The organism is Aeromonas sp. PI_26, from assembly GCF_027854445.1.
Lineage (GTDB): Bacteria > Pseudomonadota > Gammaproteobacteria > Enterobacterales > Aeromonadaceae > Aeromonas > Aeromonas veronii.
Window position 1 is genome coordinate 56,869 of record NZ_JAJNOE010000010.1, and the last position, 57,671, is coordinate 114,539.

Genomic DNA, 57,671 nt, shown 5'->3' on the forward strand with positions numbered 1-57,671 from the left:
TCGTGGGGCTTCGGCGGCTGGTAGCCAACCCAGTCCAGCTGGTGCCGGTTGGCGCGGGCATGGGCCAGACTGACCGGGCGGGAGCGCGGCTGCTTGCGGGCATGCTGATCCCGGGCGATCTCGTACTCCTTGTCGATGCGGGCGACAAACGCCTCCTTCAGATCCGGGCTGAGCAGGCTCTGGGCCACCCCCACCGCGCGGGAGGCGTTGGAGACATAGACCACAGGCTCCGAGTAGTTCTGCTCTATCTTCACCGCAGTGTGCGCCTTGGAGGTGGTGGCACCGCCGATCAGCAGCGGCAGCTTGAAGCCCTGACGCTCCATCTCCTTGGCCACGTGCACCATCTCGTCCAGCGACGGGGTGATGAGACCCGACAGCCCGATGATATCGGCGCCGACCTCCCGCGCCGTTTTGAGAATGGTCTCGCAGGAGACCATGACCCCGAGGTCGACAATCTCGAAGTTGTTGCACTGCAGCACCACCCCGACAATGTTCTTGCCGATGTCGTGCACATCCCCTTTCACGGTCGCCAGCACGATTTTGCCATTGCTGGAGCCACCCGACTTTTCCGCCTCGATATAGGGCTGCAGATAGGCCACCGCCCGCTTCATCACCCGCGCCGATTTCACCACCTGCGGCAGGAACATCTTGCCCGCGCCGAACAGGTCGCCGACCACGTTCATGCCATCCATCAACGGCCCTTCGATGACGTGCAGCGGCTTCTCGGCGCCAGCGCGTGCCTCTTCGGTATCCTCTTCGATAAAGTCGGTGATCCCCTTGACCAGTGCGTGCTCCAGCCGCTTGCCTACCGGCCAGCTGCGCCACTCCTGATCCCGCGGATCCTCAGCCTGGGCACCGGCACCGCGATACTTCTCGGCGATGGCCAGCAGCGCCTCGGTGGCATTGTCATTGAGGTTGAGCACCACAGCCTCGACCTTCTCTTTCAGCTCCGCCGGAATGTCTTCATAGATGGCGAGCTGACCGGCGTTGACGATCCCCATGTCCATGCCGTTTTTGATAGCGTGGTAGAGGAAGACGGCGTGAATGGCTTCGCGCACCGGCTCGTTGCCGCGAAACGAAAACGAGACGTTGGAGACGCCGCCGGAGATCATGGCGTGGGGCAGGTGCGTCTTGATGTCCTTCACCGCCTCGATGAAGTCCACCGCGTAGTTGTTGTGCTCGTCGATGCCGGTCGCTACCGCGAAGATGTTGGGATCGAAGATGATGTCTTCCGGCGGGAAACCGACCTGATCCACCAGGATCCGGTAGGCACGCTGGCAGATCTCGAACTTGCGGGCGCGGGTGTCGGCCTGCCCCGCCTCATCGAACGCCATCACGATGACGGCGGCGCCGTAGCGGCGCAGCAATCTGGCCTGCTGGATGAACTTCTCCTCCCCCTCTTTCATGGAGATGGAGTTGACCACCGGCTTGCCCTGCACGCACTTGAGGCCCGCTTCCAGCACCTCCCACTTGGAGGAGTCGATCATCACCGGCACCCGGGCGATATCCGGCTCACCGGCGATGAGGTTGAGGAAGCGCACCATGGCCGCTTCGGCGTCCAGCATCCCCTCGTCCATGTTGATGTCGATGATCTGGGCGCCGTTCTCCACCTGCTGCTTGGCAACATCGAGCGCCTCGTCGTAGAGCCCCTCCTTGATCAGCCGCTTGAACTTGGCCGAACCGGTGACGTTGGTGCGCTCCCCCACGTTCACGAACATGGACTCGGGGGTAATGATCAGCGGCTCGAGGCCCGACAGGCGGCAGGCCACCGGCAGCTCGGGCAGCACACGCGGCTTGATGCCCGCCACGGCGTCGGCCATGGCGCGGATATGGGTCGGGGTGGTGCCGCAGCAACCGCCGACCAGGTTGAGGAAGCCGCTTTGGGCCCACTCGCGAATATGCTCTGCCATCTCACCCGCATCGAGGTCATACTCACCGAACGCATTGGGCAGACCGGCGTTGGGGTGGGCGCTGACGCAGGATTCGCTGATGCGCGACAGCTCCTCCACATACTGGCGCAGCTCATCGGGCCCCAACGCACAGTTGAGGCCGAACGATACCGGTTTGACGTGGCGCAGCGAGTGGTAGAAGGCTTCGGTGGTCTGGCCGGAGAGGGTTCGGCCGGAGGCATCGGTAATGGTGCCGGAGATCATCACCGGCAGGCTGTAACCCAGCGCCTCGAACACCCCTTCCACCGCGAAGGCGGCGGCCTTGGCGTTGAGAGTATCGAAGATGGTTTCAATCAGGATGATGTCGGCGCCACCCTCGATCAGCGCGTGGGTCGATTCGGTGTAGGCCGCCACCAGCTGGTCATAGGTAACGTTGCGCTTGCCGGGATCGTTCACATCCGGCGAGATGGAGGCGGTGCGGTTGGTGGGGCCCAACACCCCTGCCACGAAGCGCGGCTTGTGGGGCTCCTTCGTCGTCCACTCGTCCGCTACCGCGCGAGCTAGACGGGCCGCCTCGCGGTTGATCTCGGCCGAGAGATCTTCCATCTCGTAATCGGCCATAGCGATGCGAGTGGCGTTGAAGGTGTTGGTCTCGAGAATGTCGGCCCCGGCAGCGCAATACTGCTCGTGGATCTCGCGGATCACCGCCGGACGGGTCAGCACCAGCAGATCGTTGTTGCCCTTGATGTCAGTATGCCAGTCGGCAAACCGCTCACCCCGATAATCCGCCTCCCCCAGCTTGTAGCCCTGGATCATGGTACCCATGGCCCCGTCGATGATCAGGATCCGCTCCCTGAGGCAGGCTTCCAGCTTCTTTGTTACGTCCGACTGCTTGCTCGGCTCTCTGCTCGACATTACGTTAGACACCGCGTGTTCCTCTTACATCCATGCAACTGCGTAAACAGCATCCTAACAGCAAACAAATAAAATGGAAATCTAGCCGTCTATCAGTCCAAATGCGCCACCATATACTCATTTATGGGTAATGAGTAACATAGGGCCCGAGAGTAACCTATGCCCGTCCTGCATAGGGATACGTGCTTGCTGTCTACCAACGAGAAAAAAATAACTATGAGCGTCTACTACACACTCTGTTTTCTGGCAGCGTTGGCGATTTTTATCGCCTTTGCCAACCAGTATGTTGTGAAGATCCAGACCACCATCGCCATCACTGCGGGCTCCATGCTGATCTCCGCACTGCTGGTGCTGTTTGGCAAACTGGGCTGGTTCAACCTGGAACCTCTTGCCGTCAAGACCATGGAGAGCATCGACTTCCAGAACTTCCTGCTGAAGGGGATTCTGGGCTTCCTGCTGTTCGCCGGTGGCCTCGGCATCAACCTCAAGGCGCTGCGTAGCCAGAAGTGGGAGATCACCATTCTGGCCATCATTGCCACCCTGCTCTCCACCTTCCTCATCGGCTACGGCTTCTGGTTTATCGCCAAGCTGCTGGGCTGGGAGTTGCCGCTGGTCTACTGCATGCTGTTCGGCGCGCTGATCTCCCCCACTGACCCGATTGCCGTACTGGCCATCGTCAAGAAGATGAAGGCGCCACCCCAGATCGCCATCCAGATCGAAGGGGAATCCCTGTTCAACGATGGTGTTGGCCTCGTCATCTTCGCTACCGTGTTTGCCGTCGCCTTTGGCGGTGTCGAGCCCACCTTCGGTAGCGTAGCCGGTCTGTTCCTGCACGAAGCCCTCGGCGGCATCCTGTTCGGCGCCGTGCTGGGCCTCATCGCCCACGTGATGATCAGCGCCACCGATGACGGTTCATTGGAGCTGCTGCTGACCCTCTGCATCCCGACCGCCGGCTTCGCCTTTGCCAACATGATCGGCGTCTCCGGCGCACTGGCCATGGTGGTCACCGGCATCATGATCGGCAACTGGACCCGTCACTCCGGCTTCTCCGAGCAGAGCAGCCATCACCTGGATCACTTCTGGGAGTTGATGGACCAGTTCCTCAACGCCCTGCTGTTCCTGCTGATCGGTCTGGCGCTGGTTCTGCTGGATCTCGCCTGGCGTGACTGGATCCTGCTGGTCATTGCGGTGCCGCTCTGCCTGGGTGCCCGCTTTATCAGCGTGTCGCTGCCCTATGTGGCTTTCCGCCGATTCCGCAATTACAACACCTTCTCGGTGCGGATCCTCACTTGGGGTGGCCTGCGCGGTGGTCTGGCGATGGCGATGGCACTGGCACTCCCCTCCGGCGTCATGATGATCCCGGAACATGGCGTCGATCTGCGGGAGGTCATCCTGGTGATGACCTACTCGGTGGTGATGTTCTCCATCGTGGTGCAAGGCATGACCATCACCCCGATGATCACGGCCGCCAAGAAGGCCTGTGGCGACTACTGAGTCGGCCCACTGTGCTGATTGCAGAATGAGAGAGGGCTCCCGTCGGGAGCCCTCTTTTTATGGCGGATAGTTGCGAATATTTGCTGCTGATAGCACCTTGATTACACAGAGGAAAAGTGTACTGACTTCAACATCGGCAAATTATTGTTTGCTTTTTATTCATTTCGAGGAGAGAATGCGCGTCGGCTAGTTAATCAGCCCTGTTTATGTTTGCCCTGCAATGCTTCACCTCACGATGAATCCTGCCAGTACCCGCATAACCTTCTTCTGATTTACTCGCCTTGAGAACCGTCAGGCTGTCTGCCTGCGTTGCCCGGCTCTCACGGTGCAGACCCGATCTGCCCACCCAATTTGATTTATGCATCAGCATATTCCTTGAAAGTGCAGACGCCCCTTAACCGGGCTGGGTATTCCTGCGCGCTTGTCGTTCACCCAATCGACCGCGCCCATTGACCTGACATTTGCCAATACAAGGAGCAAACACTTAATTTATATAGAGAAATACCATGATGAAAGCAGTACAAACACACAAGCCCCTGCGTCGCAGCAAACCCATCAACCTGCCTGTGCAAGAGCACGACAATGATGCGTTTCTGATCCAGTTCAGCACCCGCTTCAGCGGCGGTTTCGCCATCTCCTGTGATGGTATCGCTGGCGAGTTCTCCATCGAAGACCTCAACTGATCCTGCCTGCCCTCCGGCAGCGCCCGATGCAGACAGGCCGCAACTCACGGCGGCCTCTTTGCTTCTCTCACGCCTTTAGCCAGATCCAGCCTCTTGCTTGTCACTCAGCCTGACAGCTACCTCGCCATTTGCTTTTCAGCTCTCTGACCTTGATCACTGCTCCAGCAGCAGGCATTCGTCAGCATCTTCGCTCAATTTGACCAATCGACTGCGCACCAACCCCAGCTTGGCCAGCAGGCCGATGGATCGCTCGTTGCCCGGGGTGACGATGGCGACCACCTGCCCGATCCCCAACCGGCTTTTGCCATCGGCAAGGGCGGCCTGCGCCGCTTCAATGGCGTAGCCCTGACCGCGATATTGCGGCAGGAAGGCGTAACCGATATCGACCTGCTCCAGGGTGTCGCGCTTGATCAAACCGCAGATACCGAGGCTGACACCGTCCTCCTTGCGCTCCACCAGATAGAGTCCGTGACCATAGCGGGCATAGCTGACCGCCGGTCCCTGCTGGATATACTCCTGCGCCTGTTCGAGGGTGCGAATGCCCCGATCACCGATGTAACGATAAAAGTCGCCGTCATTGAGCAGCTCAAGGATGAAGGGGGCGTCGGTGACGATCATTTCGCGCAGGATCAGGCGGGAGGAGGCAATCATGGCAAGGGCTCTCAAACGGAAAGTGAAGGGCAAAGATTGCCCCGTCACTCCCGGGCTGGCAAGCCTGTGGCACCATCGGCAATGAAAAAGGGGCCGCGTTGGCCCCTGATGAGATGGGATAAACGGGCTCAGGCAGCCAGCAATCCGGCATAGCCATTCCCCTGCTCGCGCAGTGCAGTGAACTGGGCGGCGCAATCGGCCCAGCTCAGCCCCAACGCGTCTGCCACCTTGTGGGGCCACTCGGGTGGCGCCTCTTCACCCACATCGGATTGCGCAGCCAGTACGATCGCCAGATGGATCAACCCGGCCTCGGCGGAGAACTCCTTGGCCAGCATGGGGTTGTAGTGATACTCCACCGCATTGCTGATGGTCTCGGGGAACTTCCAGTAACGTGCCATGGCCGCCCCGACCTGGGCATAGTTGAAGCCAACCACCAGCTCTTCCGCCTTGGCCCGCCCCTTGTGCAGCTCCAGATCGTGAATGTGATGGACGGTGTTTTCCGGCAAGCCTACGTGCATCACCAAGCGGCCGAGATCGTAGAGCAGGGCGCAGGTAAAGACCTCATCCCCTTTCATCCCCTTCTTCACCGCCAGACGACGCGCCAGCTCCGCCACGTTGAAGACGCAGCCCCAGAAATGTTTGAGGTCAATGCCGGGCACCGCAGTGACCGACTCGGTGAGCCCGCAGGCCAGCACCATGTTGCGCACCATCGCCAACCCCAGCCGCACTGCGGCTTCATTGACGGTGCCGATCTGACGACTGCTGCCGAACTTGGCCGAGTTGGCCAGACGCAGCAACTTGGCGGAGATGACAGGGTCCTTGTTGATCAACTTGCTGATCTTGAGCAGATCCGGATCCTTTTCATTGAAGGTCTGGATCAAATCCCGCATCACTTCCGGGATCTGGGGCAGTAGCTTGGGCTCGGCCAGCAGGGAATCTATCGTGGGCATAGGCGTGTCCATCCATGTTATCTGTGTTCCAACCTGTTTGCCTTGGCAAACTCCTCCTAATTATGGGTAACAAATGGCCTCCCCATCGGATTGTTTATTCGCTGGCCATTCAAAGTGTTAGCCCCATTCAGGCTATACTGGCCGCCACATTCACTGTTGCGGATATCCCATGAACGACACTCAGGAATTTTTTGACGAAGACGCGCTGCTGGAGATGGTGGAGAACCAGCTCAACGATGGTCACCCGCCCCATGTGAAGGCGACCCTGATGCGGTTGGTGATGAAGGGCACCCCGCGGGAAGAGGCGCTGCAATATATCGCCTGCGCCCTCGGGGCCGAGCTGATGGCGATGGAGGCCGATCAGGGCCCCTTCAATCTGACCCGTTACGGCGAGTTCCTCGACAGCCTGCCCGAGATGCCGTGGGCAGACGATTGACCCGAGCAGGATGACGGATGCAAAAGGGCGGGTGCCAATGGCCCCGCCCTTGTTGCATGGATCCTCTCCGGATCAGAACTGGGAGTTGATGATCACCTCTTCCCCCAGCGCCCCTGCCAACGGCAGTGGCCGATAGCTGGAGTTGGCGGCCCGCAGCAGACGAATGCCGCGAATGCCGACCTCCTGCGCCGCCTTGATATCCCCATCGGCGTCGCCGTAGAAGAGCTTCATCTGCTTATCCTTGAGCCACTGCACCTTGGTGTTCTGGCCCGGCTGATCACCGGCGAAGATCACCGGATTAAGCTGGTCGGCCGGAATATTCATGGTCTGCTGCAAGGTCTGGCTCACGGTTTCGGTCTTGGTGGCCGAGCGGCCGGTGACGAAATAGATGTGGTCTCCGCGCTTGAGATGCATGGCGATAAGCGCCTTGCCCACCTCTTTCGGCATGCTGAACGCATCCCAGCCGTTATTCATCTTCTCCCAGAAGGCGGGGTTCTTCAGATAGCTCTCGTCGTTGGGGGAGAACTCCTGTTTGCCGCGATAAAAACCCGGGCTGGAGAAGAGCAGGGTATCGTCGATATCAAACCCGACCGCCATCGGGGGCAGGCCATCCAGACTCTTGGCAATCTGCTCCACCGATACCCAGTGGATCGGTGCCTGCTGGGCCAAGGTGACGGTGGTGACACCGGCAGGGATAGGCTGAACGGTAGCGGCTTGACCCGCCACAGCAGGCAGAGAGAGGGCGGCAGCCAGCAAGGAGGCAAGCAGCGCCGGACGAGAGATGTGTTTCATAAGGCAGGTTGTCATCTTGAATCAAAAGAGGGGGCACATAGTGTCCCCATTCCGCCTCTCAAATCTGTGAATGCTCCTGCAAAAGGGAGCATTTGACCCCCGATAATTAATCTTCGATTGGCAGCAGATCGGTAAAGACAAAGCCGTCGCGCAGCACTGTCTCGCCGACCCGAATGCCGAGCGGGCGAGAGAACATGGGGCCATCATAGGCCAGGGTGTGAAACTCGCCGTTCTCGCCGCACGGATCGACCCCCGCCGGCAACGCCGCCAGCAGCACCTCGTCAAAGTCGTGGCCACCCAGGCTGGCATCCAGCTTGTTCGGGTCGAGAGCACTGATCCGCGCCTTCAACCCAGCGGCTACCATCTGCGGCGCCAGTTCACGGGTATTGCTGCCCCAGAGCGGGAACAGTGGTTCGATGCCTGTGCCTGCCAGCTGCTTTTCACGGTAGGCTCGCACATCCTCGAGGAACAAGTCGCCAAAGGCCATATGGCGGATCCCCTGTGCCACCACATCGGCGATAAAGCCGGTCATGATGCGGGCGTAATCCTCGTTGCTGCAGGGCCAGGGCAGATCGATGGTGATGAGGGGCAGCCCGACGCAGGCGGCCTGCTCGGTCAACAGCTGCTTGCGCACCCCGTGCATCGCCACCCGCTCGAATGCCTGATTGAGGGTGGTAAACAGCCCCACCACCTCAATGGCGGGATCTTGCCGCAACTGATGCAGTGCCCATGCGCAATCCTTGCCGCTGCTCCAGGAGAGCAGTACCCGTTTCTTTTCCATCATTCCTCCGCCAGCGGGGCACTCGGATTGCCCCAAAAAGATGCAAGACAGTGTTGCGAATTGCGCGATTTACACACAAGAGGCAGGCAGCATACTCTCGATCACCTGTATATGCCCCTTATCCGGGGCGACAATAACTAAAAAAACCGATGGGAAACATACGGATATGACCACAAGCACACAACAACATGATCACGCCCGCCCCCTCAATCGACAGGATTACAAAACCCTGAGTCTGGCTGCCCTCGGCGGCGCGCTGGAGTTTTACGACTTCATCATCTTCGTCTTCTTCGCCGTGGTCATCGGCGAGCTGTTCTTCCCGGCAGATATTCCCGAGTGGCTGCGCCAGTTTCAGACCTTCGGCATCTTCGCCGCCGGTTATCTGGCCCGCCCGCTTGGCGGCATCATCATGGCCCACTTTGGCGATCTCATCGGTCGCAAGCGGATGTTCACCCTCAGCATCATCATGATGGCGCTGCCAACCCTGTTGATCGGTCTGCTGCCCACCTATGCGGTGCTCGGCATCGGCGCCCCCATCGCCCTGCTGGGACTGCGGATCCTGCAAGGCGCCGCCATCGGCGGTGAAGTGCCGGGCGCCTGGGTATTTGTCGCCGAGCACGTCCCTGCCCGTCGGGTCGGGGTCGCCTGCGGCACGCTCACGGCGGGATTGACGGCCGGCATCCTGCTCGGCTCCCTGATCGCCACTGCGGTCAACAAGAGCCTGACCCCGGCCGAAGTGAGTGACTGGGGCTGGCGAGTGCCCTTCCTGCTCGGCGGTATCTTCGGCATCGTCGCCATGTACCTGCGTCGCTGGTTGCACGAAACCCCGGTCTTCGCCGAGATGCAAGCCAACAAGACCCTGGCCGATGAGCTCCCCCTCAAGTCGGTGCTGCGCAACCACAAGAGCAGCGTGGTGGTCTCCATGCTGCTCACCTGGCTGCTCTCCGCCGGTATCGTGGTGGTGATCCTGATGACCCCCACCTATCTGCAGAAGGTCTATGGCATCAGCCCGGCTGACGCCCTGACCGCCAACTCGCTGGCGATCGTGGCCCTGACCCTCGGCTGCATCGTTTATGGTCGACTGATCGACCTGCTGGGCAGCGGTCTCACCTTCATGTTCGGCTCCCTGCTGCTGGCGGGCTCCAGCTACGCCTTCTATCACGGTCTGGCGGCTGGTACGAGCCAGCTGGTGCCGCTCTACATGCTGGCAGGCTTTGCGGTCGGGATTGTCGGCGCCGTGCCTTACGTGATGGTCAACGCCTTCCCACCGGTGGTGCGCTTCTCCGGTCTGTCATTCTCCTACAACGTGGCCTACGCCATCTTCGGCGGCCTCACCCCGATGGCGGTGACCCTCTGGATGAAGAGCGACATGCTGGCCCCCTCCCACTATGTGGTGAGCCTGTCGGTGCTGGGTTTCGCCATCGGTCTCTGGCTCTGGTTCCAGCAACGGGCCATCCGGCAGCAGCAAGCGCCGCAAGCGGCCTGACCCGAACAACAAGCCCCGGTATCTGCCGGGGCTTTTTTGTACTGCTTATGTTCAGTTTCGCCAGCATAAGATAGCCTCCCTCTGGGGCCTGCCACCCGCATCGCCCCATGACGTCCAACTCTTTATCCGAGGCTCAAGATGTTCTTTCAGGTCGTATTACTCACCTTGCTGGCGCTGCTGCCCATGGTCAACCCGCCCACCACGGCCACCCTGCTGCTGGGGCTGAGCAAGGGGATGTCGCGCGAACACGTGCGCCGTCAGGTCAATCTGGCCGCCATCTATCTGTTCTGCACCCTCTGCATCACCTTCTTTATCGGATCCTCGATCCTGGATCTGTTCGGGATCTCCATTCCGGGCTTGCGCCTGGCCGGTGGCCTCATCATCGGCTTTATCGGCTTTCGCATGCTGTTCCCCGCCCCCAGCCAGCAGAGCGGGGTCGACATCAACCAGAGCATCGCCTTCGTACCGCTCACCATGCCCAGCATGTGCGGACCAGGCACCATGGCGCTGGTAATAAGCGGGGCAGCCCAGATCGCCGAGCTGCCTGACGAGTACAACCGCCTCACCATCTACGCCGGTGTAGTAACGGCGTTTGCCCTGATGAGCCTGATCAGCTGGGGGGTATTGAAGCTGGCGGATCCGGTCTGCAAGATCCTGGGCGCCACCGGCATCGACGCAATGACCCGCATCATGGGCTTCCTGCTGGTCTGCATGGGTATGCAGTTTTGCATCAACGGCATCAAGGAAGTGGCGCAGGATCCGGTCTTCCACGGCGGCCAGGCTGTGCAAACCGCGCCGGCGCTCCCAAAGGCTTCCGGCACGTTTGATCAGTTGCCGCAGAAGCCCACCGGCTCTGATTGAAAACGGTATCAAAAAGTCCCTGACGATCTGCACTGATCTTGTTCCTGATCATGTTATTGACACACAAATGAGTTAGTTTGTTTTTCATACAGACTTTATTCAGATGGACGCTGATAGGTTTGTTGATGAATACCCACTCAACTTCAGGAGAGTATGCAGATGGACAAGATGCTGACCGAAATAGGGAGCCATAGCCTGTTTCACGAGTACCTGAACGTGGTTGGGATTGCGAGCCCATCCCTCGCCAAGATCGAGCAACGCTGGGAATATAAAGATCAAGAGCAGCTGGTTGCCAAAATCCAGATCGACAAACAGGGTAACGCTCGCTATTTCATCGACGCCCGCGCCATATCAGTCAATTGATACCGAATCACCCGCCAGCCCCGGTCCAACGACTGGGGCTTTTTGTTGTCTGCGATCCCGCACTCGCTGACCCGCATTATCTCTGCTGTTGCCAGAAGCTCTGTTTGTTTTTTGTACAACACTCATTCAGCTCGACATGGCTATCTTGTATCTGCCCCCCTTGTTCCAGAAGAGTGCCCATATGACCAAGATGCTGACCGAAATCGGCAGTCATAGCCTGTTTCACGAATACCTGAATGTGCTCGGCATAGCCAATCCAGCTCTTGCCAACATAGAACAACTGTGGGAACACAGGCAGCAAGAGAGGCTGCTCGCCAAAATCCAGATCGACAAACAGGGTAAAGCCCGTTACTTCATCGACGCCCGCGCCATCTCGGTCAATTAACACTGATGATTCTGCAAGCCCCGGCCTACTGACCGGGGCTTTTTGTTGCATTCCCATCAAGCAGGCTAGCCAATCCCCCTGTCACCCCCTCTTCTCTCCATACTCCTCTAACGGAATTTTATCTCCTTTAAAAACAAAACAACTGGAATAATTAATTATGCGATTCCGATCTCATAATAAAAATCAAAAATCGTTCATGATGGCCAACATCAAAAAAGATGATTTACGCCGGGAATGGCGACGACCTGAAGTAGAGGAAACGATGACCATTGACCTATCAAGCATGATTACTGAAACCCGCAATCCAGCCAGCATCGAGATCGATCAGCTACCGACACTGGATATGCTGCGGATCATCAATCAAGAAGATCAACACGTTGCAGTCGCTGTAAGCCAACAGCTTCCCGAGATCGCCAGGGCGGTAGATGCGATCGCTGCTGCGTTTGGCAAAGGCGGCCGCCTGATTTACATCGGGGCAGGCACCTCCGGACGTCTCGGCATTCTGGACGCCAGCGAATGTCCACCCACCTACGGGGTCTCTGCCGAGCTGGTCATCGGTCTGATTGCAGGGGGCCACAAGGCCATCTTGCAGGCAGTGGAGAATGCCGAAGACGATGCAGAGCTCGGTGCCAACGATCTTAAAAACATCCACTTCAGTGCCAACGATGTGCTGGTGGGTATCGCAGCCAGCGGGCGAACCCCCTATGTGCTGGGCGCCATGCAGTATGCCAGAAGCCTGGGTGCCACAGTGTGCAGCATCAGCTGCAACCCGGGCAGCCCGCTCGCCAAAGCGGCCGACATCAGCATAGTCGCCGTGGTCGGCCCCGAGATTGTGACCGGCTCCTCCCGCATGAAAGCAGGCACAGCCCAAAAACTGATCCTCAATATGCTCTCGACCGGTGCCATGATCCGTACCGGCAAGGTCTACGGCAATCTGATGGTGGATGTGGAGGCGACCAACGCCAAACTGGTGGAGCGCCAGAAGCGTATCGTCATGGAAGCAACCGAATGTGACCGTGGCACGGCCGAGCAGGCTCTTGCCGCCGCAGATAACCACTGCAAGACCGCCATCGTAATGATCCTGGCCAATATCTCCGCCAGCGAAGCACGAGAGCGGCTGAAAAGCAGCGGCGGCTTTATCAGCAAATGTACAGATTGATCGGCCTGCCGCACATTGGCCGAGCCAGCAATGACAACACGATAACAACATAAGCGGGGCATCCGCCCCCTCACATCAGACTGACCGGGTTCTTTATGGCAAAAATAACTGATTCCATGATTGGCCAGATCATCCAGGCCATCGGCGGCCGGGATAACATCACCAACTGTGGCCACTGCATGACCCGCTTGCGGCTGAGCCTGGCGGACAGCCTGCATGCCGATCGCGATACCATCAAACGGATCGCCGGGGTGATGGGGGTGATTGAAAGCGACAACCAGTTCCAGATCGTGCTTGGTCCGGGCAAAGCCCAGACCGCCTGCGAAATGATGAATGGCATGCTGAATGCAGACGCGGAAACACTGACCGCCCCTCGCCCGCAATCAGCGGATCTTGGCGACATCGCCGCCGCCAACAAACAGGCGCTGAAGCAGAAACAGAGCAGTGCGGCACACCGCTTCCTGGCCAAGTTTGCCACCATTTTCACTCCGCTGATCCCCGGTTTTATCGCTGCGGGTCTGCTGCTCGGCTGTGCCACCCTGATCGAACAGACCCTGTTGCTGGAAGGACAGCAGACAGGGGGCATACTGGCCGAATTCGTCGGCTATATGAAGCTCTTCAGCAAGGGATTGTTCAGCTTCCTCAGCATCCTGATCGGCTACAACGCCCAGAAGGCGTTTGGTGGCTCCGGCGTCAACGGTGCCATCATCGCCTCTCTGTTTGTCATGGGTTATGACCCTCAGGCCAGCAGCGGCATCTACTCCGGTATCACCGACTTCTTCGGCCATCAGATCGATCCCCGCGGCAACATCATCGGTGTGCTGATCGCCTGCATCATAGGCGCCTCGGTTGAGCGCCAGGTTCGCCGCTACATGCCGGACAGTCTGGATATGATCCTCACTTCCTGCATCACCCTGCTGATCATGGGAGCCGTCACCTTTATCCTGATCATGCCCCTCGGCGTGCAGCTCTATAACGGCATGTCCTGGCTCTTCATCAACCTCAATGGCAACCCGTTCGGTACCGCTATTCTGGCTGGCCTGTTCCTTATCTCGGTGATGTTTGGCATCCACCAGGGGTTCGTTCCCGTCTACTTTGCGCTGATGGATGCCCAGGGCTTCAACTCCCTGTTTCCTATCCTGGCGCTGGCCGGTGCCGGACAGGTAGGGGCTGCGCTGGCGCTCTACAGCCGGGCAGGCAAGGATTCCCTACTGCGCACTCAGGTGAAGGGCACCATCATTCCAGGCATTCTGGGGGTCGGTGAGCCGCTCATCTACGGCGTCACCCTGCCGCGGGTCAAACCCTTCATCACCGCCTGTTGCGGTGGTTCGCTGGGGGGATTCGTGGTTGGCCTGATCTCCTGGATGGGTCTGCCGGTTGGTCTTAACACCGTCTTTGGCCCCTCCGGCATCGTCGCCCTGCCGCTGATGACCTCCGCCCAGGGGATCTTCCCCGGCATGATGGTCTATGCGGTCGGCCTCGCCGTCGCCTACCTCGGCGGCTATCTCTTCACCCTGATGTTCGGCTGCAAGAACGTCGATCTGAGTTAATCCCTCCTCCGGATTTCTAGCCAAGGTCTGGCCCCGAGCAATCGGGGTCATGGCCAAACTCATCCCGGCTCTGGCACAGAGCCCGTACAGGAACGATAAAAAATGAAAAAATCCATGCTTGCTCTGGTTCTTCCCGCACTGCTCGGCACAGGTTCCGCTCATGCGGCCGTCATCTATCAGGCTGACGATGGCTCCAACGTCGACCTCTACGGCCGTCTTGGCTTCAATATTTCCGACAAGAAGAGCGGCAATGACCAGGGTGACTTCGATGGCCGTATCGGCTTTACCGCCCGCCAGACCGTCAATGACGATGTCGCAGTGATCGGCATGGCGCAATATCAGGTCAATGCAGCCGAATACGCCAACAACGTGCAGAAGAACAGCAGCGACCTCACTGCCCGTTACGTCTGGGCCGGGATCGACGGTGGCCAGTGGGGCAAGGTGACCGGCGGGCGCGTCTCTTCCGGCCTCATCATGTTCACCGATATTGGCGATGTGTTTGCCGCCTCTGATGTCTCCATGGCTCGTCAGGCCAGCAAGGTGGACTCCACCGCCGTGCAGGTGTTCCGTCAGGATGGCACCCTGCAGTACCAGAACACCCTCGGCAATCTGGATCTCTCGCTCGCCTACATCCTTGGTAACGGTACCTCGGATCTTGATTACGGCTACAACAGCGCCCTGCGCTACACCTTCGATCTGGGCAATGCAGGTAAACTGGCTCCAGTCGTGGCGTATCAGCAGACCAAAGCCGCCCAGAGCAGTGGCAGCAAGGTCGATCCCAATGCCGATGAGTATCGCTTCGCCGGGATCGGTACCCGCTACTATCTCGGCCCTCTGATGTTGGGTGCCCTCTATAGCAAGGATCAGGTGACCTATCGCGATGGCCGTGCCGACAGTGAAGACAAGGTGTGGGAACTGACCGCGGTGTATGACATCAACCAGAAGTGGGCGGCCCGCGCAGGCTATCGTCACCTCGTCAACGAGGGTGGCGACCAGATGGCACTGCGCGATACTACGCTGGAGCTGCAATACAAGCTCACCCCGCGATCTTCCCTCTACAGCGCCTATGTGATCCGCAATGGTGAAGATGGTCTGGCTGGTAGTACCATCACCAGCTTTGGTGGCAGCAGCAACAGCGAGAGCTTCTACCACCTCGGCCTGCGCTACGAATTCTGATCTGGTTGCCGGCCTGCGGGCCGGCTCCTTCATGGAGTCTTATGATGGCACGATCCTCCCTGCTCTCTCCCCTACTATTATCCCCCCTGTTTGCCCTGCTGCTCAGTGTACCGGCCACGGCCGCCCGACTGGAGCTGGCCGATACCCTCACCCTGCTCGCCTCGCCACAGGGCAAACCCTCGGCCTTCACCCGGATCATTGAGCTCCCGGCGGGAGAGTCCCGACTGCTGGTCCGCTTTGACAGCCCAAGTGACCCTCGCTCCACCAACGAGAGCCAGGGACGCGTGACCTCGGCTCCTCTGCTGCTCACCCTTACTGCACCATCACAAGGGACGCTGCAACTGACCACCCAGGTGCTGACCAGATCCTCGGCTATCCGCCAGTTTGCCGCCAGCCCGGCCCTGCTGCTGAGTGACGACAAGGGCACCTCACAACCGCTGGCACTACAAGCCCTGCCACGCAACCAGGATAGTCTGGGCACCGATTACCAGGCCCTGCTGGCAAGCCATACGCCAACAGTGAGTCCGGCCCCCATTTTCGCAACACAAGCCGCAACTACCGCTCATACAGCTTCGGCACTTACGCCGGAGCAGGCGGATGCCACCCTGCGGGAACTCTATCTGGCGGCCGATGCCAACCGGCGTAAAGCCTTTATCCGCTGGGCCCTTGACCTCTAGCAGACAACAAAAAACCACCTGTTCAGGTGGTTTTTTGTTGTACGGATGATGCTGCGGGAGAGCAGGCATCACTCCTTGTTGAGTCGGTCGATGGCATCCCGGGTACCGTCAATCAGGGCCCAGGCTCGCTCGTCTCTGCGCTGCACCAGGCCGAGGAACAGGATGTCGGTAATGGTGTTCTGGGCGGTACGGGAGGAGATGGAAGAGATACGCAGTTCGTTCTCCTCCGCCACCGTATCCAGCACCATGTCGGCCATCTGGCGCAACTGGGTTTGCCGGAACGAAGTCACGGCAATCAGGGTGGCACCATTGCGCTTGGCCAGCTCGGCCGCCGCCAGCACATCACGGCTGGCGCCAGAATAGGAGATGACCAGCTGCACATCACCCGGTCCCAGGGTCTGGGCGATGGAGATCTGCACATGGCTATCCTGGGCAAACAGTGTAGTTACGCCAATCTTGAGCAACTTGTACCAGAGATCCTTGGCGGTCAGTGCAGAACCGCCAATCCCCACCAGCTGTACCCGCCCGGCGCCATCTATGGTGTCGAGTACCTGCTTCAGCAGAGCACTGTCGAGAGCCTGAGTGGTCTCGATAATAGAATTTATCTTCTCCTGCGCCAGCTTCTTGGCCATGGTCTCCAGATCATCGTCTCGCCCGATGCCATTGTAGAGATCACCGACATTGTCGGTCTTGATGGCATGCTTGCGCCCCAGATCCTCGCTGACCGCCAGCTTGAAGGCGGTGAAGCCCTTGAACCCGATCTTCTGGGTGAACTTCACTATGCTCGACTGGCTCACCTCCGCCTGCTGGGCCAGCTCCTGAGAGGAGAAGTGGGTCACCTGTTCCGGACAGGAGAGGATGTAATCGGCAATCTTGAGCTCGCTGGGGGAGAGCTGGCTCCTGATATTGGATATTTTCGACAGGGTAAGCATGGTTTCTCTCTGTTCTTGTTCTGCGTCGAGGCTTACTGGGTGCCACCCACGGTGAGCTGGTCCAGTTTGAGGGTGGGCTGGCCGACACCGACCGGTACGCTCTGCCCCTCCTTGCCGCAGATGCCGACACCGCGATCCAGCGCAAGATCGCTGCCTACCATGGAGACCTGGCTCATCGCTTCGGGGCCGTTACCGATCAGGGTCGCCCCCTTGATGGGGGCGGTGATCTTGCCATCCTCGATGAGGTAGGCCTCGGAGGCGGAGAAGACAAACTTGCCGGAAGTGATGTCCACCTGACCGCCGCCGAAGTTGGGGGCATAGATGCCCTTCTTCACCGAGGCGATGATCTCGGCCGGATCGTACTGACCCGCCAGCATATAGGTGTTGGTCATGCGCGGCATCGGCATGGCGGCGTAGGACTCACGGCGACCGTTGCCGGTGAGCGGCCCCCCCATCAGACGGGCATTCTGCTTGTCCTGCAGGTAACCCTTGAGAATGCCGTTCTCGATCAGCACGTTGTAGCCACCCGGCGTCCCCTCGTCATCGATGGAGACGGAGCCACGCCGACCCGGCAGGGTGCCGTCATCGACGATGGTGCAGTGTTTGGAGGCCACCTGCTCGCCGATACGGCCAGCAAACGCGGAAGAGCCCTTGCGGTTGAAGTCCCCCTCCAGACCGTGACCCACTGCCTCGTGCAGCAACACGCCGGGCCAGCCGGCGCCGAGCACCACCGGCATGGTGCCGGCTGGCGCGTCGATGGCTTCCAGATTGACCAGTGCCTGACGCACCGCCTCACGCACATAGCCAAAAGCGCGGCTCTCCAGCCCGTCCAGTTCGAGGAACCAGTCGTAACCAAAGCGGCCGCCGCCACCGGCACTGCCACGCTCGCGGCGATCACCCTTCTCGGCGATCACAGTCACCGACAGACGCACCAGCGGACGCACATCCGCGGCCAGGGTGCCGTCGGTGGCGGCCACCAGCACCTCTTCGTAGACGCCGCTGATGGAGGCCATCACCTGATTGATGGCGGGATCCAGACTTCTGGCGAACTTGTCCATCTGCTCCAGCAGGGCGATCTTCTGATGCTTGTCGAGGGTCTGCAGCGGATCCATGGCCGGATAGAGCAGGTTCGCTTCGGTGCGGGCCCACGCCTTCACCTTGCCGTGAGCACCTGCGGCGGCGATGCCGCGAGCGGCAGTCACCGACTGTTGCAGCGCCAACAGGCTCAGCTCGTCCGAGTAGGCGAAGCCGGTCTTCTCGCCGCTGACGGAGCGCACCCCGACCCCCTGATCGATGTTGTAGCTGCCATCCTTGACGATGCCATCTTCCAGCATCCAGGACTCGTGCCAGCTGCGCTGGAAATAGAGATCGCCGAACTCGACCTGATGGCTCATCAGGCTGCCGAGCAGCTGCTGCAGGCGCCCTTCGTCGAGGTCATTCGGGGCCAACAGGGAGGCACTAACCTGGCTCAATAGACTCAATCTTCTTCTCCACTCTCGTAACGAGCTGTTTTAAATCGTCTTGCCGACGGGTTGGCGACAAGCCACACCATCACAACAAACGGGTATGCTCCAGCACGGGCAAACGGCTGCGTTTCAATTTTTCACCACACCATCAGAGCAAACGGGCGTGTTGCAGCACTGGCATGGTGCGATGCAATTCGTCGATAAGCCCGAGCTCCATCTTCGCCAGCACTGTGCCGCGCCCGGACTCTTTGCTCGCCAGCACCCGACCCCAGGGGTCGATCACCATGCTGTGGCCCCAGGTCTGGCGCCCCGTTTCGTGAGTGCCGCCCTGATTGGCAGCGACTACGTAGCACTGGTTTTCGATGGCGCGAGCCCGCAGCAGCGGCTCCCAGTGCGCCTCGCCGGTCACGGCGGTAAAGGCGGCAGGCACCAGCAGCACGCGGGCACCGGCACGGGCCAACTGACGGTAGAGCTCGGGAAAGCGCAAATCATAACAGATCGAGAGGCCGAGGGGACCAAAGGGAGAGTCCACCAACACAGGCGCTTCCCCCGGGCTGAAGGTCTCCGACTCACGATAGCGGCCGTGATTATCCGCCACATCCACGTCGAACAGGTGGATCTTGTGGTAGTGGCCCCTGAGCTCACCGCTGGGGTTAAACACCAGCGAGCTGGTGTGGATATGGTCGGAATCTGCGATGGTGGTCGGCATTCTTGTCGGCATAGCCCCGGCCACCAGCCAGATGCCGTAATCGCGTGCCCATTCAGCCAGTTGCTGCTGGATCGGGCCCTCACCTATGGCCTCGGCCCCATCCAGATAACCCTGCCGTTCGCCAAACAGGGCAAAGTTCTCCGGCAGCAGCACCAGCAGCGGCTGCTCTTTGGGCAAGGCCGCCAGTTCTGCGGCGATCTGCTCCCGGTTATCCTGCCAGTGACGGCCAGATACCAGCTGTATTGCGGCTAACCACATGACGTTCTCCTTGTCGCTTGGGCCATTAGACAGTGACAGCATCCCCCGCCTGCAGGGTGTAATCCAGCACTATGATGCGCTCCAGCACCGGGCGGAAGATGGCCTTGAGGGCATCGTGATCAGGATGGGGCAGATAGCGCTGGCGAGCCGCTTCGTCGGCAAAGGTCATCAGTACGCTGTGGGTAAAGCCACCATCCCTCCCCTCCGGGCTGTCATTCTCCCCCCACTCCACGGCGGTCACGCCACTGACCTGGTGGGGAATGGCGAGAAAGGCGGTACGCACCGCATCTATCTGGGCAGGCTGGGTGTCCGGCTTGAAGGCGATCAGCAGGATATGTCGGATCATGGCTCACTCCTTGTGATGGTGCCGGGCCGCTCGTTCAGCGCTGAGCGGGCCCCGCGTGTTTGGGACTCAGCAGGAAAGGGGTCACCTCTTGGGTCGGCAGGCCGGGGGCAACGGCGTCAACCGCCTCTTTCTGCTGCTGGTTGAGCTTGATGCGTGCGCGATCTCGTCCCGCCTCAATCAGCTTGGGTGCGTCGAGCGGCCCCGAGATGCGAAAATCGATGCGGGTCACCACATCCACTACCGGCTCCAGCAGTTTGGAGAGGGCCAGCACATAGAGACCCGTGACCGGCGTGATGGAGAAGGCCGCCACCACAGGCAGGGTGCCCCCCAGATTGGGAGAGAAGCTCAGCTCGTAGTCGAGCCGCCAGCGCACCAGATCGGCGATCCCCTCGCCGCGCAGGTTGCCTGCCGCCCCCTTCATATAGAAATCATCGTTGCTGACCAGCCCCTGCTTGATGGTGGCAGAGGCGGACATGGATTCGAAGTAGAAGCCCTTGTCGAACACATCGCGAAAATCGAGCCGCAGTTTGCGCAGCAGGGAATCGAGGCTGAGCAGGGAGAGCAGTCGCGCCCCCTTGTCGTTGACCTCGCGCAGGGTGCCGCCCTCCAGCTGATAGTTGGCACTTCCCCCCAGAGTCGGCAGGCTCGGGCGATAGGGCACATCCTGCCAGTTCAGATCAAAGGCGAGGGAGCCGGGGGCATCGCCGATGGGCGAGGTGTAGCCGAGCCGCTTGAGCAATAACTCGCTGTTGTTGCTGGTCAACTTGCCACGAGCGCGGGTCTCCATCCGGTTGCCATCGGCCAGCCAGTCGACGCTGCCGGTGAGCTGACTCCCCGCCAGCCGCACATCCAGCCCCTTGAGGGTCACCTTGTTGGCGCCGGGCACCAGCTCCCCTTTCACTTCACCAAGAGGTAGCTCGCCAAAGCGGCAATCGACACAACTCACCTTCAACCAGGGGATGGATGCCATGATGGCGTTGTCCTGTTTGGCATCGGGATCCGGGCTGAGATCCGAACTCTTGCCGGACCAGTAGATGCGGGCAAACTTGGCATCCACCGGGCGATTGGCCACTGCGGGCAGGCGGATCACCCCCATCACATCGGGGCTGTCGATCATCACTTCGGTCGCCTGATTGGTCGGCCCCACGGTGAAACGCGCCGCCTTGAGGGTGGCACTGCCGATATAGGCGCGAGCCAGCTGTCCATCCACCCACCACTCCTGCGGCAGGAAGGCCGGGCCGACCACCGCATTGCCGGTCTGGTTCTGCGCTGGCAGCCACTGCTTGAGTCTGGCCAGCCAGCCACCGACATCGGCCTCCTGCTGGTTGATGGCAAGCAGCATGGGAGCATCGCGCATTACCCGGGCGCCCGGCTGGCCCACATCGACCCGCACCCGGCTGAGATAAGGCACCCCCTCGCCGTAGACCAGTCGGGTCTGCATATCCACATCAGCCCCCAGTACGGCACGAATGTCGGCGCTGCCATCCCGGCCACGGGCGATCACCTTGAGCGGCAGCCGGCTGGCGCTGCTCTTGGCCAGCGGCAGCGGCAGATCCAGCCCCATCCCCTGCAGGTTGGAGTCGAGCGCCAGCTGGAAGCTGAACGGCTTGCTGTCGGGCAAGGTCAACCCGAGCTTGCCGCCCCAGTTGCTGCGACCGTTGAGGATACCGTACGAGGAGATGGCTGCGGGCTGGCGGCGGCTATCCCACTGCCCCTTGAAATCGAGGTCGACCTGATAGTGATCCGGATGCTGGCGCCCCTGATAGTCGAGGGTCAGCGGCTGGTTCCACAGGCTCGCCTTGAGGTTGCTGAAGCGGGTCTGTTCGTTGTCATATTCGAGGCGCCCCTGCACCTTCTCCAGCGGCAGGTCCAGACTGGCGACCCGCACCTTGTTGTTGCTGAAGGTGGCATCACCGCTCGCCTTGACCTCGCTTTCGCCATCGAGAGGAATATCGAGCTTGACCGAACCAGCCATCGGGCCGCGGATCTCGATCTCCCGCAGCGCCTGACCTACCGAACTGCCCAGCGGGGAGTCCTGCAGGTAGTCGCTGATGGCCTTGCCCTCCCCCTGCACCTTGGCATCCACATAGAGGTGGGCGCCGGGGGAGAGATCCGGGATCCAGGCATGCACCGAGTCGGAACTCGCCTTACCGAGTTTGGTGGATCGGCTGCGCATATCGAGACCGGCATTCTGGAACAAGAGATCGATCTGCAGGTCAGTGAGCGGTTGCCAACCGGGGAAGAACTCGTAGGTGGCCTGCTCCAGCGGCACCGCCACCTGGAAGATGCCCTTGCCGTTGTCGTAGGGGAAATCCCGAAACTCGCCATACCAGAGCAGGTCGGCCCCCTTGGCCTTGCCCCCCTTGATGGCGCCGCTCAGGTAATCCACCAGCCCCTTGTCCATCGCCTGCAGCGGGAAGTAGCGATCCGCATGGCCCGCATTCTTCACATCGATGCGACCGGTCAGGGCGAGGAAAGGGTGCTCGAACAGATCGAGGCGGAAACGGCTGGCCAGGGTCAGATCCGGGTTATCCAGCGCGATATCCTGCCCGTAGAGCACCCAGCCCTGTTCCTCGCGCCACCAGTCGAGGCGGGCCGAGAAGTTGTCGACCGGGATCGGCATCTTGAAGTGACGGGCGGGATCCACCTTGTCATTCGCCAGCGCCAATCTGGCGCTACCGCCGGTCGGGGTAAGCCAGAACTCGCCGTTGAGATCCTGCATCCCGGGTATATCCTGCCACGCCTTGAGGCGCACCTTGCTGAAGCGGCCGCTGAGGGAGAGATCCTGCCAATCGGCATTGGCCAGCAGCGTCAGATCCTGCACCGAACCCTGCGGATTGGTCTGGCGCAGGGTCTCGCAGAGTGTGGGGTAAAGCGCCGAGACCAGCTGACTGATCTGGGTGATCTTGTCGAACTCTATGCTGGGCAGATAACCCTGCACCCGATCCCCGACCCGCTCCAGCTGCAAGCGGCTCTGCAACCAGGGTTTGCCATCCAGCTTGAAGGTGACGTTGTGGCTGGCCAGCTGCCAGTCGGTGCCCTCACGGCGCAGCTGGATCTTGCCACCATCGAGGCCGAAACGGTGCATATCCCCTTTCTTGGGATCCTTCCAGATCAGGTAGTTGTTGCCAAACGCCAGCAGGGTATTGCCCAGCTTGCCGCTGTCAAACTCGCTCCAGAGCTGGAAATCGAGCTGCCCGGCCACCTTGGGTTCACCAGCATGGATCCTGGCGAGGGTCGGGGTAATATCGAGCTGGCGGGCACCCATATAGAGCTGCCCCTTGAGGCGATCGAGCCGATCTTGTGGCGTATCTACATCGAGTATCAGGTCCAGGGTGCTCTCGCCTACCCCGTTGATGAGGTAAGCCTTGCCAACCCCCTGATGGCGCTTGCCACGGTTCTGCCAGCGCAGCTGGGCGATATCGAGAGCACGCAGATCACCGAGGGAGGTGGTGACGCTGAGGCGGGTGTTGTGCACATCGAAGGTAGATAGCTGGGTCAGCAGAAAGCGCAGCAGGGCGCCCTGCTGGGGATCGCCGGAGGGGCTGTCGTCAGCCGGTTGGCGCAAGTCGATGGTGATATCGCCATCGCTCAGGATCAGCTCGCCAAACACCGGCTTGAGCTCGTTAATGGTGCGCCAGAAGTCGAGGTGCACCCAGGCTTTGCCGAGCTGTACGGTAAAACGCCCCGAATCCGGGGCGATGGCGAGTTGCTGTAGTTCGAGCGCGGGCCCGGACTGTGTCCAGTCCAGCCCCACTTGCTCCACGCTGACCTTGAGTTGTGAATCACCCAGCAGAGTGTGGATCAGACTCTCCCGGTATTGATTCAGCAAAGGGCCACCAACCCGTACCAGGGTGACCAGCATGGCCATCAGTACGAACAGGACCCCCAGGGCCAACCAGCCCCGACTCAGCCAGCGATAGACCAATTACATCATCACCACGTCGAACTGCTCCTGACCACAGAGGGGTTCGCTCACTACCCGCACCTGTTTGCCGATAAACACTTCCAGCTCCGCCAGACTGTGGGACTCCTCGCCATGGAGGTAGTCGGCCACGGCAGGGGCTGCGTAGACGGTGAACTGATCCGCATCGTAGGCACGATTGACCCGGATGATCTCCCGCAGGATCTCGAAGCAGACCGACTCCACCGTCTTGACCCGGCCGCGCCCTTTGCACTCGGGGCACTCGGAGCAGAGCACATGCTCCAGACTCTCGCGGGTGCGCTTGCGGGTCATCTCTACCAGACCCAGCTGGGAGAAGCCGTTGACGTTGGTCTTGGCGCGGTCCTTGGACAGCGCCTGCTCCAGACTGTGCAGCACCCGGCGGCGGTGATCTTCCGACTGCATGTCGATGAAGTCGATGATGATGATGCCGCCGAGATTGCGCAGGCGCAGATGACGGGCGATGGCCGCCGTCGCCTCGACGTTGGTATTGAAGATGGTCTCTTCCAGATTGCGGTGGCCGACAAAGGCGCCGGTGTTGATATCCACCGTGGTCATGGCTTCGGTCTGGTCGATGATGAGGTAGCCGCCGGATTTCAGCTCCACCTTGCGCTCCAGCGCCCGCTGGATCTCGTTCTCCACGTCATAGAGATCGAAGATGGGCGACTCGCCGGGATAGTACTCCAGCTTGCTGGCCAGCTCAGGCACGTACTCTTCGGTGAAGCGCTTGAGCTGATCGAAGCTCTGGCGCGAGTCGACGCGGATCTTGTCGAGTTCTGCACCGACGAAATCGCGCACCACCCGAAAGGCCAGACTGGGATCCTCGTAGAGGATCTTGCAGGGGGGATACTTCTGCTTGCGCTCGAGGATCTTGCGCCACAGCCGCTTCAGGAAGGCGGCATCCTGCTCCAGCTCCTGCTCCCCCACCCCTTCGGCGGCGGTACGGATGATGTAGCCACCCAGCTCATCCACATAACCGGCCACGGTGCGCTTGAGGCGTTCCCGCTCCGCTTCGGACTCGATTCGCTGGGAGACGCCGACGTGAGCGCTGCCCGGCATAAAGACCAGATAGCGGGAAGGCAAGGTGATATCGGTAGTGAGACGGGCACCCTTGGTACCCAGCGGGTCTTTCACCACCTGCACCATGATGTCCTGCCCCTGACGCACCAGCTCGGCGATATTGCCGACCTGGAACTGCTCCTTCTCCTTCACCGCCACACACTCGGTATGGGGCACAATATCGGAGGCGTGCAAAAAGGCCGCCTTGTCCATGCCGATATCGACGAAGGCTGCCTGCATGCCAGGGAGCACCCGGCTTATCTTGCCTTTGTAGATGTTGCCGACAATGCCGCGTTTGGCCTGACGCTCTACATGCACTTCCTGCAGCAGACCGTTTTCGACCAGAGCGACCCGGGTTTCGGAGGGGGTAACGTTAACCAGCAGTTCTACCGACATAACTAACCTTGCCTGTTCCAGTTTTGAATTCTTATACAGCCAATCCGGTACAACGCGCGCAAGGAAGAACGCAGCAGAGCACAGCTGACGGAAAATTACTTGTGTTGTTCCAGATGCTGCTTGATCAATAGATCCGTCTCCAGCAGCGGCAGGCCGACCACGGCGCTGTAGCTCCCTTCGATACGGCTGACAAACTTGCCGGCAATACCCTGAATGCCGTAGGCCCCGGCCTTGTCACAGGGCTCGCCGGTTTGCCAGTAAGCCTCGATCTCGGCCTCGTCCAGCTTGCGAAACGCCACGTTGGTGGTGACCAGTCGCACGTCACAACGCTCGGGGCTGGCCAGCGCCACCGCGGTCATCACCTGATGCACCTTGCCGGAGAGCGCCTCCAGCATATCCTTGGCATCGAGCAGATCGGACGGTTTTTCCAGCACCCTATCCCCCAGCACCACTATGGTGTCGGCCCCCAGCACCGGCAACGCTGTCGGCGCACACGCCACACCCGCCATCGCCTTGTCGCGAGCGAGACGACAGACATAATCTTGCGGCTTCTCCCCCTCTTCCCGTTGCTCCGGTACATCCAGTTTCAGCACATCAAAACGATAGCCAAGCTGGGTCAGCAGTTCGCGACGACGGGGAGAACCCGAGGCGAGATAGAGTTGCAGTTCGTTGTTTTTGCTCATATTTACCTGATATTGAAGCGGCGCCGCACCTTGCGCAGCACCAGAAATACCCAGGGCCATATTAGCATCGTCGTCAACATCGACCAAAAGTAGGCGAAGTTGAGGCTGGCCCGGCTGAACAGGTGCTCGGCCCAGAACACCGTCAGCTTGCCCACCAGCGACAGCCCACCGATGATCAGGGCCTGTTGCCAGAGGGAAAAGTTGCGGATCTTCTGGAACTGGAAGGCGGCCAGATAGGTAGTGATGGCCATCGCCATCGCCCGCACGCCGAGGGTGCTGCCAAGCAGCACATCCAGCAGCAGGCCGGCCACCCAGGCGGTGCCGACATTGGCCCGGTGCGGCAAGGCCAGTGCCCAGTAAATGAGCACCATGGCCAGCCAGTCCGGACGGAAGGGGTCAAATTCGAAAGGAAGCGGCAGGATCGACAGGCTCAAGGCCAGCAGGATCGAGATCCAGATCCAGATCCTGCCGCTGGCGGGTTCTAGCATCAGCGAGTGGCTCCTGCAGCGGACGCAGCGGGAGCCGCCCGTTCGCCATCCTCATCATGTACTTCAGGCTTCTTGTCGGTCCACAGCAGCAGCAGATAACGCAGCCTGTCCAGTTCCACCAGCGGCTTGGCCTCGACCTGGGCGAAGGGCTTGCCCTCCACATACTCGGAGCGGGTCACAGTCGCCACCGGATAACCTTCCGGGAAACGACCACCAAGGCCCGAGGTAACCAGCAGATCACCCACCTGAATATCGGTGTTGCGCGGCAGGTTGCGCAGCTCAAGCTTGTCGAGCTCGCCACTGCCGGAGGCAATGGCGCGCAAGTCGTTGCGCAGCACCCGCACCGGAATGCCGTGGCTGGAGTCGGTGATCAGCAGCACACGACTGGTGGTGGAGCCCACGTGGAGCACCTGACCAATCACCCCCTGATCGTTGATCACCGCCTGACCGTTGTAGACGCCATCCAGCGCCCCCTTGTTGATCAGCACCTGATGGCTGAAGGGGTCAGAATCCACTGACAGCAGCTCGGCCACCATCTTGCGGGACTCCTTGTGCACCGGCGAACCGAGCAGCTCACGCAGCCGCTGGTTCTCGTGCTCCAGCTGATCCATTTTGAGCAGACGGGCACGCAGGGTAAACAGCTGTTGCTCCTGCTGCTTGGTCTGCTCGATGAGATCGGCGCGGGTCTGCACCTGGGTCGACATGGTGTCGAGCAGGGTGCCGGGCGCATTGGCCATGTACTGCAACGGACTGACTAACGAACTGAGGTAGACGCGGACGTGGCTGAACACACCGAAGCGAGAATCCGCGACGATGGCAGCAATGGAGATGATGACGGCGAGAAACAACCGTAACTGAAGCGAAGGGCCTCTACCAAAAATGGGTTTCATGGGTCGTCAAAAAAGAGCCGGCACGCTGGCCGGCTTTGGGTCTTATTCGTAGTGGAACAGATCGCCACCGTGCATATCGATCAGCTCCAGCGCCTTGCCGCCGCCACGGGCCACACAGGTGAGGGGATCTTCGGCAACGACGACGGGGATACCGGTCTCTTCCATCAGCAGACGGTCGATATCTTTCAGCAGCGCACCACCACCGGTCAGCACCATGCCGCGCTCGGAGATGTCGGATGCCAGTTCCGGCGGAGACTGTTCCAGCGCAACCATCACGGCAGCCACGATACCGGACAGCGGCTCTTGCAGCGCTTCCAGGATCTCGTTGGAGTTGAGGGTAAAGCTGCGCGGCACACCTTCAGCCAGGTTGCGACCACGTACTTCAATCTCGCGCACCTCTTCGCCCGGGTAGGCGGAGCCGATCTCGTGCTTGATGCGCTCGGCAGTCGCTTCACCGATCAGGCTGCCGTAGTTGCGACGGACGTAGCTGATGATCGCTTCGTCAAACTTGTCGCCACCGATACGGACAGACTGGGAGTAGACCACACCGTTCAGGGAGATGATGGCCACTTCAGTGGTACCACCACCGATATCCACGACCATGGAACCGGTCGCTTCGGAGACCGGCAGGCCGGCACCGATGGCAGCGGCCATAGGCTCGTCGATCAGGTAGACCTCACGGGCACCGGCACCCAGTGCGGATTCCTTGATGGCGCGACGCTCAACCTGGGTTGAACCGCACGGTACACACACCAGCACGCGCGGGCTGGGGCGGAAATAGTTGTTGTCGTGAACCTGCTTGATGAAGTGCTGCAGCATCTTCTCGGTCACGTAGAAATCGGCGATCACGCCGTCTTTCATCGGGCGGATCGCGGAGATGTTGCCCGGGGTACGGCCCAGCATCTGCTTGGCGGCATGACCGACAGCAGCGACCGATTTGGCGTTCCCGCGCTCTTGGCGAATGGCGACAACTGAGGGTTCGTTAAGGACGATCCCTTGATCTTTTACATAGATCAGGGTGTTGGCAGTTCCCAAATCGATCGACAGATCGTTGGAAAAGACGCCTCTGAGCTTTTTGAACATGGCTACGGGAAATCCTAAGAATTTGGAGGTGCAGAAAACCGGCTAACTTTACCAATGCCCACCCCAATGGGCAAGCGCTCAAACTGTCGCCAATCAATCAGGCGCGACAAAAATGCGAGTCATCACTCACTCGCACACGCTTGCAAACACTAATAAACAAGGATTTAGGGGGATGCTGTTGAGCCATTCCTCCTTTCACATCATTCAGTGCAATACTTCGCGCCGATAAATAATTCTGTCATTACCCCGGCTGGAGCCGAAAATGGCCTCACCTTGCAGGTTGCCGTCATTGGCACTCGTTGGGTCAGACAACCAGAGTGGCTGCGACGGCTGTTTTGCCAATTCGACCTTGTAGGGGATGCGCACCGAGATGTCCGGCTTGGCAAAGTGGAACAGGATCTCCCCGTCTTTCGCCAGTGCAGCCTCCCCACCCGGTGCCGAACTGCCCAACCCCAGCTTTATCTTGCGACCCGCCCCCAGCTCCAGGTCACGGCTGGCCCCATCAAAGGTGTGACTCGGGTTGAGGAAAGTGAACCCCTGATTGGCCAAAGAGAGCTGGGTACATTGATCTTCCTTGTTCAACAACCAGTTGCCCGCTTCGTAATATTGCATCTGCTGCGGAATGGCCAGCGGCGCCGAGGCCAGGCCTGCCTCCGTGCCCGCCTGCAGGCGGCCGAAATAGGCTTTCATTGGCACACTGTCGATTAAACGGGCATTACAACCGCGGCCACTGCAGTTACCCACTACGGCATCATTGAAATTCGGGCTGGCAATCAGCGTTCTGTCGCCATCGTTATCCCTCATATAAAGGCCAAACAGCAAAGAGTTGTAGGGACCATCCGGTTGCGTGTCAGAGAGGCGCACAAACTCGCTGCTACCGGCAGTCAAAGTCGCCCGGCCATTTAGCCATGGCAACGGCTGCAAACTGCGCAAGCGGTTCGACAGGGATTTACCATCCAGGTTATTGGCAACCGAGATAAAAGCACTCCCCTTGGCAAAGGGCCCCGTATAATTCAGGGTCTGTACACCCGTCGTGTTACGAGCCAGCACATCCAACGCAATGCCAAAGGGCTGGCCCATGTAGGAGAACGCATTGCAGGCCGGCACGATATCACCGCTGACCAGATTGAAGTCGGCAGGAATAAAACGCCCCACCGGCTGGCTCTGGGCTGATGGGATGGTGTAATTGAAGTAGCCATTGGCTGGTGGCGTCGCCGTCATCCGGAACACTCCCACCTCGCTCACAGTCTGGCTAAGGCTATTGACACTGTTGGTCGCTGCCACGTGGTTGTAAGTAGAAGTACCCAATACGGCATTGGAGCCGGGGCTTGGTGCCACCAAGGTGCTACCCAAGCCAATGCCACTCAGCACAAAGTTGGGCGTAGTCTGATTTCCTGCGCAGATATCCCCATCATTAGCCGACTCCCAGGCCATCGCCTTGATATCTACCTGAAACGTCTCCCCCGCTTTTTTGAAGACTGGACAGCTGCTATCACCTGCCGCGCATACCCCTTGCGGAGGGGTAATGCACAAGCCCACCGGACGCGCTACAAACTGATCCGCGCCGAGCATCACCAGACCGGCTTCACTGCCGGTACCATCATAACGGGCATCCAGTTGCACCTTGCCCGCGTCCGGGTACTTAACCGTTATGGTCGACTGCCCCTGAGCATCGAATGCGAGGGAGAGCGGCGTTGCAGCGCCCTGACTGGCACCAATCGTACTGCTGTTGACGCTCATCTGGCTGTTATAGGGGTTACTGGTGGGGGTGATATAGCTACCCCAGAACTTGACGCTCTTGCTCTGGTTGGCAAACCCCGGCACGCACTGCCTGGTCACGTCGCTCTTCTTGACCGCCTTGATGGTCACCGTCTGCGGCTGGTTCGAGTAGGTGTCGGGCACGTCGAAGATAAATCCGCTGTCGGCAAAGGTGAGCGTACAGGCAGCCGCACTCTTGGCGCCACCGCCAACCCGGCACAGGGTGGTACTCAACGGTTTGGTCGAGGGCGTCGAGCCGCTGACCCCGACGGTCACCGTACCGGCGGTATTCTGTCGCAGCGCCAGCGTGGTGGTTCCTCCGCTGAAGCTCACTTGATTGCCTCCCACCCAACCACCGCTGGTACTCGTTGCGGGTTGCAGGGTGGCAGTCACGGGCTCGGTCACCAACAGGCTGCAGTCGGCATTGGCACAGGCCCGAATGGTCAGGGTTTCAGGGTTGCAGGTCAGCGCATTGCCGCTGTGATCGAATTCGAAATGATCGATCTGGGTGCCCACTGGACTGGAACGCAGCGCACAGATCCGCACGTTATCGATCTCGTGGAAGTTGGTCACCGACCCGGTGGACCCAGTCAATGACAGCAGGAAGTTGCCCGGTACTGTCGCTTGGCCGGTCTGGCTCGTCATGTTGATTGGACCAACGAGCGTACGAAACCCGTCACCGCTATCCCGTTCGACGGTGGCCACCGAGTTGCCCGCCGTGCGAGAGTCGACCGTAATGCGATAGCGGTGGGGGCGATTGCTGTTGGTACCGCTGTCGACGGTCGGGTTGAGATTGCTGGCGGTTCCGGCCAGGTAGCGGTAACCGGAGGTACCGGAGCCGGATCCGCGAATAGATACGGCCTGCGGTCGGGAGCCGATATTATAAGACCCCCCCTCATTGGCGTAGTTGCCGTATTCGTCGATCCCGACACCAAGCCAGCCGCCCGCAAAACCACTGATCCCGGTCTTGAAACCGTATCCTAGGGGGCCACCAAACGCACCTGGTTGTGGCGTCAGGGTGGCATCCGAGAGCACCACCGCCATGCCATCCGCCCCGCTTGTGCCGGAAGTCTTGTAGGCGTATTGATCGAACTCGACCGTCACCAGGTTACCAGCCCCGGGGAAGAGGCGCTGGAAAGTGGCCGACGTGGCCTGGTTGGTGACGTTCTGGGTAAGACGCAGGCGACCATTCTGCACCGATGGCAATGTGCTGTTGTTGCGCTGAGCCACGACCCAACTGTCGGGGTTGATCTGGCTGCTTTCGAAACCGTCGACAAAACAGGTCAGCATCGGCGGAAGTACCGCTTCATTGATGCTGGACTGGGCATCCATGGCCAGATAGCGGGCCGTCACCCTGCCATAGACGGTGGCATTATTGTTCATGGTGAGCTTCCCATCGGCATAGAGATAACCATAAAACGTGGTGCGGTTGTCGATCACCATGTCGTTATAGTTAACCCAGATGAGACTGCCCTGATTATTGGCATTGATATTGACCGTATTGACCAGCTTGACATCCTGATTGACGAAAATCCGGGTGGTGCCACTGCCTGAGAGACGGATGGTACCGCTGTCCAGAATCAGCTTGTCGATGAAGTAATCCCCCTCCCCCAGCACCAGGATCGCGTTGTTGCGCACTGTCAGCGTCTTGATCAGGTAGGTGCTGCGGCTGGGGAACGTCATAGTGCAGTTTTCTACCGTCATCGCACCATAAGAGGTACTGGAAGCCGTTTGCGCACCGAACGAACAGAGCTGGGTCGAATTGGAGGTGATGGCGGGAAAAGCATTATTCCCGCTCAGGGACAGCCCGCGGATATCTTTGCCAGTAACGCTACAAACCATGTAGCCGCCAGTACCATCATCGCAGCGCGGCGTATTGTTCTGATCCGGCTGGATGGAGCAGAAGTTGAGAGGCAAACCGCCGGAACCGTTGATCTTGGCGTTGTTGAGTTGGCTAAGCTGGTAGCCGCTAATCTGATGGCAAACGTTATTGTTGTTGCCATGATGCCCTTGCACCACATCCGGAAAGAGCGTGCCTGTGTCGATAGGGTCGAAGGCCCAGACATGGCCAGTAAAGAGGGCAAGCGCCCATACCCATTTCATTGTCCGCCTCCGTCATACGCTTCAAGCATCAGAGTTCTGCTCACGGCAAAATCGGGACTCGCACTATCCAGTTCAGAGGAACCACAGGTTCCGACACTCTCGAGACGATAGCCATTAGTCACGGCACCGTTATAGGTCACCGGAACCTGAGTGCAACGCACAGCAACTTGGCACTGCACCAGACCGGTAACGCCGGTGAACGAGGGGGTCGGGCTGATCCAGTCACAACGATCCTGGGGAGATGGCGCAGCAGGCCGGTTCGGAAACAGCTGATACAGAGCAATCTCCAGCCCGCTCTGGGCGGCCAGCAGAGCACGCACACTGCGTACCTCCACGGTATTTTTCTCGCTACTGTCGACCAGAAAACGGCCCATGGCGGCCGCCAGCAGCGCCATCACCACGATCACAAACAGGGCGATCATCAGGGCGCTACCACGCATCCGTCCTGCCGGGAGTGCATCACGGGACATTGAACACCTCGATCTTGTGGTTGAAGGTGACCGACTCCCCCTTGCGTTCGAACACAAAGCGCATGCCAAACTCCCCTTCGGCGTTAAACGCCGAGGTTTCCCGATAGAAGGTTCCAATACGAAGGGAATCGGCCATCAATACGCCTTGTGCAGGTAAGGATGCTCCAATGGGGGCAGTGGCACGGATCAGCGTGTTTCCTTCCACACAGTAACGTACCTGCTGGTTGGCAAAGTAGACCCGGCTGCCCGGAGAGAGACCAGCCAGGCTCTCGGCACTGGTATAGCGTATGGTTTGCGCTCCGGATACGGGCGTCAGCACATCCGTGACCTTGGCCACGCAGCGGCCATAATCGCAGCCAGCCGTGAGCGAACCGGCATTTTTGTCCGGCACAGGGAAGACGATCAGCTGATCATTTTTTTTGATGGCGGTGGCATCCACATCCAGTGGGTTGGCAGCAGAAGCCGGGGTCGCCATCACCAGCTCAAGGGTGGCCGTGCTCCCCGACATAGCACGGTTAAGCGCCAGATAGCGGCTGGAGGTGCTGATGGGCCAAAACCGCAGACAGGCACCGGAGTCGACCCATGCCCCGCCAGTCGTCTCGATCCGCTCCGATCCCGGCACCGCATCGCGCAGTTCGCGGTTAAGCCGCTCCATGGCGAAGCGGGCATCGCTCATCAGCTGCTCACGGCTGCTGGCATCGCCATAAATCTGGGTACCGATACCGATAAACTGGCTGGTAAAGGTCGCCATTATCCCGAGCAGCAGGATGACCATCACCAGCTCGACCAGGGTAAAGCCACGGTTACCCCGAGGTTTGTGGTAGGTTCGATTGGCCACCAGGCGTAATCTGGCGCCGGAGTTGGCTAGGGGCGCTGATATTCTGGTAGAGAGGCAACCCCCGACAGCAGAGCGATCCATCAGTAGTTCCCCCGGTAGAAGGAGAAGTCGAGCACGCTCTGATCCGGTAGCTTGATCTGCAGATCAATACGCTTACCCACAGAACAGGGTGCGGCACAACTCTTGAAGGTGCCGTCGCTGAAATCGGCTCCGCTCACCACAATTTTCACCTGATAGTTGCGATACTCCTCACCGCCGACTCCCGCTGCAGTCTGAGTCAGGCTGTTGGCATCCACCCAATTACCTGCGGTATCGAAATCATCCACATCGTTATAGGCATAGGATGCGGGCTCACCATCAGGACCATATTGACTAGGCTGCCAACCAGCAATCGTCGGAGCAGGAGGTTGCTGGGTACATGCCACGCCAACAGGGCAACTGCAATCCCCATAAAATTGGCCATTAAAGGTCTCGCCACAACGATAACGACCACCGTTATGATCCGAATGTTCATCAAACGACTTTTGCAGGATCTCGCCGGAGAGGCGCTGGGCAAGCTGGGCGGCGCGCACCTGCTGCACCGGATCCACTGCCTGAGGTGCTTGATTGATAAGTAACCCCAACATACCGGTCAAGGCCACGGCCAGCAGCACGATGCCGACGATCAGCTCAATCAGGGTAAAACCACGCTTAAGGGATCTCATGGATAAACCCCTCAGACTCAATCTGGATGCGGCTGGTTTCGTGACCATCTGTGGCTTGCAGCTCGCAGCCACCGGCGCAGCTACCGAGCGGGCGGCCCATCTGATCAAAGCGGATAACAAAAGGAGGCGTGCCCTTGTTCGAGGAGAGGGAGATCCCGGCTGACAGGGTCACCGGACGGCCACGGGTGAGCTGATTAGCGTTCCAGCTCGATATAGCCGCAGGATCACCACAAGGGGAAAGCGTGCTGTGGCCAAACTGGCCCTCGTCAACCCGCAGTGAGGTACAACGATTGGCCGGTTCGTGCATATTGACGGTCTGTACCAGCCGCAGCCGGGTAAGCAGCTCGTCACGCACGGTTTGAGTTTCAAAGCCGCCTTTGCCCAGCCATTTTGGCACGGCAAAGGCGGCCAGAATCCCGAGTAACAGGATCACCAGTACCAGTTCAATCAGGGTAAAGCCCTTGGTTGCAGGCATGGGACTTCTCATCAGGGAAAAGAGAAAGCGAGGCCGAAGCCTCGCCTTTTTAATCATTATTTACCGCATTCAGTACTTACTGCGATGGAGGGTACGCCACCTACAGCAGTAATAGTATTCGCATAAGTCACAGCACACTTACTGTTAGGTTCGTTGCTGGGTTTAAAAGTACCAGGAGTACCAGACACTTCACTCCAGCCATCCAGAGCAACAGTTTTACCTGCATCTGTGGTGAGTGGGTAACCAAATTTGGTGTTAACTGTGGTACCGGCTACAGAAACAGCACCAGAGGTACCCTCAATTCCCAGAATTGCAGCTTTGCTATATACCAACTGGGAAGAGCTTTGCAGAGATGCTTTGACACCATCTGCAGCTGCTTTACGAGCATCATCCTGCAAATTCAGGAACTTGGGTGCAGCGGTGACCGCCAGAATACCCAGAATGATGATCACGATAACCAGTTCGATCAGGGTAAAACCCGCCTGTTTTTTCATTTCACTTTCCTCTGTTAATTAATATTTGTGGTCACCTGACCGGACGCCGGACGGTAACTGAAACTCATAAATGCATCAGTCTTGCCTTGCGGATCCTGATACTTGCCATCACTGCCCTTACTCAAACTATTGACCAAATAGTAACGGCAGACCGAATCCAGTCCATTACTGCTCACTGTGGCATAGTATTTCAGGTCATTGCCGCTACCGCGCACTTCATTGAAGCTGGCCGTAGCCTTGGGCGGGTTTTGCAGTAACCCCTCCCAAATATTGAGACAACGTTCGGCGGTCAGATTGGCCGGATCCACATCGGGATTACCGCTTGCAATGGTATCCATGGGATAGCCGGGCGACAGCTCGCCGTTGCTGATCTGGGTATCGGTCGGAGTGGTCAGATAGAAGCGGCTGCCGTCATAGAGCACGGTATTGAGGCTGTCCTGTTTGGCGCGACCTTCCGCCTCCCATTGAGCACGCACCAGCGAAACGCCGGTAGCAAAACCGCCGGAGACTCCCTCGACGCTGGCCTTTTTCGCTTCATCGGTCACATCGAGAAAGCGTGGCAGCGCAGTCACCGCCAGGATCCCCAGGATCACGATAACGATCACCAGCTCAATGAGGGAGAAGCCGGCAGATCGTCTCCTCATCCCGTTTTCCGGCATTGTTGGTGCCATTGGTTTCATTGTCATGCTCCCTCCGTAATGCCCCACATTATTTCATGCAGGCCCAAAAAAATCATGTAGTTGGGTCATATGATTGGTTTCATTCAAGGCTTTTTCATCACCCGCCCGTCAGAAAACTGATAAACCAGCCAATAACCATCCCACCCCATCTCGCAACCACTGCCATCGGGACGGGCCAGAACCTGCAGGGGAGGCACGCCCCCCTTCGTCTCACCCATCAGTGCCAGCCACAATTGACGGCAATTTTCCGAAGGGGATTGCAGCGGCACCAGCCCCAGGGGCCACCCTCGGGCATCAAACTGCCACCCCTTGCCAGCGACATGCAGTGTCTGCGGGCGCCGCTCATCGAGCCAAATGCCGTGCAAACGCTGTGCCCGCTCGGCAAATTGCTCCCCCAGCAGGGTGAGGGTGAGCTGCTGCGCCTCTTCCCGGTGCCCCTGATAGCTACGCACCAACGTAGCAACAATCACCATCAACAGGATGATCACGGCGATCCGCCGATATCCGGTCAGCCAGCGATCATCCTGCTGCGTCTGTCTGCTCATCCAGCCCTCGACTCCACCGATCACATGCCTCTTACGGCTCGCATCATGTCCCACCACTCAGGCGTGAAGATATCCAGTTCCAGCAAGATTACTTGCCGCGAACTGCGCGCATCATGTCCCACATGGGAGTGAAGATACCCAGCGCCAGGATCAGCACCATCACCGCTACGATCCCGATCAGGATCGGCTCGATGCGGGCGGTGAGACTCTTGAGGTCATAATCCACCTCCCGCTCGTAATACTCGGCCGCTTCGTGCAGCAGGTCATCGACCTGACCGGTCTCCTCCCCTACGGCGATCATCTGCATCACCAGCGGGGTGAACAGGCCGCTGCTGCTGGCGGTGCGCAGCAGGCTCTCGCCCCGCTCGATACCAGCGCGCATATCCCGCACCCGCCCCGCCATCCAGGCGTTATCAACCGCATCAGCCACCAGGGTCAGCGCAGTGTTGAGGGGCACGCCGGCTTTGAGCATCATGGAAAAACTGCGGGCAAAACGGGCCAGCAGGGAGCGCTCTATGATAGTGCCGACGATCGGCAATTTGAGTTGCCAGCGGTGCCAGGTCAGCTTGCCCTTGGGTGTAGCGACCCAGCGGCGCCAGCCAAACACCATCCCCGCCAGAATGGCGAGCAGCAGCCACCAGTAGTGGACAAAAAAGTGGGAAGTGGCGAGTAGAATGCGGGTCGCCAGCGGTAACTCCACCCCGAATTTGGCGAACATGCCGGCAAACACCGGGATCACCATGATATTGAGGATCACCATGGCGATACCGATGGCGATCATCACGAAGCTGGGGTAGCGCATGGCGGTCTTGATCCGCTTGCGGGTCTCCAGCTCAAGCTCGAAATAGTTGGCGAGCTGCAAAAAGGACTCTTCCAGCTGACCTGTGTTCTCACCCACATGGATGATGGCGACAAACAGGCTGCTGAATACCTTGGGGTGCGCCTGCATCGAGCTGGAGAGCGGGCGACCGTTGCCAAGATCTTCCCCCAGCGAGTGAAGCGCCCGCTTGAGCGGCTTGCTGTGAGTGCTCTCCTCCAGCCCGGCGATGGCACGCAGGATCGGGATCCCGGCCCGGGTCAGGGCATACATCTGGCGGCTGAAGATCACCAGCTCGTCCAGCTTGACGCCCCCTTCCAGCAACAGTGACCAGTCGATGGCAGCGGATTTGGCCTTGCCCGGTTTGAGCTCGGTGGGCATCACGCCACGGCGCATCAGCTGTTCGGCGGCCGCCATCTCGTTGGCCGCTTCGACCACGCCACTGGTGGCGTTGCCCTGGCTGTCACGCCCCTTGTAGGCAAAGTTAGCCATCGCTTACCCCAAATCCTCGGCCAGTCGCAGCACCTCATCCACCGAGGTGATCCCCTGACGGGCATAATCGAGGGCGGTGAGGGCAAGCGGCCGGTAGTGTTCGTGTTGACGGGCCGCCTTGGCGAACCCTTCCGCATCGTTGCGGCGCAGGGCATCCATCATCGGCTGATCCAGCTCCAGCAGCTCGTAGACCCCGATCCGGCCGGAATAACCGGTAAAGTTGCAGCTCTGGCAACCCCGGCCCTTGTGATAGGTGTGTTGGCCTGGCGCCTCGCCGGAGAGCACAGTGAGCCAGGTGGCCTGTCCTTCGTCGGGCGCCTTCTCCTCGACGCAGTGCTCACATACCCGCCGCACCAGCCGCTGGGCGACCACCGCCCGCAGGGCACTCGCCACCAGATAGCCGGGCGCCCCCATGTCGATAAGGCGCAAAGCACTGGTCACCGCATCGTTGGTGTGCAGGGTGGTCAGCACCAGGTGACCGGTGATGGCGCCACGCAGACCGATCTCTACCGTCTCGTTGTCCCGCATCTCGCCCACCAGCAGGATGTCCGGATCCTGACGCAAGGTGGAGCGCAGCACATTGGAGAAGGTGAGGCCGATCTTGGGATTGACCTGCACCTGATTGACGCGGGAGAGGCGATACTCCACCGGGTCTTCTACCGTGATGATCTTGTTGCTGGACTGGTTGAGCTCGGAGAGGGCGCCATAGAGGGTGGTGGTCTTGCCGCTACCGGTCGGGCCGGTCACCAGGATCATCCCGTGCGGCCGTTTGAGTTGACGACGGAAACGGGTCAGGATCTCCGGCGGCATGCCGGTCTCGGTCAGCGACAGGATGCCGGAGGATTGATCCAGCAGACGCATCACCACAGACTCGCCATACTGCACCGGCATGGTGGACATCCGCACATCCACATCGCGACCGCGCACCTTCATGTTGAAACGGCCATCCTGCGGCAAGCGCTTCTCGGAGATATCGAGCCCCGCCACCAGCTTGAGACGCAGCACCAGCGCCTGGGCGATGCGCACCTCGTTGAGGATGTTCTCGTGCAGGATACCGTCGATCCGCTGGCGAATGCGCAGCACTTTCTCGTCCGGTTCGATGTGGATATCCGACGCCCCCACCTGCACCGCATCCTCGAACAGGGAGCGCAGCAGCTTGGCCACCGTCGCCTCCCCCTCGTCATTGGCTCCCAGATTGCTGGAGCCCAGCTCGAAGCCGGAGTCCTGATACTCCTCCTGCAGCTGTTCGGCGAAACTCTCAATCTCGCGGGTCCGGCGATAGAGGCGGTCGAAATACTCCAGCAGCTGCCCTTCCCGCGCCACCGCCAGCACCATGATGCGCGGGCTGAGCAGGGCGGCGACGGCATCCAGTGCGCTCAGATCCGCCGGGTCCGACATCGCCACCGTCACCTTGTCGTCGGTAAGGTTGACCACCAGCGCCCGATAGCGACGCGCCTGCACTTCGGGCAGCAGCGGCACCGCGGCGGCGTCGATGGTGAGGTTGTTGAGATCGAAGAAGGGCACATCCAGCTGGCGGGCGAGGAACTGCAACAGCTGCACCTCGCTGATAAAGCCGAGGTCGATGAGGGTGGTGCCCAGCTTGCGGCCGGTCTGACGCTGCTGCTGCAGGGCAAGCTGCAGCTGATCATCAGAGATGATCTGCTCTTGTACCAGCAGGTCGCCGAGGCGCATTTTCAGTCTGGGTTGTGCCATGTTTGCTCCGATCTCTGTTACTTCACACCCGTTGCCGCATCCGATTCCGCTTCGCTAATCGAACCTGCTGTTTATCAAGGGGTTAGTTGGCCAATTCGTTGTTCCAGCCAGTTGGTCGATGCCTCGCCGAGGTTGCCGTGCAGCAGGGCGTTGCGATAGGCATCGAGCGCCCGCTGGCTGTGACCCTGACCATCCTCGGCCACACCGAGGCCAAGCCACCAACGACCCTGATCCGGCTGCTGACGCAGCAGCTTCACATAGAGCGCCGCCGCATCGGCATTCTGGCCCAGCTCCTGAGTCAGTCCTGCCCAGGTGGCGTAGTAGTCCATGTTGCTGGCGAGATCCGGCTGATAGCCGGACAACCAGCCAAGCGCCTGCTGCTGCTGCCCCTCGCTGATGGCAAGGCGGGCCAGCAGCAGACGAAAATCGGCCTGTTGGGGATCGAGCCGGATCCCCTCTTCCAGCAGCTGACGCGCCTCAGTCAGGCGGCCCTCGCCGTAGAGCAGCCCCGCCAGCTGCTCGCGCGCCCCCTGGTTGTAGGGGTCGTGGGCCAGCACCTGATAGTAGTTGTCCTGTGCATCCCGCAGGCTTCCCTTGGCCATGGCGGTGGTCGCCTTGCGCTCCGCCAGTGCCGCCAGCTCCTTGGCCGACAGCTCCACCGTCTCGATCTTCAATACGCTCGGCTTGCGCGGCGCGCTGGCGACGGCCTGCTGCTCTGCCGCCAGTTCGGCGTAAAGCTCGGGCTGCAGCTCTTCATCGGTCGGCTCCGTCTCGTCAACATCGCTGGAGGCATCAAAGGGCGCACCGTCGGCCATGTCGGCCGAGTCACTCTCGCCTGCCTCATCATTCACCTCATCCTGACTTGGCAACGGCAGCGCGGCCGCCACCTCGACCGGCTCGGGCTGGCTGACCGGCGCGGCGGCCCTTGCCACCACATCGGGGGCGATCACTTCACTGGCAGCCGTCACGGTATGGGTCTGCTGCCAGTAGATCCAGGTTCGCCAACCAAGGATCCCCAGTGCCAGACCGCAGATCAGGGTCAGCAGCAACATCCACCATCCCTGCTGGCGCGCAGGGGCAATATAGACGGCAGCACCTTCGGATCCTTGCTGGCGCCGATCCAGATCTTTCAGCATCTGGTTGATGACACTCATGGCCAGACTCCATAAGTCAGGGCGCACCCCAACAACAGTAACAGGGGCCACCAGCGCCGTGGCGCAAAGCGGCTGGCATCGTCGGTATCGCGAATGGCGAGCCGTACCAGACGACTGTCGATCTGACGCACACCCTGACCATAGGCCAGCATCAGGCACTTCTGCGCCAGGATATTGATCAGTCTCGGGATCCCTCGCGATGCGCGCCACAACAGGCGCATGGCTCGACCTGCAAACAGCGGTGCCCCTCGGTAACCGGAGACCTGCAATCTGTGCTCCAGATAGGCGCGGGTCTCGTCAAAACGCAGCGGCCGCAGGCAGTAGGAGAAGCCAATCCGCTGGCGCAGTTGGCGCAGATGCGGCTTGGCCAGTCTGGCATCCAGCTCCGGCTGGCCGAACAGCACGATCTGCAGCAGCTTGCTCGATTCGGTCTCGAGATTGCCAAACAGGCGGATCGCCTCCAGCGTCTCGTCCGGCAGCGCTTGCGCCTCGTCGATCAGCACTACCACCCGACTGCCCTGCTGGTGCAGGCTGATCAGGTGACGATGGATACGATCGGTCAGATCCAGCTCACTCTGATCCCGTACCGCCAACCCCAGCTCCAGTGCCAGCGCGATGCGCAGTTCGGCCGGAGTGAGGTGGGGATTGGGCAACCAGGCAAGCCGCACCGGACGCGCTTCCGAACCCAGCTCGCTGAGCAGCTTGCGGCAGAGCAGGGTCTTGCCGGTCCCCACCTCGCCGGTCACCTTGATAAAACCCTCCCCCTGCGCCAGCGCCCAGTTGAGCACCTGCAGCGCCTCTTCGTGAGGCGGCAGGCCGTAGTAGAAGCCGGTATTGGGAGTGAGGCTGAATGGTGCCTCCTGCAGGCCGAAGTGGGTCAGGTACATGAGACCTCACCTGCCACGGCAAGCAAGCAGCCTGTGCAGGCAAGGCAGCACAGGCCGTTCGGGATAAGGGTGACCGTATCTGGTGTCATGGGTCAGCCCTTGGCCGGATACCACTTGTCGAGCAGCTCGGAGGAGCGTTGCAGCTCGTTTTGCCAGGTATCTTTCTCCACCACGGTCGGTTTGAGCATGATCACCAGCTCCACCTTCTTGGTGCTCTCGCGGCGGTTGGTAAAGGCTTCACCCACCCAGGGAATATCCCCCAGCAGCGGCACCTTGCTGACGATCTCCTGCTTGTCGGTCTTCATCAGGCCGCCGATCACGATGATGTCACCGTTATTGGCCTGCACCACGGTATCGGATTCGCGGATCGAGCTTTTCGCCAACGGCAACACCAGCGTATCGCTGTCTGTCACCTTTATGGTCTTGGTTTGCTCTTCAGTATCGATAACGGAGGGATGGATATGCAGCAGCACCTTGCCCTCTTCATCGATCTGTGGTGTTACATCCAAAGAGATACCTGAGAAGAAAGGGGTCAACTCTACATTGGGAGTTGTTCGATCACCGCTCGTCGTGCTCACGGTTGTTGTCGATGCATTGGTGACGAAATATTCGTCCGTCCCCACCTTGATCACCGCCTTCTGGTTGTTGGTCGCAGTGACACGGGGGCTGGAGAGGGTATTCACATCGCCCTGAGTCTTGAGCAGGTTGACCGCTACATTGAAGTTGCCGTCAGAGACCTTGAAACCGGCGCCGCCACCCAGTGCAGTGAAGATCTGATTAGGGGTGGTGGGTAACTGGGTATTGGCCAGTGAACCGCCACCGGTAATCCCCTTGTTGCCATCCCAGCTGGCGGAGAGACCGCTCCAGTCCACTCCCTGCTCATACCCTTCGTTGAGGGCAACTTCGATGATCCGCGCCTCCAGCACCACCTGCCGCTTGAGGTGACTATCGGATTGATTCAGGAATTCACGCACTGCCTTGAGCTCTTTCGGGTAGGCGCGAATGGTGACCAGACCCGCCTGCGGGCTGGTGATCACCGCGCGGCCATCACCCGTGCCAATCAGGGTCTGCAGAGAGTCGCGCAGATCGGTCCAGTAGTCGCTGTTGGTATCGGTCTCGATACGGGTGCCATTGCTGCTGTTGCCGTTCGAGTTGTTGCCGGAGGAGTTATTGGTGCTGTTGTTGTTCGATGCACTGTCAAAACTGCTGTCGCTGCTGTTATTGCTGTCATTGGCCGTCACCCCACCGGTGCTGACCGAGGTGCGGGAGAGGCCACGACGGGACATCATCAGATAGTTGACCGGGATGGTTTCGGTGCGCAGGCCCGCCGGATAGATATGGAAGACATTGCCCTTGCGCTGCACGTCGAAGCCGTACATATCGCCCACCACCGCCAGCACTTCCGGCAGGGTCACATCCTTGAGCTCGACGGAGACCAGCCCTGCCACCCCGGGGTGAACCGCCACGCTGTAGCGGGAGCCCTTGAACAGGGAACCGAAAAACTCCACCGCTTCCACGTCGTGAGCCGCGATACGCAGCCGCTTCTCCGGCATGCCGACCGGCATCTGCGGCCGGTTCAGCTGCAGCAATTCACTTTGCACCGATTTGGGCAAGGCGGTCAGAGGGGCAGCCTGTTTCTGCTGTTCGTTCATGGCCTGTTTGAGGGCATCCTTCGCCTGGGTCGGCTCGGGGTGCTGATACGTGGTACAGCCTGCAGCCATCATGGCCACGGTGATCAGACAGAGACGGTGTTTTTTCATGTAATTAGGGCACCCTGACTTGCAATTAAACTCGATAAAGCCGATTCACCTCTCGAGAGGCAAGCACGACTCAAACCCGGATCTTGCTGGCAAACAGTGTTACCGCATGGCGTTTTCCCGCCTTTTCCAGCACCACGGCATCGGCATTGATGGCCACCAGCGTATAGCCGTCCACCTGTTGTCCGACCCGATAACTCTTGCCATTGAGTACCGCCAGTGCTGGGCCATTACCCAGCACCACACTCTGCAGCTTCGGCAAACCGGCATTGCTCTCGCCGGTCGCACGGGCGCCAACCGCCACATCCGCCAGTGGCGCGGTGGGATCCTGCAATACCTCGACCTGCTCCGCCTGTACCAGCAAGCTGAACAGGCAACAGCACAACGCAAACACTCTAGCCACGGATAAACTCCTTGCTGGTACTCAGGGTGTAGATCTCCATCTCCACCACCGCGCCGGGATAGGCTTTGACCTGATAGTCGAACTGCTTCCAGTAAAAGTGGCGCGGTAAGGCTTCCAGCGCTTTAAGATATTGATACACATCGAAATAGCCGCCTTCAAGCTGAAGCCGGATACCATGCTTGTAGAGATTGACCTTTTGCTCCCCCGCCATCAGCGGAGTAGGTTCCAGCGAACTGAGGGCCAGCATGTGAAGGTTGGCAGAGCGGGAGAGCAACGCCTCCAGCACCAGCGGCATCTCGTGCGCCGGGATCAGATCGACGGTCTGGGCCTTGAGATCATCGTCGATCCGGGCCAGATCCGCTTCGACCTGCGCCAGCTGGTCGCGAACGCCCTGATTGGGATCCCGCTTGAGCCGGGCCTGTTTGCCGAGGTTTTCCAGCTCCATGATCTCGAGGTCGCGCTCGGCAGCACTCAGGGCCATGCGATCCTGCTGCAGGCGGGTATCGGCACCATCGAGCCAGCCGTAGAGTCCGGCCGCCCCCAGCAGCACCAGACCGGTCAGCAGGATCAACACCCGCTCCCGCTGGCTCAACACGGCGATACGCTGGCCCCATCCCTGCCATTGTGCTTTCAGATTCATCAGGGTTTCTCCCGCGCAATGCCGCTCAACTGGAAGGTCAGGCGACCCTCCTTGTCACGGCCGAGGGTCAGTTCACCAAACTCCTTGCCTACCAGACTCGGGGTCTGCTTGAAGCGGTTGACCCAGGCCGGTACATCCTGACTGCGTCCGGCAAAGCCGGAGAGGTTGATCCGCCCTTCGTTGATCTCGATGCGCTGCAACGAGAGATTGCTGTTGCGAATGCGGGAGAGATCCGCCATCACGCTGGCGTAGCCCTGGGATTTTTGCAGAGTCAGGCTGCCCAATTGGCGCATCAGCCCCTGCTTGGCCGTCAGCTCATCCTGCTTGTTGACCAGTTGCTGTTGCAGCCGGGGATCAGCCTGATGGCGCGCCAGCTCGGCATCGAGCCGCTGCGCCTCACTGCGCTTGAGTTCCCGCTCGGCAGAGCGCTGCGCCAGCGCCCGGCTGACCTGCTGCTGCTGCCAGCTGTAACCGACACCCGTCAACAGGATCAGCAGCAGCGCAAAGCCCCATACCAGCGCCATCTGATTGAGGCTGGCCCACTGCCGCTTGGGGCGAAACTCGGCGCCATAGAGGTTTATCTGACGTTTCATCACGCATCCTCCCCGATAGCGGCGGCGTAGGCCGAGAGGTATTCAACGCCGGCCAGGACCGCTTTGTTGGCCATGGCGGAGACGGCAAAGCCGAAGGTCTGCTCCATGTGGCGCACCAAGGTACCGATAAATGGCGAGGCGACGGCGAACTGCATCTGCCCCAGCTCGGGCAATTTCAGCTGGCCCGCCAGATAGTCGAGGGAGCGCTGGATCTCCAGCGCCAGTGAATCGAGCAGCATGCTGTCCGGCTCATGTTCGCCAGTCAGGCTGGTGAAACCGCGCAGCTGGCGGGAGAAGCAGAGCCCGCCCTGATGGAAGACCAGCAGTTGCAGATCCTGCCCCTTGGGCTGCCACAGCAGCATGCGCACCGTCTCGTCAGCGTCATAGAGAGAGGTGAGCGCCAATTCGTCGCTAATGATGGATTGCAGGGTCGCGATGCCGTTGATGGCATCGGCCAGCTGTTGCACCCGGCTCTTGGGCAGGCAGATCACATTGATGCGCGGGCGACCGGCAGGCGGGGTGGGCAAGTCCACATAATCCATCGCCAGTTGCAGTACGGGTTCGCTGACATAGTCCTTGATGGCCCAGGGGAGCGCCCCCGCCATCTCGGCGTCAGGCACTGCAGGCTTGTCGATCTGGATCTGTTGATAAAGGCTGGCGGCGAGGGCCACCCGCACCGTAGACTTGGCCAGCCCATGACGGCTGAACAGCTCGTTCATGGCCACTGCCCACTCCTGTGGGCCGTTGATGGTGCGCGTCGCGAAGACGGGGGGATTGCCCACCGCAGCCAGCATGATCCTGTCATTGGCCAGCAAGAGCCCGACCTGGCGGCTTGGCGTCGACCGTCTGAACAGTTGTTTCATGTAAGCCCGCCCATCAATAGTGATTAAATGTATGAAATATTAACATAAACAGCAGATTAGCCTCCAGATTAAAAGACGGACTCACCATTGCAAGCCATCCTTTCCGCCGAGTCAGAGGGTCAAGCCATCCTCCCTTCCTCCCAGCAACGCCTCCACCATCCGCTGCTGACCCGCTATGGCATCGAGCTGTGGTGCAAGCGGGATGATCTGATCCATCCGGCCATCTCCGGCAACAAGTGGCGCAAGCTCAAGTACCACCTGCTGCATGCCAAAGAGCACGACAAACGGCATCTGCTCTCGTTTGGTGGCGCCTACTCCAATCATATCCACGCGCTGGCGGCAGCGGGGTGCCAATCTGGTCTTCGTACTACCGGTATCATACGGGGCGAATATGACGCCGTCAGTAACTCTACCCTGCGGGATGCCCAGCGCTGGGGCATGGAGCTCGTTTTCGTCGACCGCCAGAGTTACCGGCGACGGCAGGATCCCGACTGGCTGGCCCAATTCGATGCACCCGATACCCTGATCGTGCCGGAAGGGGGTAGCAGCCCGCTGGCCATCCCCGGCGTGGCGGAACTGGTCGACGAAGTGCCCTTCTCGCCGGATCTCTGGGTACTGCCCTGCGCCAGCGGCGGCACTCTGGCGGGCCTGATCGCCGGCAAACGGGATCGGGAGCAGATCCTCGCCATTGCGGTACTGAAAGGAGGCGGCTTTATCGCTGACGAGGTGTGTCGCCTCCATCCCGCGGCTGCCCATATCCCCGGCTGGCGCATCGAGCTCGATCACCACGATGGTGGCTATGCCAAATTCAGCCCGGCCCTCTGGCAGTGGGTGCAGGATTTCAGCGCCACGACCGATCTGCCCCTTGAACCCATCTATAGCGGCAAGGCAATGTGGGGTCTGTTTCGCGAACTGGCGGCGGGCCGTATCGCCCCCGGCAGCAAAATCGTCTTTATCCACACCGGCGGTATGCAAGGGCTCGCCGGGCTGCGGGAGCAGGGGCGACTGTGATCCCTGACTTACGGCAACCGCAAACAACAGAGGGTCGCCCCAAGGCGACCCTCTGTTGTTTATCTCAATCACCAGCCGGTTCCAGCACCAGACGCTGGGGCTCGGCAAACCAGGGCCCCTGCCCGGCATGCACCCCGAGGTGGCGCAGCATCTTCCACTCATCGCCACTCTCCACCCCCACTGCCAGCACCCGGGTGCGGGTATTGGCGCAGCCGCCTACCAGACTGCGGACCGCCATCTGGTTGACCTGACGGGCATGTATCTCCCGTACCAGGCTGGGGTGCAGCTTGAGGAAGTTGATCTCGAACTCCTTGATGTACTGGGTACTCACCACATCCTGACCGGCATGATCGATGGCCAGCTGGCAACCCAGCATCCGCAAGGAGCGCAGCGGCCGCTTGAGCGCCTCGAAGTGACGGGTCACCTGGGATTCCGAGAGTTGCAGGATCAACCGCTCGTTGGTGCTGCGCGGCAGCTGGAACAGGGCGAAGAAGAGCCAGCGCTGGAACTCGCGGTTGAGCAGGCTCTGGGCACTGAGGGTCAGGCTGATGGGGCAGCTCTGCTCGGAGCGCTGGCGCAGCAGGGCTAGGGTCTGCTCCGCCACCAGCCGATCCAGTTGCAGCAACAAGCCCACCTTCTCCGCCATCGGCATGAAGATCCCCGCCTGCAAAGCCCGCCCCTGCTCGTCGTGCAGATAGGTGAGCAACTCCTGCTGCAACACCACCTGCCCCCGATCCTGCTGGATCGGCTGGGTGTAAAATTCGATGCCGTGCTCTTCGAGACGGCGGCTGATCAGGGTACGCCAGCGTACCGTGCCCTTGCTGCTCTGCTCCTCATCCAGCTGCTTCTCGTAGAGGAACCAGCCGTTGTGCCCTTGCAGACGGGCGCTCTTGAGGGCCAGCTCCGCCTCCTCCTGCACCTTGAGCAGGCTGTCTTGTGCCTGATAACAGACGGCGCCGAGATAGACCGCCGTCTCCGGGTTGACCTCCTGCGGCCAGTGCAACCGTTGCAGGCTCTTGAGCAGCTGGCTGGCGCTATCCACCATCTCGCTCTCGGACATATTGGGCAGCAACACCGCAAAAACCTGACCGGCGTAGCGGGCCTGCAGGGCACCGTTATGTTTGCGCACGAAGGCACCTATGGTGGCGCTCGCCTCCATCATCAAATCGTGCCCCAACAGCTCGAACTGATCGGCCTCCAGCTCCTCCAGACAGGCGAGATCGATCAGCAGCACGCCGCCGCTCATCACGCTCGCCTCCATGATGGCGCTCTCCAGCCGGTTGTCGAAAAACAGCCGGTTGCCGATGCCGGTCATCTTGTCGACGAAGGCGTTGCTGCGAATGAAGTTGTCGAAGCGGCTGCGCTCCTTGCGGGCATCGGCCAGCTCGGCGAGCAGATGATCGAGGGCCTGACTGGCGGCCACCGGCCACTCTTCGGCGGGGTCATGACTCAGTTTGGAGAGTTTGTCATCGAGGATCAGCTGGGCGCGAATGCCCAGCAGCTCGGCCCCGCGCAACTGCTGGCGCAGCCAGCGGATGGAGTACCAGAGACCGAACACCACGATAAAGATGCCCAGCGAGATGCCAGACATCGCCTTGATGGAGTATTCCGCCTCCTTGAAGGGGCGCTCCAGTTTGAAGTTGGCCTGCATGCCGGCCTGATGGGGCAGCGGGTGGCTGTATGGCACCAGCAGCTGTTCGTCGACCGGATTGCGCACATCGCGGAACCAGTAGACCCGCTGGTTATTCTGGCGCACCTCCAGCTCTACCACATGGGCAGCCCGCAGCAGAGTGGGCAGCCAGTGGCTCATATCTTCCATGTCGTGAGCAACATCGAGCTGCTTGTCGATCACTTCGACCAGCGCATCGACCTTCTTTTGCTGCAACTCCATGCCCAGCTCGCGAAAGCTGAACACCCCGCCAATCAGCACGGTCGCCATGGCTGCGATCACGCAAAGGGTGATAAATGAGACAAGCTGTGTAGTGAGTTTCATGCGCCTTTCCGTATGCCCAGCATCATCCATGTCGCCTCATGGTAGCAGCGGCGATCGGGCCACAGCTATGGATGAAGATCCCGCTTCTGCAATTTAAGCGGGCAAGCATAACCCAAAGCAGAGGAAGAATACCAAGGATGACGGGCTACAGATGCGGGAAAGGGCGGGATGACGGACAGAAAAATGGTCCCTCAAAGGGGACCAAAAGGAACACTCATATCAAAACTAACACTCTGTGCTACTGACAAAAAACAGATACAGGAGTATTGAACACACGGTGAGTCAAACCGCAGGGCTACTCTAATGCAGTTCGGATAATCTGAGCAATTGTCATTTATGACAGGTCAGCGATTGAATCTAGCCAAAGTTAATAATAAACACATTTAAAATCATGTAGTTAAAAAATCAATCAACAAGTGTGACAAGTCGGACTCAAATTGATTGCACTAATGCTCTATGATGGCCAAGTCCATTTGTGTCTCATGAAACTGGCAGGTACTTCCTTTGCGTAAATCACCCGTCTGGATCGCTCTGTTGCTGTTCGTCCTGCCTGTCGTGGGCAGCCAGTTTCTCGGCCTGTGGTTTGCCAAGCCGATGGCCTTTCATATGCTGGAAGAGAAGGTTGCCGAGCTCAAGGGGGCCATGGCCGTACGCCATCGGGAGCTGGATGCTGCCATCAACAAACAGCTGGCACAATTTGAGTTCAACTGCGGCGCCAAAGACATGGAGCTGCTGCGCGATCCTCGCTTCTACAGCACTCATATCCGTCTGCAGGGGCTGGAACTCGCCTCCGGCAACAGCTGTTCCAGCCTGGGGGTGGGGATCCCGCTACTCAAGGAGATCCAAGACAGCGGGCAGACGTTCGGCAAACTGGGGATTACCGCCACCGTAGCCAAATACAATACCGAACAGGAGGTGGTGGCCTTTTACCGAGCCGGCAGCAACCTCGCCTACTGGGTGCTGGATAACAGCTGGAGCCACGACCTGCTGCAACACCCCTGCAGCCACTGCTTCTATCTGGAGTTCAGCCGACAGGATACCGATACAAGCACAGTCCACTTTCCCCGTGGCGACAAGGAGATCAAACAGGAAGAGAGCAATATCAGCCTGAGTTTCTTCGATCCCAATGAACTCACCAAACAGACGGTCTGGGCGGGAAAAGCGCTGGAGCAATATGCCCATGACCAACTCAATCACTACGGTCTCTGGTTCGGTATCGCGCTCGGTGCCCTGTTAAGCGTCACATACTGGCTGCTGCGCAGCTATCGGCGCTCCCTCAAGGGACTGCTGCAAACAGGGTTGATACGCAGGGAATTTATTCCCCTCTACCAGCCGATAGTGGATGCCCGTACCCACCAAGTGGTGGGATTCGAGGCGCTGCTGCGCTGGCAGCGGGGAAACGAGCTGATCCCCCCGAGCACCTTTATCGAGTATGCAGAGGAGCAGGGACTGATCCTGCCTATGACCGAACAGTTGCTGGAGCAGGTGATCACCGACCTGCCGCAGCTGGCGCCAGAGCAGTGGGTCAGCGTCAATCTGGTGGCGGCCCATATCGAGCAGCCCCTGCTGCGCACCCTGCTCGCTCACAGCCAAAACCCCTCACCCACCCGGCTCACCTTCGAGCTGACGGAGCGCAAGCCGATCCTCGACATCAAGGCGGCCACCGAGGAGATCACCCTGCTGCAACAGATGGGGTATCACTTCAAGCTGGATGATTTTGGTACCGGCTACGGCGGCTTTGCCTACCTGCAGAGCCTGGGGATCCGCCAGATCAAGATCGACAAGATGTTCGTCGATACCATAGGCACCAACGACCTCAAGCGCAGCGTACTGGATGCCATCATCGTCTTCGGTCGGGAATCGGGCATGGAGATGATCGCCGAGGGGGTCGAGAGCCAGTTGCAGGTCGACTATCTGAGCCAGCACGGCGTCTATCTGATCCAGGGCTACTTCTTCGGCAAGCCCATGCCGCTGAAGATACTGACCCACTGGCAACGGGAGTGGCAGTTACAACACCAGAAGGCCAGCTAACGCAGAGATGGCAGGATCTGGCCGCGAAACAGTTTGGTCATCGGCTCGACATCATCAGGTTGATGCTGGCGGTAGCGCTCCGGCCATCAGGCGGGTAAATCCCCCTACTGGCCTTAGCCCGGCGCCATGGTGAAGTCGAACCGCCTCCTGCCACCCCTTATTTACATTCAGCAACAAAATGATCTGCCCTGACGGGGATAACAACCCTTATCATAAGGAGCCGGTTATTGCGCAACCGATAACCGTGCAGCCTGTTTATGTCATCCGGTCGTCCAGACCCCCAATAGAGAACCATTGCCTATGAAGACAGTTATCCGGCAAGAGATTGCCCTGCCCGTTGGCCTGCTGACCCTGCTCTTTTTCAAGACCCTGGGCAGTGACCTGCTGACAGAGACAACTCCGCCCGGGATCTATCTTCCGGTTTCGGCGGCACTACTGGCCATCGTCACCTGGGCCATCTTCTCGGTGGTGCGCCACTCCGATGCCCTCGCCATCAAGCTGGGCGAGCCCTTCGGCACCCTGATCCTCACCCTCTCGGTCATCTCGCTGGAGGTGGTGATGATCTCCTCGGTGATGCTGACCGGCGAGCCCAACCCCACCATGGCCCGCGATACCATGTTTGCGGTAGTGATGCTGGTGAGTACCGGTCTAGTGGGCTTCACCCTGCTGTTTGGCGGCTGGCGCTACCACACCCAGAGCTTCAATCTGGACGGGGTCAAATCCTATCTGGTGGCCATCATCCCGCTGGCCCTGCTCTGTCTGGTGCTGCCCAACTTCACCGAGGGCGGTGCAATCGGCAGTATGTCGCGCGCCATGTCGTGGATGCTGATCATCATCTCGATCCTGCTCTACGGGGTCTTTCTGCTGATCCAGACCCGCAGCCACAGCCACTTCTTCGTCGACAGCGATCACGAGGATTATGAGGAGCACCACGGCCCGCTGCAGAGCAACGTCTATCACACCATCCTGCTGCTCGCCTACCTGCTGGTGGTGATCTTGCTGGCCAAGACCCTGGCCATCCCCATCAACTACGGGGTGCATGTCATGGACGCGCCCGCCGCACTGGGCGGCTTTATCGTGGCCTGCATCGTGCTGGCCCCCGAAGCAGTCGGCGCCATCAAGGCCGCCTTCAACAACCAGCTGCAACGGGCCATGAACCTCTACTTCGGCTCTGTGCTGGCCACCATCGCCCTCACCGTGCCTGCGGTGCTCTTTATCGGCTCCATGCTGGATCAGGAGGTGCGCCTCGGCCTCTCCCCCGCCGATATGGTGCTGCTGGTCACGACCTTGATGGTCTGTAAAGTGACCTTCAGCAGCGGCCGCACCAATGTGCTCCATGGTGCGACCCATCTGGTGTTGTTTGTGGTCTATCTGTTCCTGATGTTCGAACACGAATAACTGCGTTCAACCAACGTCAGACACGCAAAGACCGCCCGATTGGGCGGTCTTTTGTCATCTGCTCCCGGCTCTCACCGGCGCCTGTGAAGCGGCTTCCACCTCATCCCCTACCCCTCTCCCGCCAGGGGAGAAGGGGGATCAAGGCTTACAGGCTGGGCAGCACCCCAGCCGGGAGCAGATCGTTGTAGCTGGCACGCCCCAGCAGCGCGGCCGCCGCCTCGATATCGGGGGCAAAGTAGCGATCCTTGTCGTAGAAGGGGACATGAGCGCGCAACCGCCCCTTGGCTACTTCCACCCCCTCGCTGGCCCGCAGCGGAGCACGGAAATCTAGCCCCTGCGCCGCCGCCAGCAGTTCGACTGCCAGAATACCACGGGTGTTCTCGGCCATATCCGCCAGCCGGCGGCCGGCGAAGGTCGCCATGGAGACATGATCCTCCTGATTGGCGGAGGTGGGCAGGCTGTCTACCGAGGCCGGATGGGCCAGGGTCTTGTTCTCGGAGGCGAGCGCCGCCGAGGTGACCTGAGCGATCATGAAGCCGGAGTTGACCCCGCCATTGTTGACCAGAAACGCCGGCAGACCGGACATCCGCGAGTCGATCAACAGCGCCATCCGCCGCTCTGAAAGGGAACCGATCTCAGCGATAGCCAGCGCCAGATTATCGGCCGCAAAGGCCACCGGCTCGGCGTGGAAGTTGCCGCCGGAGATAATCTCCTCGTCATCGGCAAACACCAGCGGGTTGTCGGAGACCGAGTTGGCTTCGCACACCAACACCTCGGCCGCCTGACGGATCTGGGTCAGGCAGGCACCCATCACCTGCGGCTGGCAGCGCAATGAGTAGGGATCCTGCACCTTCTCGCAATTGTGATGGGACATACCGATCTCGCTGAGATCACCGAGCAGATGGCGATAGCAGGTAGCCGCATCAATCTGGCCACGCTGACCGCGTACCGCGTGAATGCGGGCATCGAACGGACGGCGGCTGCCAAGGGCCGCCTCCACGCTCATGGCACCGATAGTGATGGCTCCGGCAAACAGATCCTCGGCGTGGAACAGCCCCTCCAGCGCGAAGGAGGTGCTCGCTTGGGTACCGTTGAGCAGCGCCAGCCCCTCTTTCGGTGCCAGCGCGATGGGCTCAAGCCCGGCGATCCGCAGCGCTTCGCTGGCATCGATCTCGCGCCCGTCGTGACGAGCCTTGCCTTCGCCGATCAGTAGGCAGCTCATATGGGCCAGCGGCGCCAGATCGCCGGAGGCGCCAACGGAGCCCTTCTTCGGCACCAGCGGATAGACCTCGGCGTTGACCAGCTTCATCAGCGCCTCCAGCACCTCCAGCCGGATGCCGGAGAAACCGCGCGCTAGCGAGTTGAGCTTGAGCACCATCATCAACCGCACGGTGGCGTCATCCATATAGGTGCCGATGCCCGCAGCGTGGGAGAGCACGATGGATCGCTGCAGCTTGTCGAGCTGATCCACCGGGATCCGGGTATTGGCCAGCAGGCCAAAGCCAGTGTTGATGCCGTACACCACGCGTCCCTGCTCGATCACCCGAGAGACAGTGGCGGCAGAGGCGTGGATCGCCGGCAACGCCGCCGGATCCAGTGCAATATGTACCGGCTCGCGGCTGACGCGACGCAGGGTGGCAAGATCCAGCTCGCCCGGGGTAATAGTCAATTCAAACATGGTGTTACACCTTTCCTTTGACACCGTTGGCGCCGTCAATCATCGGCAGATCCAGTTTCGCCTCGCGGGCGCAGTTGATGGCAATCTCGTAGCCCGCATCCGCATGGCGCATCACGCCGGTGGCCGGGTCGTTGCGCAGCACACGGCCGACCCGCTTGGCGGCGTCATCGGAGCCATCACAGACGATCACCACGCCGGAGTGCTGGGAGAAGCCCATGCCGACCCCGCCGCCGTGGTGCAGGGAGACCCAGGTCGCGCCGCCAGCGGTGTTGAGCAGGGCGTTGAGCAGCGGCCAGTCGGAGACGGCATCGGAGCCATCCATCATCGACTCGGTCTCGCGGTTCGGGCTCGCCACCGAGCCGGAATCCAGATGGTCGCGGCCAATGACGATGGGGGCTTTCAGCTCGCCGTTTTTCACCATCTCGTTGAAGGCCAGACCGAGGCGTACCCGATCCTTGACCCCGACCCAGCAGATCCGCGCCGGCAGCCCCTGAAACGCGATGCGCTCGCGGGCCATGTCGAGCCAGTTGTGCAGGTGAGGATCATCGGGGATCAGCTCTTTGACCTTCTGATCGGTCTTGTAGATATCTTCCGGATCACCGGAGAGGGCCACCCAGCGGAACGGGCCAATCCCCTCGCAGAACAGCGGGCGGATATAGGCGGGGACGAAGCCGGGGAAGTCGAAGGCGTTTTTCACCCCCTCCTCAAGCGCCATCTGACGGATGTTGTTACCGTAATCCAGAGTCGCCGCGCCGCGCTCTTGCAGGGTCAGCATAGCCTCCACCTGACGGGCCATGGAGCGACGAGCGGCCAGATTCACCTCCTGCGGGGCACTCTGCTGCAGCTCGCGCCACTTTGCCACGCTCCAACCCTGCGGCAGGTAGCCATGCACCGGGTCGTGGGCGGAGGTCTGGTCGGTCACCACATCCGGGGTGATGCCTCGTGCCACCAGCTCGGCAAAGACGTCAGCGGCGTTGCCGAGCAGACCGACGGAGACGGCGCTGCCGCTCTGCTTGGCCTCCTCGACCATGGCCAGCGCCTCATCCAGGCTGTGGGCCTTCTTGTCCACATAACGGGTACGCAGACGAAAATCGATGCGGGTCTCGTCGCACTCCACGGCGATCATCGAGAAACCGGCCATGGTGGCGGCCAGCGGCTGGGCGCCGCCCATGCCGCCGAGACCACCGGTCAGGATCCAGCGCCCTTTGGGTTCGCCGTTAAAGTGCTGATTGGCCACCGCAAAGAAGGTCTCGTAGGTGCCCTGCACGATCCCCTGGGTGCCGATATAGATCCACGAACCCGCAGTCATCTGGCCGTACATCATCAGGCCCTTCTTATCGAGCTCATTGAAGTGCTCCCAGTTGGCCCAATGCGGCACCAGATTGGAGTTGGCGATCAGCACCCGCGGCGCATCCTTGTGGGTCTGGAACACCCCGACCGGCTTGCCGGATTGCACCAGCAGGGTCTGATCCTCCTCGAGCCGGGTCAGCACCTCGACAATCTTGTCAAAGCAGGCCCAGTTGCGGGCGGCGCGGCCAATCCCGCCATAGACCACCAGCGACTGGGGATGCTCGGCCACCTCGGGATCCAGATTGTTCATCAGCATCCGCAGCGGCGCCTCGGTGAGCCAGCTCTTGGCGGTCAGTTCGGTGCCGCGCGGGGCACGGATCACTCGGTTCGGATCATGACGGGGATCCTGCTGTTGCACAGACATACACACTCCTTGTTGTATCAATAGGGTGCCTTCGGCGACGGGCGGCCAAAGGGTTAACGGGTCAACAGATGAACCAGCCGCGCGGCCACGCGGGCACTGCGGTTATCCTGATCCAGCGTCGGGTTGTACTCGGCCAGATCAGCGAGCCTGAGCTTGCCGCTGGCCCGGATATGAGCGATCAGCGGTTCGATCACCGCCAGCTCCACTCCACGGGCGGCGGGGGCGCTCACTCCCGGCATCACGGCCGCCGGCAGCACGTCGAGATCGATGGTCAGATAGAGGTGATCACAATGGGCGATAAAGGCGTCCAGCCCGCTTAGCAAGGCTGGCAGCCCGGTCTGAGTCATCGCCTCATCCAGCACATGCCACACTCCCAGCCCCTTGGCACGGGCAAACAGGGCTTGGGTATTGGCGGTCTCGGCTACCCCGAGGCAGGCGTAGTGAAACGGCGTGCCCTGAGCGATGCACTGCTCGGCGATCTGAAAGAAGGGGGTGCCGGAGCTGGCCAGCTCCTGCTTCATGCGCAGGTCAAAGTGAGCATCGAGGTTGATAATGCCGACCTTGCCATTGCCGCCCAGATGACGGTTAAGACCGCTCCAGCTGCCGAAGGCCACCTCGTGGCCGCCCCCCAGCACCAGCGGGAAGTGACCCAGATCGAGCGCAGCGGCGACCCGCTCGGCCAGATGGCCGTGGGCGGCGTCGAGATTGCCATCGGTACAGCTCACATCCCCACCATCATAGACGGGGCGACTCAGATGCCAGGCGGTGTTGGCCAGCAGCTTGCGCACCGCTTGCGGCGCACCGGCGGCGCCGACACGCCCCTTGTTGCGGCGCACCCCTTCATCGCAGGCAAAACCGAGCAGTACCACACCGGCAGCGTCTTGTGCTCCGGCGGTCCAGGGCTGCACCTTGTCGTGCCAACGCAGGGCCAATTCGCCATCTTCCGGATCCTGCCGCCCTTGCCAGAGCGACATATCGATCGGGTTGAACTTATCCATGTAGGGTCTCCTCGCCGTTGAAGATGCGGCCCGCCAGCTGATCGACGCCAACCATGTAGCTCAGCTCGGCCGGATGGGCACAGTGCCAGATCAGGAAATCAGCCGCCATGCCCACCCTGAGCTGGCCAAGGCGATCCTGCTCGCCGAGCGCTTTGGCGGCGTGACGGGTCACCCCGACCATGGCCTCCAGCGGGGTCAGGCCAAACAGGGTGCAGGCCATGTTCATGGCCATCCGCAGCGAGACGATGGGGGCGGTACCCGGGTTGATATCTGAGGAGACCGCCATCGCCACCCCCGCCTTGCGCAGGGCGGCAACCGGCGGCAGCTTGGTCTCTTTGAGGAAGTAGAAGGCGGTGGGCAGCAGGGTGGCGACTACACCACGGTGGGCCAGCGCCAGGATCCCTTCCGGATCCAGATACTCCAGATGATCCACCGAGAGGGCGCCAAAGTTGGCAGCGAGGGTGCTGCCACCGAGATTGGAGAGCTGATCCATATGCCCCTTAACCGGCAGGCCATATTGATCCGCCGCCAGATAGACCTGCTCGGTCTGGGCCAACGAGAAGCCGATGTGCTCGCAGAAGACATCCACCGCATCGGCCAGACCCGCCTCGGCGGCGGCAGGAATGATCTCCTGACAGATGGTCTCGACCCAGCTGTCAGGGTCATCGCGATACTCCGGCGGCACCGCATGGGCCGCCAGCAAAGTGGTCTTGACCCGGACCGGCAGCACCTCTCCCAGTCGGCGGGCCACCCGCAGCATTTTGAGTTCATCATCCAGCGTCAGGCCGTAGCCGGACTTGATCTCCACCGTAGTGACACCCTCGCGGATCAGGGATTTCACCCTCGGCAGCGCCAGCTCGAACAATTGCTCTTCGCTGGCGGCACGGGTGGCACGCACCGTGCTGATGATGCCGCCGCCCCGACGGGCGATCTCGGCATAGGGCACACCCTGCTGACGCAG

General features: G+C 60.3%; 51 protein-coding genes (2 of these 51 only partly in view). 14 read left to right on the forward strand and 37 right to left on the reverse strand.

All coding sequences use genetic code 11. The features are described from left to right. Positions 1-2,804: the 5' portion of a methionine synthase gene (gene metH / locus LRL22_RS12215; RefSeq protein WP_270905519.1), read on the reverse strand. 892 nt of this gene lie to the left of the window's left edge; the window shows 2,804 of its 3,696 coding nt (coding positions 1-2,804); the start codon lies at positions 2,802-2,804; its stop codon lies off the left edge, out of view. A gap of 216 nt (positions 2,805-3,020) precedes the next feature. Here metH and LRL22_RS12220 point away from each other — a divergent pair, with 216 nt between their 5' ends. Next, positions 3,021-4,298, forward strand: coding sequence for a cation:proton antiporter (locus tag LRL22_RS12220; RefSeq protein ID WP_019446508.1), 1,278 nt, complete (start codon positions 3,021-3,023; stop codon positions 4,296-4,298). Between the two features lie 506 nt (positions 4,299-4,804). Then, a complete protein-coding gene (locus LRL22_RS12225) occupies positions 4,805-4,981 on the forward strand; it encodes a hypothetical protein (RefSeq protein ID WP_005340085.1) in 177 nt (58 codons plus the stop codon). Between the two features lie 153 nt (positions 4,982-5,134). On the opposite strand, the gene LRL22_RS12230 is transcribed toward LRL22_RS12225, so the two are convergent. Then, positions 5,135-5,632 carry a GNAT family N-acetyltransferase gene (locus LRL22_RS12230; protein WP_076495867.1) on the reverse strand — a complete coding sequence of 166 codons (498 nt, stop codon included), beginning with the start codon at positions 5,630-5,632 and terminating at the stop codon, positions 5,135-5,137. Between the two features lie 128 nt (positions 5,633-5,760). Beyond that, entirely contained in the window at positions 5,761-6,582 is an 822-nt protein-coding gene (locus LRL22_RS12235; RefSeq protein ID WP_005357745.1) for an HDOD domain-containing protein, read from the reverse strand. Between the two features lie 169 nt (positions 6,583-6,751). Here LRL22_RS12235 and LRL22_RS12240 point away from each other — a divergent pair, with 169 nt between their 5' ends. Then, positions 6,752-7,018 carry a hypothetical protein gene (locus LRL22_RS12240; protein ID WP_005348674.1) on the forward strand — a complete coding sequence of 89 codons (267 nt, stop codon included), beginning with the start codon at positions 6,752-6,754 and terminating at the stop codon, positions 7,016-7,018. Positions 7,019-7,090: 72 nt separating this feature from the next. On the opposite strand, the gene aphA is transcribed toward LRL22_RS12240, so the two are convergent. Both aphA and LRL22_RS12250 read right to left on the reverse strand, forming a co-directional pair. Then, positions 7,091-7,810 (reverse strand): acid phosphatase AphA, encoded by a 720-nt coding sequence (aphA, locus tag LRL22_RS12245; protein ID WP_005342927.1) that lies wholly within the window; start codon positions 7,808-7,810, stop codon positions 7,091-7,093. Between the two features lie 106 nt (positions 7,811-7,916). Next, complete coding sequence (locus LRL22_RS12250; RefSeq protein ID WP_194494937.1) at positions 7,917-8,591, reverse strand: adenine nucleotide alpha hydrolase; 675 nt, start codon at positions 8,589-8,591, stop codon at positions 7,917-7,919. A 166-nt stretch (positions 8,592-8,757) separates the two neighbouring features. On the opposite strand from LRL22_RS12250, the gene LRL22_RS12255 reads away from it, so the two are divergent. The 8 genes from LRL22_RS12255 to LRL22_RS12290 all read left to right on the forward strand — a co-directional run bounded on the left by LRL22_RS12255 (position 8,758) and on the right by LRL22_RS12290 (position 16,248). Continuing rightward, positions 8,758-10,077, forward strand: a complete 1,320-nt coding sequence (locus LRL22_RS12255; protein ID WP_194494898.1) for an MFS transporter — start codon at positions 8,758-8,760, stop codon at positions 10,075-10,077. A 138-nt stretch (positions 10,078-10,215) separates the two neighbouring features. Continuing rightward, positions 10,216-10,938 (forward strand): MarC family NAAT transporter, encoded by a 723-nt coding sequence (locus LRL22_RS12260; protein ID WP_005357737.1) that lies wholly within the window; start codon positions 10,216-10,218, stop codon positions 10,936-10,938. Positions 10,939-11,097: 159 nt separating this feature from the next. After that, positions 11,098-11,301, forward strand: coding sequence for a hypothetical protein (locus LRL22_RS12265; protein ID WP_005340062.1), 204 nt, complete (start codon positions 11,098-11,100; stop codon positions 11,299-11,301). Between the two features lie 181 nt (positions 11,302-11,482). Beyond that, a complete protein-coding gene (locus LRL22_RS12270) occupies positions 11,483-11,686 on the forward strand; it encodes a hypothetical protein (protein WP_041209699.1) in 204 nt (67 codons plus the stop codon). Positions 11,687-11,948: 262 nt separating this feature from the next. Further along, positions 11,949-12,845, forward strand: coding sequence for an N-acetylmuramic acid 6-phosphate etherase (gene murQ / locus LRL22_RS12275; RefSeq protein ID WP_236354065.1), 897 nt, complete (start codon positions 11,949-11,951; stop codon positions 12,843-12,845). Positions 12,846-12,940: 95 nt separating this feature from the next. Beyond that, the gene (gene murP / locus LRL22_RS12280) at positions 12,941-14,395 is read left to right on the forward strand and encodes a PTS N-acetylmuramic acid transporter subunit IIBC (protein ID WP_270905486.1); all 1,455 of its coding nucleotides are present in this window, start codon (positions 12,941-12,943) and stop codon (positions 14,393-14,395) included. A gap of 102 nt (positions 14,396-14,497) precedes the next feature. Further along, positions 14,498-15,571 carry a porin gene (locus LRL22_RS12285; RefSeq protein WP_201992876.1) on the forward strand — a complete coding sequence of 358 codons (1,074 nt, stop codon included), beginning with the start codon at positions 14,498-14,500 and terminating at the stop codon, positions 15,569-15,571. A gap of 41 nt (positions 15,572-15,612) precedes the next feature. Next, complete coding sequence (locus LRL22_RS12290; RefSeq protein WP_270905487.1) at positions 15,613-16,248, forward strand: DUF2057 family protein; 636 nt, start codon at positions 15,613-15,615, stop codon at positions 16,246-16,248. A gap of 68 nt (positions 16,249-16,316) precedes the next feature. Here LRL22_RS12290 and LRL22_RS12295 read toward each other — a convergent pair whose 3' ends face one another. From LRL22_RS12295 to LRL22_RS12425, 27 genes are all read right to left on the reverse strand, one after another. Beyond that, entirely contained in the window at positions 16,317-17,180 is an 864-nt protein-coding gene (locus tag LRL22_RS12295) for an SIS domain-containing protein (protein WP_108588468.1), read from the reverse strand. Between the two features lie 32 nt (positions 17,181-17,212). Then, on the reverse strand, positions 17,213-18,661 hold the full coding sequence (gene tldD, locus LRL22_RS12300; protein ID WP_270905488.1) for a metalloprotease TldD: 1,449 nt from the start codon (positions 18,659-18,661) through the stop codon (positions 17,213-17,215). A gap of 133 nt (positions 18,662-18,794) precedes the next feature. Further along, positions 18,795-19,613 (reverse strand): carbon-nitrogen hydrolase family protein, encoded by an 819-nt coding sequence (locus LRL22_RS12305; protein WP_270905489.1) that lies wholly within the window; start codon positions 19,611-19,613, stop codon positions 18,795-18,797. Positions 19,614-19,638: 25 nt separating this feature from the next. Further along, the gene (locus LRL22_RS12310) at positions 19,639-19,959 is read right to left on the reverse strand and encodes a Dabb family protein (RefSeq protein WP_149153723.1); all 321 of its coding nucleotides are present in this window, start codon (positions 19,957-19,959) and stop codon (positions 19,639-19,641) included. Positions 19,960-19,993: 34 nt separating this feature from the next. Continuing rightward, the gene (locus tag LRL22_RS12315) at positions 19,994-23,887 is read right to left on the reverse strand and encodes a YhdP family protein (protein ID WP_270905490.1); all 3,894 of its coding nucleotides are present in this window, start codon (positions 23,885-23,887) and stop codon (positions 19,994-19,996) included. Continuing rightward, the gene (rng, locus tag LRL22_RS12320) at positions 23,888-25,357 is read right to left on the reverse strand and encodes a ribonuclease G (RefSeq protein ID WP_005340056.1); all 1,470 of its coding nucleotides are present in this window, start codon (positions 25,355-25,357) and stop codon (positions 23,888-23,890) included. It abuts the gene before it with no gap. A 95-nt stretch (positions 25,358-25,452) separates the two neighbouring features. Continuing rightward, complete coding sequence (locus tag LRL22_RS12325) at positions 25,453-26,040, reverse strand: Maf family protein (protein WP_227341517.1); 588 nt, start codon at positions 26,038-26,040, stop codon at positions 25,453-25,455. Positions 26,041-26,042: 2 nt separating this feature from the next. Further along, positions 26,043-26,528, reverse strand: a complete 486-nt coding sequence (gene mreD / locus LRL22_RS12330; protein WP_270905491.1) for a rod shape-determining protein MreD — start codon at positions 26,526-26,528, stop codon at positions 26,043-26,045. Next, positions 26,528-27,418, reverse strand: a complete 891-nt coding sequence (mreC, locus tag LRL22_RS12335) for a rod shape-determining protein MreC (RefSeq protein WP_270905492.1) — start codon at positions 27,416-27,418, stop codon at positions 26,528-26,530. The genes mreD and mreC overlap by 1 nt, the downstream gene beginning before the upstream one ends. A 42-nt stretch (positions 27,419-27,460) precedes the next feature. Beyond that, the gene (locus LRL22_RS12340; protein ID WP_005340051.1) at positions 27,461-28,501 is read right to left on the reverse strand and encodes a rod shape-determining protein; all 1,041 of its coding nucleotides are present in this window, start codon (positions 28,499-28,501) and stop codon (positions 27,461-27,463) included. Between the two features lie 204 nt (positions 28,502-28,705). Continuing rightward, positions 28,706-32,362 (reverse strand): DUF6701 domain-containing protein, encoded by a 3,657-nt coding sequence (locus LRL22_RS12345; protein ID WP_270905493.1) that lies wholly within the window; start codon positions 32,360-32,362, stop codon positions 28,706-28,708. After that, positions 32,359-32,784 carry an MSHA biogenesis protein MshP gene (locus LRL22_RS12350; protein WP_216954499.1) on the reverse strand — a complete coding sequence of 142 codons (426 nt, stop codon included), beginning with the start codon at positions 32,782-32,784 and terminating at the stop codon, positions 32,359-32,361. The genes LRL22_RS12345 and LRL22_RS12350 overlap by 4 nt, the downstream gene beginning before the upstream one ends. 37 nt (positions 32,785-32,821) lie before the next feature. After that, positions 32,822-33,751, reverse strand: a complete 930-nt coding sequence (locus LRL22_RS12355; RefSeq protein ID WP_270905494.1) for a type II secretion system protein — start codon at positions 33,749-33,751, stop codon at positions 32,822-32,824. Further along, a complete protein-coding gene (locus tag LRL22_RS12360) occupies positions 33,751-34,374 on the reverse strand; it encodes a prepilin-type N-terminal cleavage/methylation domain-containing protein (RefSeq protein ID WP_270905495.1) in 624 nt (207 codons plus the stop codon). Before LRL22_RS12360 ends, LRL22_RS12355 begins: the two co-directional genes overlap by 1 nt. Continuing rightward, positions 34,361-34,849, reverse strand: coding sequence for a prepilin-type N-terminal cleavage/methylation domain-containing protein (locus tag LRL22_RS12365; protein ID WP_270905496.1), 489 nt, complete (start codon positions 34,847-34,849; stop codon positions 34,361-34,363). Before LRL22_RS12365 ends, LRL22_RS12360 begins: the two co-directional genes overlap by 14 nt. 56 nt (positions 34,850-34,905) lie before the next feature. Beyond that, positions 34,906-35,343: a prepilin-type N-terminal cleavage/methylation domain-containing protein gene (locus tag LRL22_RS12370; RefSeq protein ID WP_139409366.1), complete on the reverse strand. Its 438-nt coding sequence runs from the start codon at positions 35,341-35,343 to the stop codon at positions 34,906-34,908. A 14-nt stretch (positions 35,344-35,357) separates the two neighbouring features. Beyond that, the gene (locus LRL22_RS12375) at positions 35,358-36,029 is read right to left on the reverse strand and encodes a prepilin-type N-terminal cleavage/methylation domain-containing protein (RefSeq protein WP_064337483.1); all 672 of its coding nucleotides are present in this window, start codon (positions 36,027-36,029) and stop codon (positions 35,358-35,360) included. 77 nt (positions 36,030-36,106) lie between these two features. Further along, complete coding sequence (locus LRL22_RS12380) at positions 36,107-36,568, reverse strand: hypothetical protein (RefSeq protein ID WP_270905497.1); 462 nt, start codon at positions 36,566-36,568, stop codon at positions 36,107-36,109. Positions 36,569-36,656: 88 nt separating this feature from the next. After that, the gene (locus LRL22_RS12385) at positions 36,657-37,877 is read right to left on the reverse strand and encodes a type II secretion system F family protein (RefSeq protein ID WP_270905498.1); all 1,221 of its coding nucleotides are present in this window, start codon (positions 37,875-37,877) and stop codon (positions 36,657-36,659) included. A 3-nt stretch (positions 37,878-37,880) separates the two neighbouring features. Then, positions 37,881-39,590 (reverse strand): MSHA fimbrial ATPase MshE, encoded by a 1,710-nt coding sequence (gene mshE, locus LRL22_RS12390; protein ID WP_270905499.1) that lies wholly within the window; start codon positions 39,588-39,590, stop codon positions 37,881-37,883. 74 nt (positions 39,591-39,664) lie between these two features. Next, positions 39,665-40,744 (reverse strand): tetratricopeptide repeat protein, encoded by a 1,080-nt coding sequence (locus LRL22_RS12395; protein ID WP_270905500.1) that lies wholly within the window; start codon positions 40,742-40,744, stop codon positions 39,665-39,667. Next, positions 40,741-41,631 (reverse strand): MSHA fimbrial biogenesis protein MshM, encoded by an 891-nt coding sequence (gene mshM, locus LRL22_RS12400; RefSeq protein ID WP_255911695.1) that lies wholly within the window; start codon positions 41,629-41,631, stop codon positions 40,741-40,743. The genes LRL22_RS12395 and mshM overlap by 4 nt, the downstream gene beginning before the upstream one ends. 92 nt (positions 41,632-41,723) lie before the next feature. Further along, complete coding sequence (mshL, locus tag LRL22_RS12405) at positions 41,724-43,391, reverse strand: pilus (MSHA type) biogenesis protein MshL (protein WP_043826241.1); 1,668 nt, start codon at positions 43,389-43,391, stop codon at positions 41,724-41,726. Between the two features lie 70 nt (positions 43,392-43,461). Then, complete coding sequence (locus LRL22_RS12410; RefSeq protein ID WP_047434660.1) at positions 43,462-43,791, reverse strand: SctD/MshK family protein; 330 nt, start codon at positions 43,789-43,791, stop codon at positions 43,462-43,464. Further along, the gene (locus LRL22_RS12415; RefSeq protein ID WP_181223405.1) at positions 43,784-44,431 is read right to left on the reverse strand and encodes an MSHA biogenesis protein MshJ; all 648 of its coding nucleotides are present in this window, start codon (positions 44,429-44,431) and stop codon (positions 43,784-43,786) included. Before LRL22_RS12415 ends, LRL22_RS12410 begins: the two co-directional genes overlap by 8 nt. Continuing rightward, positions 44,431-45,024 carry a PilN domain-containing protein gene (locus tag LRL22_RS12420; RefSeq protein ID WP_270905501.1) on the reverse strand — a complete coding sequence of 198 codons (594 nt, stop codon included), beginning with the start codon at positions 45,022-45,024 and terminating at the stop codon, positions 44,431-44,433. The genes LRL22_RS12415 and LRL22_RS12420 overlap by 1 nt, the downstream gene beginning before the upstream one ends. Beyond that, positions 45,024-45,887 carry a hypothetical protein gene (locus LRL22_RS12425; RefSeq protein WP_005340015.1) on the reverse strand — a complete coding sequence of 288 codons (864 nt, stop codon included), beginning with the start codon at positions 45,885-45,887 and terminating at the stop codon, positions 45,024-45,026. The genes LRL22_RS12420 and LRL22_RS12425 overlap by 1 nt, the downstream gene beginning before the upstream one ends. Before the next feature lie 87 nt (positions 45,888-45,974). On the opposite strand from LRL22_RS12425, the gene LRL22_RS12430 reads away from it, so the two are divergent. Continuing rightward, positions 45,975-46,898, forward strand: a complete 924-nt coding sequence (locus tag LRL22_RS12430; RefSeq protein WP_270905502.1) for a 1-aminocyclopropane-1-carboxylate deaminase/D-cysteine desulfhydrase — start codon at positions 45,975-45,977, stop codon at positions 46,896-46,898. A 64-nt stretch (positions 46,899-46,962) separates the two neighbouring features. On the opposite strand, the gene LRL22_RS12435 is transcribed toward LRL22_RS12430, so the two are convergent. Continuing rightward, positions 46,963-48,891: an EAL domain-containing protein gene (locus LRL22_RS12435; protein ID WP_042081406.1), complete on the reverse strand. Its 1,929-nt coding sequence runs from the start codon at positions 48,889-48,891 to the stop codon at positions 46,963-46,965. Positions 48,892-49,395: 504 nt separating this feature from the next. On the opposite strand from LRL22_RS12435, the gene LRL22_RS12440 reads away from it, so the two are divergent. Both LRL22_RS12440 and LRL22_RS12445 read left to right on the forward strand, forming a co-directional pair. Next, on the forward strand, positions 49,396-50,922 hold the full coding sequence (locus tag LRL22_RS12440; RefSeq protein ID WP_270905503.1) for an EAL domain-containing protein: 1,527 nt from the start codon (positions 49,396-49,398) through the stop codon (positions 50,920-50,922). A gap of 300 nt (positions 50,923-51,222) precedes the next feature. Further along, positions 51,223-52,320, forward strand: coding sequence for a calcium:proton antiporter (locus LRL22_RS12445; protein ID WP_270905504.1), 1,098 nt, complete (start codon positions 51,223-51,225; stop codon positions 52,318-52,320). Between the two features lie 145 nt (positions 52,321-52,465). Here LRL22_RS12445 and hutH read toward each other — a convergent pair whose 3' ends face one another. The 4 genes in view from hutH to hutI are tightly spaced (at most 53 nt apart) and all read right to left on the reverse strand, a layout consistent with a single transcriptional unit that may run on beyond the window. Then, a complete protein-coding gene (gene hutH, locus LRL22_RS12450) occupies positions 52,466-53,998 on the reverse strand; it encodes a histidine ammonia-lyase (protein ID WP_270905505.1) in 1,533 nt (510 codons plus the stop codon). Between the two features lie 4 nt (positions 53,999-54,002). Next, positions 54,003-55,712, reverse strand: a complete 1,710-nt coding sequence (hutU, locus tag LRL22_RS12455) for a urocanate hydratase (protein ID WP_071914077.1) — start codon at positions 55,710-55,712, stop codon at positions 54,003-54,005. Positions 55,713-55,765: 53 nt separating this feature from the next. Next, positions 55,766-56,710, reverse strand: coding sequence for a formimidoylglutamase (gene hutG, locus LRL22_RS12460; protein ID WP_270905506.1), 945 nt, complete (start codon positions 56,708-56,710; stop codon positions 55,766-55,768). Further along, positions 56,703-57,671, reverse strand: the 3' portion of a protein-coding gene (gene hutI / locus LRL22_RS12465) for an imidazolonepropionase (RefSeq protein WP_270905507.1). Its footprint extends 267 nt past the window's final position; only the last 969 of its 1,236 coding nucleotides appear in the window; the start codon falls outside the window, past its right edge — the gene reads right to left on this strand; its stop codon occupies positions 56,703-56,705. The genes hutG and hutI overlap by 8 nt, the downstream gene beginning before the upstream one ends.

Excerpts from the sequence above, each read along its gene's own strand:
- murQ (WP_236354065.1), top strand. The coding sequence starts at position 11,949 with ATGACCATTGACCTATCAAGCATGATTACTGAAACCCGCAATCCAGCC.
- mshL (WP_043826241.1), bottom strand. The coding sequence starts at position 43,391 with ATGAAAAAACACCGTCTCTGTCTGATCACCGTGGCCATGATGGCTGCA.
- LRL22_RS12345 (WP_270905493.1), bottom strand. The coding sequence starts at position 32,362 with ATGAAATGGGTATGGGCGCTTGCCCTCTTTACTGGCCATGTCTGGGCC.
- mshE (WP_270905499.1), bottom strand. The coding sequence starts at position 39,590 with ATGGCACAACCCAGACTGAAAATGCGCCTCGGCGACCTGCTGGTACAA.
- LRL22_RS12375 (WP_064337483.1), bottom strand. The coding sequence starts at position 36,029 with ATGACAATGAAACCAATGGCACCAACAATGCCGGAAAACGGGATGAGG.
- LRL22_RS12340 (WP_005340051.1), bottom strand. The coding sequence starts at position 28,501 with ATGTTCAAAAAGCTCAGAGGCGTCTTTTCCAACGATCTGTCGATCGAT.
- rng (WP_005340056.1), bottom strand. The coding sequence starts at position 25,357 with ATGTCGGTAGAACTGCTGGTTAACGTTACCCCCTCCGAAACCCGGGTC.
- mreD (WP_270905491.1), bottom strand. The coding sequence starts at position 26,528 with ATGCTAGAACCCGCCAGCGGCAGGATCTGGATCTGGATCTCGATCCTG.
- LRL22_RS12240 (WP_005348674.1), top strand. The coding sequence starts at position 6,752 with ATGAACGACACTCAGGAATTTTTTGACGAAGACGCGCTGCTGGAGATG.
- LRL22_RS12265 (WP_005340062.1), top strand. The coding sequence starts at position 11,098 with ATGGACAAGATGCTGACCGAAATAGGGAGCCATAGCCTGTTTCACGAG.
- LRL22_RS12365 (WP_270905496.1), bottom strand. The coding sequence starts at position 34,849 with ATGCCTGCAACCAAGGGCTTTACCCTGATTGAACTGGTACTGGTGATC.
- LRL22_RS12360 (WP_270905495.1), bottom strand. The coding sequence starts at position 34,374 with ATGAGATCCCTTAAGCGTGGTTTTACCCTGATTGAGCTGATCGTCGGC.
- LRL22_RS12295 (WP_108588468.1), bottom strand. The coding sequence starts at position 17,180 with ATGCTTACCCTGTCGAAAATATCCAATATCAGGAGCCAGCTCTCCCCC.
- mreC (WP_270905492.1), bottom strand. The coding sequence starts at position 27,418 with ATGAAACCCATTTTTGGTAGAGGCCCTTCGCTTCAGTTACGGTTGTTT.
- LRL22_RS12250 (WP_194494937.1), bottom strand. The coding sequence starts at position 8,591 with ATGGAAAAGAAACGGGTACTGCTCTCCTGGAGCAGCGGCAAGGATTGC.
- LRL22_RS12325 (WP_227341517.1), bottom strand. The coding sequence starts at position 26,040 with ATGAGCAAAAACAACGAACTGCAACTCTATCTCGCCTCGGGTTCTCCC.
- LRL22_RS12395 (WP_270905500.1), bottom strand. The coding sequence starts at position 40,744 with ATGAGTGTCATCAACCAGATGCTGAAAGATCTGGATCGGCGCCAGCAA.
- LRL22_RS12290 (WP_270905487.1), top strand. The coding sequence starts at position 15,613 with ATGATGGCACGATCCTCCCTGCTCTCTCCCCTACTATTATCCCCCCTG.
- murP (WP_270905486.1), top strand. The coding sequence starts at position 12,941 with ATGGCAAAAATAACTGATTCCATGATTGGCCAGATCATCCAGGCCATC.
- LRL22_RS12380 (WP_270905497.1), bottom strand. The coding sequence starts at position 36,568 with ATGAGCAGACAGACGCAGCAGGATGATCGCTGGCTGACCGGATATCGG.
- LRL22_RS12385 (WP_270905498.1), bottom strand. The coding sequence starts at position 37,877 with ATGGCTAACTTTGCCTACAAGGGGCGTGACAGCCAGGGCAACGCCACC.
- LRL22_RS12255 (WP_194494898.1), top strand. The coding sequence starts at position 8,758 with ATGACCACAAGCACACAACAACATGATCACGCCCGCCCCCTCAATCGA.
- LRL22_RS12370 (WP_139409366.1), bottom strand. The coding sequence starts at position 35,343 with ATGAAAAAACAGGCGGGTTTTACCCTGATCGAACTGGTTATCGTGATC.
- hutG (WP_270905506.1), bottom strand. The coding sequence starts at position 56,710 with ATGGATAAGTTCAACCCGATCGATATGTCGCTCTGGCAAGGGCGGCAG.
- LRL22_RS12415 (WP_181223405.1), bottom strand. The coding sequence starts at position 44,431 with ATGAATCTGAAAGCACAATGGCAGGGATGGGGCCAGCGTATCGCCGTG.
- LRL22_RS12235 (WP_005357745.1), bottom strand. The coding sequence starts at position 6,582 with ATGCCCACGATAGATTCCCTGCTGGCCGAGCCCAAGCTACTGCCCCAG.
- LRL22_RS12305 (WP_270905489.1), bottom strand. The coding sequence starts at position 19,613 with ATGTGGTTAGCCGCAATACAGCTGGTATCTGGCCGTCACTGGCAGGAT.
- LRL22_RS12260 (WP_005357737.1), top strand. The coding sequence starts at position 10,216 with ATGTTCTTTCAGGTCGTATTACTCACCTTGCTGGCGCTGCTGCCCATG.
- LRL22_RS12435 (WP_042081406.1), bottom strand. The coding sequence starts at position 48,891 with ATGAAACTCACTACACAGCTTGTCTCATTTATCACCCTTTGCGTGATC.
- LRL22_RS12350 (WP_216954499.1), bottom strand. The coding sequence starts at position 32,784 with ATGATCGCCCTGTTTGTGATCGTGGTGATGGCGCTGCTGGCGGCCGCC.
- mshM (WP_255911695.1), bottom strand. The coding sequence starts at position 41,631 with ATGTACCTGACCCACTTCGGCCTGCAGGAGGCACCATTCAGCCTCACT.
- LRL22_RS12355 (WP_270905494.1), bottom strand. The coding sequence starts at position 33,751 with ATGGATCGCTCTGCTGTCGGGGGTTGCCTCTCTACCAGAATATCAGCG.
- LRL22_RS12425 (WP_005340015.1), bottom strand. The coding sequence starts at position 45,887 with ATGAAACAACTGTTCAGACGGTCGACGCCAAGCCGCCAGGTCGGGCTC.
- LRL22_RS12310 (WP_149153723.1), bottom strand. The coding sequence starts at position 19,959 with ATGATCCGACATATCCTGCTGATCGCCTTCAAGCCGGACACCCAGCCT.
- hutU (WP_071914077.1), bottom strand. The coding sequence starts at position 55,712 with ATGTCTGTGCAACAGCAGGATCCCCGTCATGATCCGAACCGAGTGATC.
- LRL22_RS12285 (WP_201992876.1), top strand. The coding sequence starts at position 14,498 with ATGAAAAAATCCATGCTTGCTCTGGTTCTTCCCGCACTGCTCGGCACA.
- LRL22_RS12270 (WP_041209699.1), top strand. The coding sequence starts at position 11,483 with ATGACCAAGATGCTGACCGAAATCGGCAGTCATAGCCTGTTTCACGAA.
- LRL22_RS12445 (WP_270905504.1), top strand. The coding sequence starts at position 51,223 with ATGAAGACAGTTATCCGGCAAGAGATTGCCCTGCCCGTTGGCCTGCTG.
- hutH (WP_270905505.1), bottom strand. The coding sequence starts at position 53,998 with ATGTTTGAATTGACTATTACCCCGGGCGAGCTGGATCTTGCCACCCTG.
- aphA (WP_005342927.1), bottom strand. The coding sequence starts at position 7,810 with ATGAAACACATCTCTCGTCCGGCGCTGCTTGCCTCCTTGCTGGCTGCC.
- LRL22_RS12225 (WP_005340085.1), top strand. The coding sequence starts at position 4,805 with ATGATGAAAGCAGTACAAACACACAAGCCCCTGCGTCGCAGCAAACCC.
- LRL22_RS12220 (WP_019446508.1), top strand. The coding sequence starts at position 3,021 with ATGAGCGTCTACTACACACTCTGTTTTCTGGCAGCGTTGGCGATTTTT.
- LRL22_RS12230 (WP_076495867.1), bottom strand. The coding sequence starts at position 5,632 with ATGATTGCCTCCTCCCGCCTGATCCTGCGCGAAATGATCGTCACCGAC.
- LRL22_RS12420 (WP_270905501.1), bottom strand. The coding sequence starts at position 45,024 with ATGAAACGTCAGATAAACCTCTATGGCGCCGAGTTTCGCCCCAAGCGG.